Annotated in this window: 54 protein-coding genes (2 of these 54 running past the window's edge); 24 read left to right on the top strand and 30 right to left on the bottom strand. The window is 68.7% G+C overall.

The annotated features are described in order from the left end of the window. Nucleotides 1–139: the 3' portion of a hypothetical protein gene (locus ACIHA7_RS22885; protein ID WP_397292944.1), read on the top strand. The gene continues 155 nt to the left of window position 1, outside the view; only the last 139 of its 294 coding nucleotides appear in the window; the start codon falls outside the window, past its left edge; its stop codon occupies nt 137–139. A 19-nt stretch (nt 140–158) separates the two neighbouring features. On the opposite strand, the gene ACIHA7_RS22880 is transcribed toward ACIHA7_RS22885, so the two are convergent. From ACIHA7_RS22880 to ACIHA7_RS22865, 4 genes are all read right to left on the bottom strand, one after another. Further along, nucleotides 159–944: an RNA polymerase sigma factor SigF gene (locus tag ACIHA7_RS22880; RefSeq protein ID WP_397292943.1), complete on the bottom strand. Its 786-nt coding sequence runs from the start codon at nt 942–944 to the stop codon at nt 159–161. After that, a complete protein-coding gene (locus ACIHA7_RS22875; protein WP_397292942.1) occupies nt 934–1,365 on the bottom strand; it encodes an ATP-binding protein in 432 nt (143 codons plus the stop codon). The genes ACIHA7_RS22880 and ACIHA7_RS22875 overlap by 11 nt, the downstream gene beginning before the upstream one ends. 174 nt (nt 1,366–1,539) lie before the next feature. Then, nucleotides 1,540–2,214 (bottom strand): PAS and ANTAR domain-containing protein, encoded by a 675-nt coding sequence (locus tag ACIHA7_RS22870; protein WP_397293134.1) that lies wholly within the window; start codon nt 2,212–2,214, stop codon nt 1,540–1,542. A 98-nt stretch (nt 2,215–2,312) separates the two neighbouring features. Further along, complete coding sequence (locus tag ACIHA7_RS22865; protein WP_397292941.1) at nt 2,313–2,723, bottom strand: STAS domain-containing protein; 411 nt, start codon at nt 2,721–2,723, stop codon at nt 2,313–2,315. Between the two features lie 396 nt (nt 2,724–3,119). On the opposite strand from ACIHA7_RS22865, the gene ACIHA7_RS22860 reads away from it, so the two are divergent. Together ACIHA7_RS22860 and ACIHA7_RS22855 are read left to right on the top strand one after the other, a co-directional pair. Next, nucleotides 3,120–3,350 (top strand): DUF6480 family protein, encoded by a 231-nt coding sequence (locus tag ACIHA7_RS22860; RefSeq protein WP_397292940.1) that lies wholly within the window; start codon nt 3,120–3,122, stop codon nt 3,348–3,350. 158 nt (nt 3,351–3,508) lie between these two features. Then, complete coding sequence (locus tag ACIHA7_RS22855) at nt 3,509–4,720, top strand: glycosyltransferase (RefSeq protein WP_397292939.1); 1,212 nt, start codon at nt 3,509–3,511, stop codon at nt 4,718–4,720. Between the two features lie 12 nt (nt 4,721–4,732). On the opposite strand, the gene ACIHA7_RS22850 is transcribed toward ACIHA7_RS22855, so the two are convergent. Next, nucleotides 4,733–5,278, bottom strand: coding sequence for a DUF6328 family protein (locus ACIHA7_RS22850; protein ID WP_397292938.1), 546 nt, complete (start codon nt 5,276–5,278; stop codon nt 4,733–4,735). A gap of 307 nt (nt 5,279–5,585) precedes the next feature. Between ACIHA7_RS22850 and ACIHA7_RS22845 the strand changes: the two genes are divergently transcribed. From ACIHA7_RS22845 to ACIHA7_RS22820, 6 genes are all read left to right on the top strand, one after another. Then, nucleotides 5,586–6,560, top strand: a complete 975-nt coding sequence (locus ACIHA7_RS22845) for a glycosyltransferase (RefSeq protein WP_397293133.1) — start codon at nt 5,586–5,588, stop codon at nt 6,558–6,560. Beyond that, on the top strand, nt 6,557–7,531 hold the full coding sequence (locus ACIHA7_RS22840; protein ID WP_397292937.1) for a glycosyltransferase family 9 protein: 975 nt from the start codon (nt 6,557–6,559) through the stop codon (nt 7,529–7,531). Before ACIHA7_RS22845 ends, ACIHA7_RS22840 begins: the two co-directional genes overlap by 4 nt. Nucleotides 7,532–7,598: 67 nt before the next feature. Then, entirely contained in the window at nt 7,599–7,940 is a 342-nt protein-coding gene (locus ACIHA7_RS22835) for a hypothetical protein (RefSeq protein WP_397292936.1), read from the top strand. Between the two features lie 73 nt (nt 7,941–8,013). After that, nucleotides 8,014–8,472 (top strand): hypothetical protein, encoded by a 459-nt coding sequence (locus ACIHA7_RS22830; RefSeq protein ID WP_135231720.1) that lies wholly within the window; start codon nt 8,014–8,016, stop codon nt 8,470–8,472. Nucleotides 8,473–8,474: 2 nt separating this feature from the next. Next, nucleotides 8,475–8,795, top strand: coding sequence for a hypothetical protein (locus tag ACIHA7_RS22825; protein WP_397292935.1), 321 nt, complete (start codon nt 8,475–8,477; stop codon nt 8,793–8,795). Nucleotides 8,796–8,849: 54 nt separating this feature from the next. Further along, entirely contained in the window at nt 8,850–9,017 is a 168-nt protein-coding gene (locus tag ACIHA7_RS22820; protein WP_397292934.1) for a hypothetical protein, read from the top strand. Here the strand turns inward: ACIHA7_RS22820 and ACIHA7_RS22815 are convergent. Beyond that, on the bottom strand, nt 9,004–10,080 hold the full coding sequence (locus ACIHA7_RS22815; RefSeq protein WP_397292933.1) for a P1 family peptidase: 1,077 nt from the start codon (nt 10,078–10,080) through the stop codon (nt 9,004–9,006). The two genes, ACIHA7_RS22820 and ACIHA7_RS22815, sit on opposite strands and share 14 nt — an antisense overlap. 103 nt (nt 10,081–10,183) lie before the next feature. Here ACIHA7_RS22815 and ACIHA7_RS22810 point away from each other — a divergent pair, with 103 nt between their 5' ends. After that, the gene (locus tag ACIHA7_RS22810) at nt 10,184–11,704 is read left to right on the top strand and encodes an FAD-dependent oxidoreductase (protein ID WP_397292932.1); all 1,521 of its coding nucleotides are present in this window, start codon (nt 10,184–10,186) and stop codon (nt 11,702–11,704) included. 178 nt (nt 11,705–11,882) lie between these two features. Here ACIHA7_RS22810 and ACIHA7_RS22805 read toward each other — a convergent pair whose 3' ends face one another. After that, the gene (locus tag ACIHA7_RS22805; protein ID WP_397292931.1) at nt 11,883–12,410 is read right to left on the bottom strand and encodes an AAA family ATPase; all 528 of its coding nucleotides are present in this window, start codon (nt 12,408–12,410) and stop codon (nt 11,883–11,885) included. 84 nt (nt 12,411–12,494) lie between these two features. Here ACIHA7_RS22805 and ACIHA7_RS22800 point away from each other — a divergent pair, with 84 nt between their 5' ends. Continuing rightward, entirely contained in the window at nt 12,495–12,950 is a 456-nt protein-coding gene (locus ACIHA7_RS22800) for an NUDIX domain-containing protein (protein ID WP_397292930.1), read from the top strand. 9 nt (nt 12,951–12,959) lie between these two features. Here ACIHA7_RS22800 and ACIHA7_RS22795 read toward each other — a convergent pair whose 3' ends face one another. From ACIHA7_RS22795 to ACIHA7_RS22740, 12 genes are all read right to left on the bottom strand, one after another. After that, on the bottom strand, nt 12,960–13,724 hold the full coding sequence (locus ACIHA7_RS22795) for an SDR family oxidoreductase (RefSeq protein ID WP_397292929.1): 765 nt from the start codon (nt 13,722–13,724) through the stop codon (nt 12,960–12,962). Nucleotides 13,725–13,850: 126 nt separating this feature from the next. Beyond that, on the bottom strand, nt 13,851–14,714 hold the full coding sequence (locus tag ACIHA7_RS22790) for an SDR family oxidoreductase (protein WP_397292928.1): 864 nt from the start codon (nt 14,712–14,714) through the stop codon (nt 13,851–13,853). Nucleotides 14,715–14,803: 89 nt separating this feature from the next. Then, a complete protein-coding gene (locus ACIHA7_RS22785; RefSeq protein WP_397292927.1) occupies nt 14,804–15,238 on the bottom strand; it encodes an FHA domain-containing protein in 435 nt (144 codons plus the stop codon). Nucleotides 15,239–15,906: 668 nt separating this feature from the next. After that, entirely contained in the window at nt 15,907–17,193 is a 1,287-nt protein-coding gene (locus tag ACIHA7_RS22780; RefSeq protein ID WP_397292926.1) for a VWA domain-containing protein, read from the bottom strand. Next, the gene (locus ACIHA7_RS22775) at nt 17,190–18,236 is read right to left on the bottom strand and encodes a phosphatase (protein WP_397292925.1); all 1,047 of its coding nucleotides are present in this window, start codon (nt 18,234–18,236) and stop codon (nt 17,190–17,192) included. The genes ACIHA7_RS22780 and ACIHA7_RS22775 overlap by 4 nt, the downstream gene beginning before the upstream one ends. Continuing rightward, entirely contained in the window at nt 18,233–20,773 is a 2,541-nt protein-coding gene (locus ACIHA7_RS22770) for a tetratricopeptide repeat protein (RefSeq protein WP_397292924.1), read from the bottom strand. The genes ACIHA7_RS22775 and ACIHA7_RS22770 overlap by 4 nt, the downstream gene beginning before the upstream one ends. After that, complete coding sequence (locus tag ACIHA7_RS22765; RefSeq protein WP_397292923.1) at nt 20,770–21,954, bottom strand: hypothetical protein; 1,185 nt, start codon at nt 21,952–21,954, stop codon at nt 20,770–20,772. Before ACIHA7_RS22765 ends, ACIHA7_RS22770 begins: the two co-directional genes overlap by 4 nt. Next, nucleotides 21,951–22,922: a glutamate ABC transporter substrate-binding protein gene (locus ACIHA7_RS22760; protein WP_397292922.1), complete on the bottom strand. Its 972-nt coding sequence runs from the start codon at nt 22,920–22,922 to the stop codon at nt 21,951–21,953. The genes ACIHA7_RS22765 and ACIHA7_RS22760 overlap by 4 nt, the downstream gene beginning before the upstream one ends. Beyond that, on the bottom strand, nt 22,919–24,169 hold the full coding sequence (locus ACIHA7_RS22755) for a hypothetical protein (protein WP_397292921.1): 1,251 nt from the start codon (nt 24,167–24,169) through the stop codon (nt 22,919–22,921). The genes ACIHA7_RS22760 and ACIHA7_RS22755 overlap by 4 nt, the downstream gene beginning before the upstream one ends. A gap of 103 nt (nt 24,170–24,272) precedes the next feature. Continuing rightward, nucleotides 24,273–25,691 (bottom strand): MFS transporter, encoded by a 1,419-nt coding sequence (locus tag ACIHA7_RS22750; RefSeq protein WP_397292920.1) that lies wholly within the window; start codon nt 25,689–25,691, stop codon nt 24,273–24,275. A gap of 133 nt (nt 25,692–25,824) precedes the next feature. Beyond that, complete coding sequence (locus ACIHA7_RS22745; protein ID WP_397292919.1) at nt 25,825–26,859, bottom strand: AraC family transcriptional regulator; 1,035 nt, start codon at nt 26,857–26,859, stop codon at nt 25,825–25,827. 211 nt (nt 26,860–27,070) lie between these two features. Further along, a complete protein-coding gene (locus ACIHA7_RS22740; RefSeq protein ID WP_397292918.1) occupies nt 27,071–27,979 on the bottom strand; it encodes an alpha/beta fold hydrolase in 909 nt (302 codons plus the stop codon). Here ACIHA7_RS22740 and ACIHA7_RS22735 point away from each other — a divergent pair. After that, complete coding sequence (locus tag ACIHA7_RS22735; protein ID WP_397292917.1) at nt 27,927–28,583, top strand: TetR/AcrR family transcriptional regulator; 657 nt, start codon at nt 27,927–27,929, stop codon at nt 28,581–28,583. The genes ACIHA7_RS22740 and ACIHA7_RS22735 overlap by 53 nt on opposite strands. Nucleotides 28,584–28,614: 31 nt before the next feature. Here ACIHA7_RS22735 and ACIHA7_RS22730 read toward each other — a convergent pair whose 3' ends face one another. Together ACIHA7_RS22730 and ACIHA7_RS22725 are read right to left on the bottom strand one after the other, a co-directional pair. Next, the gene (locus ACIHA7_RS22730; protein ID WP_397292916.1) at nt 28,615–29,031 is read right to left on the bottom strand and encodes a GerW family sporulation protein; all 417 of its coding nucleotides are present in this window, start codon (nt 29,029–29,031) and stop codon (nt 28,615–28,617) included. Between the two features lie 131 nt (nt 29,032–29,162). Beyond that, nucleotides 29,163–29,804 carry a hypothetical protein gene (locus tag ACIHA7_RS22725; protein WP_397292915.1) on the bottom strand — a complete coding sequence of 214 codons (642 nt, stop codon included), beginning with the start codon at nt 29,802–29,804 and terminating at the stop codon, nt 29,163–29,165. Between the two features lie 97 nt (nt 29,805–29,901). On the opposite strand from ACIHA7_RS22725, the gene ACIHA7_RS22720 reads away from it, so the two are divergent. Continuing rightward, on the top strand, nt 29,902–30,669 hold the full coding sequence (locus tag ACIHA7_RS22720) for a TetR/AcrR family transcriptional regulator (RefSeq protein ID WP_397292914.1): 768 nt from the start codon (nt 29,902–29,904) through the stop codon (nt 30,667–30,669). Nucleotides 30,670–30,712: 43 nt separating this feature from the next. On the opposite strand, the gene ACIHA7_RS22715 is transcribed toward ACIHA7_RS22720, so the two are convergent. Then, nucleotides 30,713–31,360 (bottom strand): pentapeptide repeat-containing protein, encoded by a 648-nt coding sequence (locus ACIHA7_RS22715; RefSeq protein ID WP_397292913.1) that lies wholly within the window; start codon nt 31,358–31,360, stop codon nt 30,713–30,715. 199 nt (nt 31,361–31,559) lie between these two features. Here ACIHA7_RS22715 and ACIHA7_RS22710 point away from each other — a divergent pair, with 199 nt between their 5' ends. Beyond that, a complete protein-coding gene (locus ACIHA7_RS22710) occupies nt 31,560–32,993 on the top strand; it encodes a serine hydrolase domain-containing protein (RefSeq protein ID WP_397292912.1) in 1,434 nt (477 codons plus the stop codon). 7 nt (nt 32,994–33,000) lie between these two features. Here the strand turns inward: ACIHA7_RS22710 and ACIHA7_RS22705 are convergent, their stop codons facing one another. From ACIHA7_RS22705 to ACIHA7_RS22690, 4 genes are all read right to left on the bottom strand, one after another. Further along, nucleotides 33,001–36,183 carry a carboxyl transferase domain-containing protein gene (locus tag ACIHA7_RS22705; protein WP_397292911.1) on the bottom strand — a complete coding sequence of 1,061 codons (3,183 nt, stop codon included), beginning with the start codon at nt 36,181–36,183 and terminating at the stop codon, nt 33,001–33,003. Nucleotides 36,184–36,333: 150 nt separating this feature from the next. Next, nucleotides 36,334–36,924: a hypothetical protein gene (locus ACIHA7_RS22700; protein WP_397292910.1), complete on the bottom strand. Its 591-nt coding sequence runs from the start codon at nt 36,922–36,924 to the stop codon at nt 36,334–36,336. A gap of 4 nt (nt 36,925–36,928) precedes the next feature. Continuing rightward, the gene (locus ACIHA7_RS22695; protein WP_397292909.1) at nt 36,929–37,531 is read right to left on the bottom strand and encodes a hypothetical protein; all 603 of its coding nucleotides are present in this window, start codon (nt 37,529–37,531) and stop codon (nt 36,929–36,931) included. Between the two features lie 295 nt (nt 37,532–37,826). Continuing rightward, on the bottom strand, nt 37,827–39,344 hold the full coding sequence (locus tag ACIHA7_RS22690) for a flavin-containing monooxygenase (RefSeq protein ID WP_397292908.1): 1,518 nt from the start codon (nt 39,342–39,344) through the stop codon (nt 37,827–37,829). Nucleotides 39,345–39,584: 240 nt separating this feature from the next. On the opposite strand from ACIHA7_RS22690, the gene ACIHA7_RS22685 reads away from it, so the two are divergent. From ACIHA7_RS22685 to ACIHA7_RS22650, 8 genes are all read left to right on the top strand, one after another. Next, nucleotides 39,585–40,403, top strand: a complete 819-nt coding sequence (locus ACIHA7_RS22685) for an ABC transporter permease (protein WP_397292907.1) — start codon at nt 39,585–39,587, stop codon at nt 40,401–40,403. After that, nucleotides 40,376–41,134 (top strand): ABC transporter ATP-binding protein, encoded by a 759-nt coding sequence (locus ACIHA7_RS22680; RefSeq protein WP_397292906.1) that lies wholly within the window; start codon nt 40,376–40,378, stop codon nt 41,132–41,134. The genes ACIHA7_RS22685 and ACIHA7_RS22680 overlap by 28 nt, the downstream gene beginning before the upstream one ends. Then, entirely contained in the window at nt 41,131–42,135 is a 1,005-nt protein-coding gene (locus tag ACIHA7_RS22675; RefSeq protein WP_397292905.1) for an ABC transporter substrate-binding protein, read from the top strand. The genes ACIHA7_RS22680 and ACIHA7_RS22675 overlap by 4 nt, the downstream gene beginning before the upstream one ends. Before the next feature lie 12 nt (nt 42,136–42,147). Then, on the top strand, nt 42,148–43,293 hold the full coding sequence (locus tag ACIHA7_RS22670) for an LLM class flavin-dependent oxidoreductase (RefSeq protein ID WP_397292904.1): 1,146 nt from the start codon (nt 42,148–42,150) through the stop codon (nt 43,291–43,293). 167 nt (nt 43,294–43,460) lie between these two features. Then, on the top strand, nt 43,461–44,861 hold the full coding sequence (locus ACIHA7_RS22665; protein ID WP_397292903.1) for an APC family permease: 1,401 nt from the start codon (nt 43,461–43,463) through the stop codon (nt 44,859–44,861). A 134-nt stretch (nt 44,862–44,995) separates the two neighbouring features. Then, nucleotides 44,996–45,406, top strand: coding sequence for a YybH family protein (locus tag ACIHA7_RS22660; protein WP_397292902.1), 411 nt, complete (start codon nt 44,996–44,998; stop codon nt 45,404–45,406). A gap of 124 nt (nt 45,407–45,530) precedes the next feature. After that, nucleotides 45,531–46,568: a hypothetical protein gene (locus ACIHA7_RS22655; protein WP_397292901.1), complete on the top strand. Its 1,038-nt coding sequence runs from the start codon at nt 45,531–45,533 to the stop codon at nt 46,566–46,568. Nucleotides 46,569–46,691: 123 nt separating this feature from the next. Further along, nucleotides 46,692–47,075: a hypothetical protein gene (locus tag ACIHA7_RS22650; protein WP_397292900.1), complete on the top strand. Its 384-nt coding sequence runs from the start codon at nt 46,692–46,694 to the stop codon at nt 47,073–47,075. Here ACIHA7_RS22650 and ACIHA7_RS22645 read toward each other — a convergent pair. Next, nucleotides 47,046–47,381 carry a hypothetical protein gene (locus tag ACIHA7_RS22645; protein WP_397293132.1) on the bottom strand — a complete coding sequence of 112 codons (336 nt, stop codon included), beginning with the start codon at nt 47,379–47,381 and terminating at the stop codon, nt 47,046–47,048. The two genes, ACIHA7_RS22650 and ACIHA7_RS22645, sit on opposite strands and share 30 nt — an antisense overlap. A 280-nt stretch (nt 47,382–47,661) precedes the next feature. On the opposite strand from ACIHA7_RS22645, the gene ACIHA7_RS22640 reads away from it, so the two are divergent. Together ACIHA7_RS22640 and ACIHA7_RS22635 are read left to right on the top strand one after the other, a co-directional pair. Continuing rightward, nucleotides 47,662–47,997: an RNA polymerase-binding protein RbpA gene (locus ACIHA7_RS22640; protein ID WP_040731279.1), complete on the top strand. Its 336-nt coding sequence runs from the start codon at nt 47,662–47,664 to the stop codon at nt 47,995–47,997. A gap of 82 nt (nt 47,998–48,079) precedes the next feature. Then, a complete protein-coding gene (locus tag ACIHA7_RS22635; protein WP_397292899.1) occupies nt 48,080–48,865 on the top strand; it encodes an alpha/beta fold hydrolase in 786 nt (261 codons plus the stop codon). A 90-nt stretch (nt 48,866–48,955) separates the two neighbouring features. On the opposite strand, the gene ACIHA7_RS22630 is transcribed toward ACIHA7_RS22635, so the two are convergent. From ACIHA7_RS22630 to ACIHA7_RS22620, 3 genes are all read right to left on the bottom strand, one after another. Further along, the gene (locus ACIHA7_RS22630) at nt 48,956–49,738 is read right to left on the bottom strand and encodes an ABC transporter permease (protein WP_107660618.1); all 783 of its coding nucleotides are present in this window, start codon (nt 49,736–49,738) and stop codon (nt 48,956–48,958) included. Nucleotides 49,739–49,800: 62 nt separating this feature from the next. Further along, nucleotides 49,801–50,796, bottom strand: coding sequence for an ATP-binding cassette domain-containing protein (locus ACIHA7_RS22625; protein ID WP_397292897.1), 996 nt, complete (start codon nt 50,794–50,796; stop codon nt 49,801–49,803). 46 nt (nt 50,797–50,842) lie between these two features. After that, a protein-coding gene (locus ACIHA7_RS22620) for an amino acid adenylation domain-containing protein (protein WP_397292893.1) crosses the window boundary here: on the bottom strand, nt 50,843–56,314 show its final stretch. 8,295 nt of this gene lie beyond the right edge of the window; the window shows 5,472 of its 13,767 coding nt (coding positions 8,296–13,767); its start codon lies beyond the right edge, outside the window; it ends in the stop codon at nt 50,843–50,845.

Below are 56,314 nucleotides of genomic sequence, written 5' to 3'. Positions count from 1 at the left end.
CGGTCCCGACCCGGCACCGGCCCCGCCGGACCCCGGCCGCCCCGACCCACTCCCGCCGGTCCCGGACCCCGGTTCGCCGTTCCCGCCCACCGACCCGGTACCACCACCGACCGACCCGACCCCGCCGAATCCCCTCTGAGCCGGGTCAATTCGCGGGATCAGTCGCGTAATGCCTGATCGCGCAGCTGATTCAGGGTTTTCGACAGAATCCGCGAGACGTGCATCTGGGAGACCCCGAGCACGTCCGCGATCTGCGACTGCGTCTTGGACTCGAAGAACCGCATGATCAGCACCTGACGTTCACGCTCCGGCAGCTCCTCGATCAGCGGCCGCACGGCGAGGTAGTCCTCCACCAGATGGTAGGAGGGCTCCTCGGCGCCAAGGCTTTCCAGCAGCGGCAGCGGCGCGTTCTCGATATCGTCGCCGGCCACCGCGTCGATGGACGAGGACTGGTAGGCGTTGCCCGCGATCAGCGCCTGGGTGACCTCGACGATGTCGACGTCCAGCTCGTCGGCGATCTCGCGGGCGCGGGGTATCCGGCCGAGCCGCTGCGACAGCGCCTCCACCGTGGCACCGATGCTGAGCTGAATCTCCTTGGTGCGCCGCGGTACTCGCACCGCCCAGGTGTTGTCCCGGAAATGCCTGCGCACCTCGCCCATGATCGTCGGCACCGCGAAGGCCAGGAACGACGAGCCGCGGGTGACGTCGAACCGGTCCGTCGCCTGCACCAGGCCGAGCCGGGCGACCTGCAGCAGATCGTCGAAATTCTCACCGCGCCCGGCGAATTTACGCGCGATGTGCTCGGCCAGCGGCAGGCAGCGACCGATCAGTTCTTCGCGCATAGTCTCCCGACGCGGGTCCTGGTCGTCCAGTGCGGCGATCTTCTCGAACAGCGGCTCGATGTTGTCGTAGCTGTCGCCGCGAGATCTCGATTCACCCGCCATCCGATGCCCCTCGTATCCAACTGAAGTCGACCACAGTGGGATACCCGGATAGCACGCCGTCGAACGGCGCCTGCGCGGCGGCGATCGAATGGGTCAGCGTGCGCACGATGTGCCAACCGAACCCCGCCTGCCCCACCACCGACTCCGAGGTGGCCACCGAGGCGACATGGACGAACATTTGCCTGCTGTCATAGGTGAATTCGCAGTCCACAGTGGATCCGGGCACCGCATCCAGGATCAGCGAGGTGGCGACCTCGTCGAGCGCGAGGCGGATGTCGGTGACCTCATCGAGGGCGAAGTCGGCGATAAGGGCGACGGTCTCGGCGAGCGCCCGCAACATCGTCAACTGTTCCAGCTGCGCGGGGATTCGAACGCCGATCGTTGTTGTTTCCGTTGAGGATCGGGAAGTCGATTCCCCCATGCCCATCACCACCTTGCTCTCGCCGCCGAACCCGGTGCCGTCGCTGACCGTCGATCCGAGTTATTCCGGGCCGCCCGCGGCCCAACGCCGCGACAGACAACAACTTCGAGGCCGCAGCGCTCCTCATCGCTTCCGTCGTACCCGCCGCAGCGCACCCGAAACGTGCGGGCGAACTCAGCCGACGTCGATGCGCTCGTGCGCGGTCAGCAGCAGATGGTCGAATCGGGAGCGCAGGCCCACCGTCGAGCCGGTGAGCGTGGTGAGGTCGGCGACCAGGCGCGAAGCCAAGGTGCGCAACTTGATATTGGTCTCCTGCGAACGCCAACTGAGCACTCGGAACGCCTGTTCGGAGCTGACGCCGTAGACCAGCATCACCGCGCCTTTGGCCTGTTCGATCACCGCACGGGAGGCCCACAGTTCGGGCAGCGCGTCGTCGAGCGCTTCTTGCCGATGGTGCTCGAGGGTGTCGGTCACGTCGATGTAGTAACCGGCGGTGCCCGCGACTTGATCTCCGTCATCGAAGAGGTGATCGGCGACCACGATGATGTGGTGCACCTCGCCCGCCGTATCGATGATCCGGTGCCTGCTGGAGAACGGCTCACCGTGCTCGATGGATTTGGCCAGCGCGTTGGCTACCTGCGCGCGATCCTCGGGGTGCTTATGGGTCAGCAGCAAATCGGTGGTCGGTACCACGGTGCCCGGGGAATAGCCGTGCATCGCGGCTACCTCGTCCGACCATTCCCAGCGCTGATCGGCGAACCAAAAACGAAAACTGCCGACACTCTGCGGTGTCCCCAATCCGATCACCCGGTCCAGCGCGAGGGAATCCTCGGGCTGGACCGGCCCCATTTCAGTCACAGCGCAAGTATCCGTCGTCGGCGTACGCCACGCGAACAGATCCGGCGTCGCCACGCCGGAAAGGGCGTTATTCCTGAGCCGGTCGTTCCTCACGCGTCCAGTGCGGCGCGCATCGACGAATAATGACTGAACAGCGGTCGGACACCAGCGACGTCGAGCGACCGCTCGATCGCGGGCCGACCGGCGACGATGCGGACATCGGTGCCGTCGCACGCGGCACGCTGCCGGACCGAACCCAAGGCGCTCGCGGCGCGGAGGCTGAGGAATCTCGCCGCGCGTAGATCGATCACCACGATGTGGCAGGTGGAGCGGACGGCCTGTTCGACCGTGGCGAAGAACTGTGGGGAGGCCACCGCGTCCAATTCTCCTTCGGCGCGGACCACCACGCATTCGTGGCGGCGGTCTACGCGCTGCGCCCAGGGGTGATTGTCGTGGCTCGGCCCCGAACCATTCCGATGCACGCCCTCTGCGTACGACTGCAGAGCGGAAATAACGGACATAACTGAACCTCCCGTATAAGGGGGGAATTCCAGGTCGACGCAGCACGTCCGGTCAGGAAAAGAGAAGGGAGCGAACAACTGTCGCAACTGTGCGAATAGGTCCTCGCGACGATCCCATCGACCGGACTTCGGCGGGTGTGGTGCGCCAAGCGTCGAACCGGGGTCGGCTGTAGTCTCAACCTTCCTCTAGTGTCGCACGCTCCGTCGCCGATGTCACAAATTCAGGGACTACCGCAGGTCCGCACCACTCGGTTCCGTGCGCCGGCGGCGGATCTCTCGGTGATCGACTGCCCGCAATCCGAACGGGCAAACCACCCGGATTGACGATGTGGTGAGCGGGTAGGCGACGACCGAACGCCCCGGAATCGCCGGGCAACGACGGAAAGTAGGCGCGTGATGACCGCCATGGATCCCGATCCGGCAAGCACCCCCGATCTGGAGCGCGGCGGCGGCGTCCCGCCGGGCTCGACCCCGCCGGAGACCGCGCAGACCTCCGGGCTGTCCGCTCCCGAACCGTCGACCAGCCACCATTTTCCCGGCACCGGCGTCGTCGCGATCATCGTGACGATCGTGCTGGTTGTCCTGTTCACCGCGGCGGCGGTCGGCATCATCGTGTCGATGATCTGACTCGGCGTCGCGGATCACCCAGCGGGGTCGGGGGTTTCGTTCGCGCGCCGACGGGCATATCTGTGACATAGCCGAATTCCACACATGTCACGCGATGCCTGGTCGCGGGCACCGCGCAGCGCCGCCCTGTGCCCGTCGTGGTGAGAACGGAGCACATCGTGAAGATTGCCATGGTTTCCGAGAACGCCAGCCCGCTCGGCGCAACCGTAGTAACCGGCCAGCATATCCATGTGGCGGAATTGGCGGCCGCCTACGCGCGGCGCGGGCACGAGGTCACCGTCTATACCCGCCGCGATGATCCGAATCTGTTGCCGGAGTTGGTCACCGACGCGGGCTATCGCGTGGTGCACGTGAACGCAGGCCCTGCCGAACCGCTGCCGCGCGACCAAAGTCTGCCGTACCTCGGCGATTTCGGCACTTTCCTGCAGCGACAGTGGGGGCTGGACACCCCCGACATCGTGCACGCCCACTTCTGGATGTCGGGCCTCGCCGCGGAATTGGCCGCACGCGCGCACGGCATTCCGGTGGTGGTCACCTTCCACGCGCTCGGCACCGTGCGACGCCGCCATCAGGGCTTGGCCGACACCAGCCCGCGGTCGCGCATCCGCTTCGAGCGCTTGATCGCCGGGCGCGCCGCCCATATCGTGGCGACCTGCTCCGATGAGGTGATGGAGCTGACCAGGATGGGCATTCCGCGGTTCCGTATCTCGGTCGTGCCGAGCGGCGTGGATCTGGCCGCCTTCACGCCGGAGGGTCCGGTCGCCGAACGCGGGCAGCGGCACCGGATGCACCGCGTGCTGGCGGTCGGACGGCTGGTGCCGCGCAAGGGATTCGACGTCGCCGTCAAGGCGCTGCAGGAGCTGCCGGACACCGAACTGGTGATCGCGGGCGGGCCGGTCGGTGACGACGTCGAGGACGACAGCGAGGGCAGGCGACTGCGCAGGCTGGCGATGGAATACGGTGTGCAGGACCGGCTTCGGATGCTCGGGCAGCTGCGCCGCAGCGAGCTGCCGCGCTGGTATCGCTCCGCCGACGTGGTGCTGAGCACCCCGTGGTACGAACCGTTCGGCATGGTGGCGCTGGAGGCGATGGCCTGCCGGAAACCGGTGGTGGCCACCGCGGTCGGCGGTCAGCTCGACACCGTCGTCGACGGGGTCACCGGCAGGCTCGTCGCGCCGCCGGATCCACTCACCGTGGCCAGGGCGGTACGCCAGCTGCTCGAAGACCGGACCCTGCGCGACACCTGGGGTGCGGCCGGGTACCAGCGCGCCGCGAGTCGCTATGCCTGGGATCAGGTCGCCCTCGAAACGCTGACCGCCTATCACCGGGCCGCGCCCGCGCATGCCGGCGAGGTCGTCTCCGCCCGCTGAGCCGAGCGGCGGTCAGTGCTTGTCGTCGGCGGGCGTGCTCGTCCGGCGCCAGAACAGAGGCGCGATCAACCACGCCACCAGGAACAGCGCAGCGACAACCACACCGGCGACCACCCCGTCGGCCGTCTCGGTGACCAGGGTGACCACCAGCACCGTCGCCCCGATCAGCGCGATACCGAGCAGGCCGATGCCTGCCATGGCGCAGCGATGCGCCGCGGCGACCACGTTGCCGAGCCGGTGGCGCCGGAACAGAATGCGATGCCACGACACCGGCGCGACCAGAAACACCGTCGCCCCGACCGCCGCGAACAGGGTCACCAGATAGAGTACTCGGAGCGCATGCGACAACGTCACGAACGCGGGTTGGAACGGCACGATCAGCAGGGCCGAGATCAGGAACTGGACACCGGTCTGCACCACCCGCAGCTCCTGGATGAGGTTGCTCCAATTGCGGTCGAGCCGCTCGGTTTCGGTCTCGCCACGGACAGTGCGATTCCAGTCGGCATCAGTGCTCGGCACGGACGACCCGCGCTTGCTCGAACCCCCGGTAGCGTCCATCACCGGTCATCTCCTACTCACCCCGGCCCAACGTCCACGGGCTGTTTCCGCAGGTATAGGGGTACCCGGTTTGCCGAGGATCAACCGGCCGCCCACCGCCGCTATCACGCAACGCGTGGGCCGGTCCGAGCGAAAGACGGCCCCGGTCATCCTGGCCTGCGAAAACCGCAGCGCCGCTGTCGACTCGTGGGTCGGCGATGGCACGCGTGCGTTTCGGAAACCCGGACGCGGGCACCCGAGCCGTATGGAAGCTCCGACGACTGAAACGAACGGGGCGGCCGAACCGCTGAACGTTCTTGTCTGGCATGTGCACGGCCCCTGGTTGAACTCGTTTGTCCAGGGCAAGCATCGGTACCTGGTGCCGTACGACGGTCGCGACGGCGCACCGGGAAGTGAATGGGCACGCGGGTTGTGCGGTCGCCCCTGGCCGAGCGCCCGTGACACCGCACCGGCCGATCTCGCCGGCGAGGACATCGATGTCGTTGTTCTGCAACGCCCCAGGGAACTCGACCTGGTGACGGAGTGGCTGGGCAGATCGCCCGGCGCCGACCTGCCCGCGGTCTACGTCGAGCACGAAACCCCGCGCGAGCACGCGGCGCTCACCCGGCACCCGCTGGCCGATCGCACCGATATCCCGCTGGTCCATGTCACCCCCTTCAATCGGCTGATGTGGGACAACGGCCGATGCCCCACGACCGTCATCCCGCACGGCGTGCGTGATCCCGGACTGCGGTACACGGGCGAACTCCCCAGGGCCGCAACGATCATCAACGATCCGATCCCGCGCTGGCGGATCACCGGCACCGACCTGCTCGCCCCGCTCTCGCTGGCCGCGCCGATCGACGTGTTCGGCACCGGCACCGCAGACCTGCCGAATGCCCTGGGGGTGCCGCCCGAGCGGGTATGCGGTGCAGGCGATTTCATCCAGGACCAGTTGCATGCCGAGCTGGCGCGCCGCCGGGTGTTCCTGCATACGCCGCGCTGGACGTCGCTCGGCCTGTCGGTGATCGAGGCGATGTACCTCGGGATGCCGATCGTCGCACTAGGCACGACCGAGGCCTCCGCGTCGATCCCCGCCGACGCGGGCGTGGTCTCCACCGAGCCGGACATCCTCGCCGAGGCGATCAGGCAGTTCCTGCACGAACCGGTGTTCGCCGAGCTGACCGGTAAGGCCGCACGCCATTGGGCGCAGGCCAATTTCGGCATCGAGCAGTTCCTCGACCGCTGGGACGCGGTGCTCGCCGAGAGCACCGCCGCGCACCGGACGTTGCGGAAGCGATGACCGGCCACGCCCTGGTGGCGCGGCTGGACAGCGCCGGTGATGTCCTGCTCGCCGGGCCCGCCGTACGCGCGGTTGCCCGGGTCGCCGACACCGTGACCTTTCTCGCGGGCCCGCGCGGCAGTTCGGCCGCCGCGCTGCTGCCGGGCGTCGACCGGGTGCTCCAGTTCGAGGCACCGTGGCTCGACGCCGATCCGCCGCCACTGACCCACGCGTCCGTGCGCGCCCTGATCGAGTGCGTGCGCATGCTCGCGCCCGACGACGCCATCATCAGTACCTCCCAGCACCAGTCGCCGCTACCGCTCGCGCTGATCCTGCGGATGGCGGGCGTGCCACGGATCAGCGCGATCACCACCGACGAGGCCGGGTCGCTGCTCGATGTCCGGCATCGGGTGAAAGACGATATGCCGGAACAGATTCGGGCCTTGTCGCTGGCTGTCGCGGCAGGCTACCCACCCGCCGGTCACCGGCTGCGGGTCCGCGACGATCTGCCCGAGGTCGACGAATTGACCGGTGGCCCAGGCTATGTGGTGCTGCACCCCGGGGCCGCCGAACCCTCCCGCCGGATGTCGGCCACGCGCAGCAGACAGGTGGCCGCGGCGCTCGTCGACGCGGGCCACCGCGTGGTGGTGACCGGCAGCGCGGCCGAGCGGGCGCTCACCGATGCCGTGGCCGACGGTCATGCCCGCGATCTCGGCGGCGCCACCGACCTGGCCTGCCTGGCCGCCGTGCTGCGCGACGCCGACGCGGTGGTCGCGCCGAACACCGGTGCCGCCCCGCTGGCCGCCGCCGTGGCGACGCCCGTCGTCTCGCTGTTCGCGCCGGTGGTCCCGGCGCGCCGCTGGGCGCCCTACGGCGTGCCGACCGTGGTGCTCGGCGACCAGTCCGCGCCGTGCGGCAGGCACGGCCTCGACGCCATTCCGGACGTCGCGATCGTCTCCGCCACCGAGCAGGTGCTTCGCGCCGCCGATTGAGCCCCGTTCGTCCGGGTATGCGTTCGAATGCCCCCTTCGACGGGGGTTGGACCAGAAAGGACCCCCTATGCTTCCCGGACCGGACGAAACGACCACGGGTCACGGCGGTGCCGAGCACCACGGACGTCCCGACGACAATTTCCCCGACTACACCAGGACCTCGCGCGCCCACGTCGGTGAATCCATCGAGGACGCCCGCAATTGGCCGGGCATCATCCTGGTGGCCATCGGCCTGGTCGGCCTCGGCCTGACGCTGACCGCCGCGGGCTACGGCTTCGAGGGCTGGGCCATCATCGGCGCCATAGCGACGGTGGCGTGCATGGTGGCCGGCGTGCTCGTCATCGTGCTCGAGCACCGTCGCCTCAAGAATCGGGCGGGCCTCGGCCTCACCGACCAGGCCGGCCATTGATTGGTCATATCGCACCCGGGTATTGCGCATCGTGACGCCGCCGACCGCGGCGACCTTCCGCTGAGGAGAAAACATGACCCGACATCGCCATCGGCCGATGCTGCGCGCACTGCTGCTCTCCGGTGCGCTCGCCGCGGCCCCACTGCTTGCCGCGTGTTCGGACGACAACAAGGATCCGGCGGCCCCCGCCACCCCCGACAACACCGTCATGCTGACCATGCCGTCGACGACGGCGCAGGTGCCCGATCCCGACGATCAAGTGTCCGACGCGGCCGCGAAACAGCTCTGCGACATGATGCGTCCGGACATCGACAAGTGGCGCACCGAGGGCGCGGCGCTGGGCCGGGTGGCCTTCAACGGCACCGTGCACAACTGGGCGGCTCGCAACGGCGGCCTCAACGACACCGTGCTGAAGGACCGCGGCGTCATCGACAAGATCACCACCCAGCACTGCCCGGACGTGCGCCAACAGGCGCTCGAAGTCCTCGATACGTCTGATCTCGCAGGCGCGCTCGCCGGATTCGGAGGCTGACCATGACCAGAACCACCAGCTCGCTCTGCGCTTTCGCGCTGGCCACGGCGTTCTTCGTGGGTGGCTGCGGTGACGAGCCGGAGAAACTCGTCAACAAGGGCGGTGATACGCCGTGCAACGAGTTCACCGCGCAGGATCCGGACAAGCAGCGGATCACCGTCACCAAGTTCCTCGAGCAGGAGCGCGGCGGCGATGCGCCGTCCACGCAGGACCAGACCGTCGACGCGTCGATCGCGGCGATCAAGTTGATGTGCACGGCTCAGGCGAATCCGGATACCCCGATCAAGAAGGCCGACCTGACCGGCATTTTGGTCCCGAAGTAAGTACGCAGGCACGAACGAGGCGAGGACATGACATCGCGTCATCATAGAAACGTTGTGGAACTCCTTGTTCTGCAACACAATCGGATGCGCGAGCTACTAGAGGAGATGCTGTCCACGGCGGGCCCGGAGCGCAGGGAGTCGTTCGAGGAGTTCGTCCGCTGGCTCGCCGTGCACGAGGCCACCGAGGCAGAGTTGATGCAGGACACCGTTATTTCGCGGTGAGCAACTTCAGCACCGTGTCCACCGGCAGCGCCGGCGAGCGATGACCGTCCCGGCCGATCATCGTCTCGCCGGCGAACAGCACGTTCACCACGGCTTCCTCGACCGCGTGGACGATCGCGTCATAAAACGGATTGAGCTGACCCCACGGAATGAATGTCAGCTGTTCGTATGGGCTTTCACCATTGGGAAAGACACTGGTGAGCGCGCCCTCGTTGGCGGTGGAGAAGGTGAGGAAGATGTCGCCGGAGAAGTGCGAGCCGGTGGTGCCGGTGCGCGCGAGGCCGAGCGGCACCCGGCGCGACATGGCGGTCAGCTGGCCGGGCAGTAGCGGCGCATCGGTCGCGACGACGACGATGACCGAGCCGGAACCCGCCGGAGCCGCGCACGCACCCAGCGGATCGTCCTCGGCCAGCGCCTCGCCCAGCGGCACTCCGCGGATCGTAAGTTCCTTGCGGGCACCGAAATTCGCCTGCACGAAGGCGCCGACAGTGTAGGTGTCCTTGCCGTACTCGACGCGGCGCGACGCGGTCCCGCTGCCGCCCTTGAATCCGTAACAGTTCATCCCGGTGCCGCCGCCGACGCTGCCCTCGGCGATCGGCCCGCCCGCCGCGGTCTCGATGGCCGCCATCGCGTCGGCCGACGTGACGTGCGCGCCGTTGATGTCGTTGAGGTAGCCGTCCCAGGTTTCGGCGACCACCGGTAGCGACCAATCGTCGGGTAGCTCCGGAAACGCCTCGACCAGCCAGTCGATGATGCCCCGGTGGCAGGTGCCGACGGCGTGGGTGTTGGTGATCAGGATGGGCAGCGCCAGCGAGCCCGTCTCGGTGAGCCATACGGTGCCGGTCATCTCACCGTTGCCGTTGAGCGAATACCAGCCCGCGGCACACGGGGTGAATACTCGCTCGCGACCACGCGGCAGGATCGCCGTGACGCCCGTGCGCACGTCGTCGCCGCGGATGAGGGTGGTGTAACCGACCTCGACCCCCGGCACATCGGTGATAGCGTTCAATTCCCCAGTGGCTCCAGGGAATTGCAGCCCGAACTCCCGCGCACGCACATTCATGGGATGATCGTAAGGAAAGAAACCGACCGCCGCGCGGTTATCTGCCCAGTTTTCGGACATCGAGCTCGGGTTTGCCCGGTCGCGGACCGGTTATGCCGGGACTATGACGCCACTATGGTTGAACGACGCCGAGGTTCCCGCGCGGTTGCGATTGACGCCAGGATCGCGCTTCGACACCGTGGTGATCGGTGGCGGTCTCACCGGACTGGTGACCGCGCTGCTGCTCGCCGAGAGTGGCGTCCAGGTGGCCGTCGTCGAGGCCAAACGAGTCGGCGCCGGCACCACCGGCGCGAGCACCGCCAAGATCAGCCTGCTGCAGAGCACCAGGGCACAGCAGATCCGCAAGCGCCACTCCGTGGGCACGCTGCGCGACTATGTGGCGGCGAATCGTGATGGGCAGCAATGGTTGTTGCGTTTCTGTGCCGAGCACGGCGTCGCCGTACAACATCAGGCGGCACTCACCTACGCACAGTCCGAAGACGAAATCGGCAAGGTGCGTGCGGAATTCGACGCCACCCAGGCAGCGGGGTTGCCCACCGAACTCGTCGACGAGCTCGACGTACCCTTCCCGAACCACGGCGCGGTACGACTGGCCGACCAGGCCCAGGCCGATCCCATGGCCGTCCTCGCCGCCCTCGCGGCCCAGGTCGAGTCGCATGCGGCGCCGATCTACGAGTCGACCACGGTGCGCGGCGTGCACAGTGGCAGCAACGGCGAGCTCACCGTGGAGACCGAGCACGGCGACCTCGGCGCGCGCACAGTCGTCTTGGCAACGGGCACACCGATCCTCGATCGTGGTGGTTTCTTCGCCAGGCTCACCGCCCAGCGGTCCTACCTGACCGCGTTCCGGGTGACCGAGCCGATCCCGCACGACATGTACATCAGTGCGGGCGAACCCACGCGCTCCCTGCGTTATGTCCCGACACCGGACGGGGACGTGCTGCTGGTGGGCGGCAACGGCCATCCCGTCGGGCGCACGAAGTCCGAGCGCGCGAAGGTCGACGACCTGCTCAGCTGGGCGCGGACCTGGTTCCCCACCGCGCAACCCATCCAGGAATGGTCGGCCCAGGACTACTCGCCGGTCGGCGAACTGCCCTATGTCGGACCGCTGCTGCCCGGCCGGGAGAACATCCTGCTCGGCACCGGATACGCGAAGTGGGGCCTCACCAACGGTGTCGCCGCCGCGTTGGCGCTGGCCGGCCGGATCACCGGCAAGTCACCGCACTGGGCGGACGCCCTCGCCAGCTGGCGGCCGAACGAACTCAAGGCGCTGCCGTCCGCCACCCTCGCCAACGGCGCTGTCGCGCAACAACTCACGACCGGCTGGCTGCGCGCGACCACCCACTCCGCCGATCAGGTCCCGGCCGAGGGGTGCGGCACCGTCGAACGACACGGCCTGCGCCCCACCGCGACCTGCACGGTCGACGGCACCACCACCGAGCTGTCCGCCATCTGCCCGCACCTGTACGGCATCGTCCGATGGAACGACGCCGAGCGCTCGTGGGACTGTCCGTTGCACGGCTCCCGGTTCGCCGCCGACGGCACCCTCTTGGAAGGGCCGGCCACCAAGTCGCTCACCCCGCTGAGCCCGCCACGGTCGTCCGAAAAAACTGACCGGGCATAGCAAGTTCTTGCCTATCGGGTGCACTTCGCGGCCCGCTTCACCCTGCGACGGTTAGCGTGGGAGACGTGGTCACGCTGACACGGTCGGCTCAGGGCGCTGCGGCAGATGCAGCAGCTGAATGCCTCGACCGATCGTCCAGTGGCACAGCACCACTGCACGGCGGGGAGTCCCGCGCGGGTTACTGCGACAGCGGTTCCGCGCGGGTCAAAATCTGGTCGACGGTCTGCTCGACGGTGAGATCGGAAGTGTCGAGCCACAATCCGATGCGCGGGGTGGTCTGCCGCAGGGCCGAGTCCAGGTCGGCCACGCTGAACGTGCCATAGGCCGACTTGCCCCGAGCGGCTTCCCTGGCGGCGACGGCATAGGGCCGCGGCGCGAGCACCACCACATACAGCGGGCGCGTCTCGATCTGATCGATGGTGTACTGCAACAACTCTCCGAGCACGGTGTCCTGCAACACCGCGGTGAAACCGGCCGCCGCGTAGGCGTCGGCGGCGTTCGCGGCGAGCCGGTGCCGCAGGCAGAGCTGCCGCAGCGCCTCCTGCGAAGGCTCCCTGCTCATTTCGTCCCGGCCCCCGACGATGAACCTTCGGAAAGTGTCACCTCGCACGTGCGCCGACCGCGGCAGTCGCTCGGCTAACGCCTGCGCCACAGTCGACTTCCCCGCCGCCTGAATGCCAGTAATGAGGAAGACCGAAGGTGTCATGCTGATCATAATTGCACTGGATGCAAGCGAGTATCGGGTGAGATGGCGGATAGTACGCTTGCCCGAACTCGACCAGGAGGCCAGTTGACGATCTTCCGCAGTGTCATCGGAGTGCAGTTGTTGCTGAGCAAGGGTGACCGCGTGCTGCTCGCACGCCGGCGGAACACCGAGTTCGGGGACGGGGAATGGAACGCGCCCGGCGGGCGGCTGGACGCCGGGGAAGACGTGCTCACCGCGGTGATTCGGGAGGCCGAGGAGGAGATCGGGGTCCGGGTGGAGCGCGAGCATGTCCGGATGGTCGCGTCGATGCACATCCAGTCCCCGCCCGGTCAGGCCTTGATCGTGTTCATCTTCCAGACCGACAGCTGGTCCGGCGAACCCTGGAACCGCGAACCCGAGCGCTGCTCGGAGCTGCGCTGGTTCGACGTCGACGACATCCCCGACAACACCATCCTCAGCACCCGCGCCGGGCTGGAGATGCTCCGCAACAACGAACATTTCGGCCTGTACGGCTGGCCCGAACACGCCGCCCTGCGGTAAGGACAGCGGTCAGAGCAGGGTGCCGCCGGAGGCGTCGATGTAGGAACCGGTGATCCAGCGGGCATCTTCGGACGCGACGAAGGCCACCACATCGGCGACGTCGGAGACCTCGCCGACCCGGTTGAAGGCCGACCAGGCCGACATCTCGGCGACGGTGTCCGGATCGTCGAAGACCGGATCACCGTTGTTGGTGACGCCAGGGGCGACCGTGTTGATGGTGATGCCGCGGGGCGCGATGTGCAGGGCCAGTTGCAAGGTGATCTGTTCCATGGCGCCTTTGCTCATCGCGTAGCAGATCTGCGACGGCAGCGAGGTCCTGGTCATGCCCGAGGAGATATTGATGATCCGGCCGCCGGAGGTCATCGAGCTCAGTGCGCGCAGCGTGAGATAGAACGGCGCCTTCGTGTTGACCGCGATGTGCCGGTCGAACATCTCCGGCGTGACGTCCTCGGGCATCGTGCCGGTGAATCCGGCGTGCGCCGCGTTGTTCACCAGGATGTCCAGCCGGACCGTGCCGGTCCGGGTGAGCAGTTCCGGCTCCAGCTGCGCGAACAACTCCGAAATCGCCGCAGGCGCACCGAGTTCGGCGCGCACCAGAAAAGCCTGGCCGCCTGCCCCCTCGATGAGCCGGACGGTCTCCTTGCCCGCCGCCTCGTTGGTCGAATAGTGCACCGCGACCAGCGCGCCGTCCCGCGCCAGCCGGCAGGCGATGCCGCGTCCGATACCACGGCTGGATCCGGTGACCAGGGCCACTTTGCCCTGCAACTTGCCCATGACTTCCCCTCCACTACTACGGTTTGTAGTACATAGTAGCGAAGTGCGCCAACGGGACAATCCCGGCGAACCGTGCCGAATCCCACAGCCGAAAGTTGTTGCGCCGAAGCCTGATCGTCTGCGGCGTCAGCGCACCGTGGTCTTCGTGGCCGGTTGATCGATATAGCGGCTCATCGCCCAGTTCAGCCCGCGCATGGCGAGGTGGTAGGAGGGTGGGAAATAGCGCTGCGCCCAGTGCCCGAGGCGAATGTCGTTCGAGGTGTAGACCAGGTAGGTGTTGCGTTCGACGCCGCGCACGATCGAGCGCGCCGCGGCCTCGGGTGTCACCGCGTGCCGCAGGAAGAGGCCCATCGCCCGCTGCACCGCCTCGCCGGTCCGGTCCACGCCCGCGATATCCACGCGGTCGGCCATCGGCGTCGCCATCGCCCCGGGACAGACCAGGCTCACCCCGATGCCGTGTCGGCGCAGATCGAACCGCAATACCTCCGAGACGCCGCGCAGCCCGAATTTGCCCGCGCTGTACGGTGCGTGCCACGGCAGCCCGAACAAACCTGCGGCCGAGGACACGTTCACCAGGTGTCCGCCGCGACCCGCCGCGATCATCGGCGGCAGGAACTCCTCGATGATGTGGATCGGGCCCATGAGATCGATATCGATGGTCCGCCGCCACTGCGTGTGAGTCAGCCGGTCCACGGTCCCCCAGGTCGCGATGCCCGCCACATTCATGACGATGTCGACGCTGGACACCTCGTCGTGCGCCCTGGCCGCCAGCGCGACCACCTCCTCGTGCACCCCGACGTCGGCGGTGGCCGCGAGGTGCACCGTCGCGCCCGCAGCCCGCGCCAGCGTCGCGGTGTCTTGCAGACCCTCGGCATCGATGTCGGTGAGGATCAGCGAGGCGCCCTTGGCCGCGACGGCAAGCGCGGTACTGCGGCCGAGACCGCTTGCCGCGCCGGTGATCAAGCAGCTCTTGCCGCCGAACTTCGTCATAACTCACGACGATAGGCGCGAATGAACAACGTTGTCTACAAATCTGCTTATGCTGTCCCAGACGCAAAGAGCCTGTCCGTCAAGCGGGTTCAGACCTGCTCGCGGGTGAACACGATCGTTGTCCAGCCGCCCAGATGAATACGGTCGCCGCTGCGCAGCGCGACCGGCACCTTCGCGGGAATGAGATCGTCACTGCCGTTGACGCTGGTGCCGTTGGTGGAGCCGAGATCGGTGACGGTGAGCGCGTCACCGTCGATGTGGATCACCGCGTGCGTTCGGGAAACACCCACATCGGCGGGTGCGATCCCGAGGTCGATATCGGGAGTGAGCCCCTGCGAGACGCTACGCTTGCCGATCGAGATGTCGTTGCCGCGCAGCATGATTCGGCGTTCCGGATAGAACGACGGAAAGCCGACCTGGTCGGCATCCGGTCCCTTGCGCGCGATCACACGATCGTAGAACTCGCGGTCCGCCGAGATGGTGGCGACCCAGGTGACCGCCGAGCCGACGGGCGCGTCTGGCACGACCGACTCCGGCCCGGCCATCGGCTGCGGCCGAACTCCTGGCCCCGGCTGAACTCCCGACTCCGACCGGGTTGCGGATTCCGGCCGGGCTGCCGCCGCTGGCTGGACTCCCGGCTCAGACTGGACTCCTGAATCCGGCCGAACTCCCGGCCCCGGCCGGACTCCCGACTCCGGCTGAACTCCCGACTCCGACCGAACTCCCGACTCCGGCCAGGCCGACTCCGGCTGGGCAACCGATTCCAGCCGGGCTGCCGCCGCAGGCTGGACTCCCGGCTCAGACTGGACTCCTGAATCCGGCCGGACTGCCGGTTCCGGCCGGGCCGATTCCGGCTGGGCTACCGATTCCGGCCAGGCTGCCGCCGCAGGCTGGACTCGCGACTCAGACTGGACCGCAGAAGCCGGCGGACCCGCTGACTCCGACTGAACTCTCGGCTCCGGCTGGACCACCGACTCGGGCTGGACCGCCTGCTCCGGGCGTACTACCGGTGCGGGCAATGCCGAATCATGCCCGCACACTTCACAGAAGCGCCCACCGCTGGGTGCCCCACAGGACGGGCACAGCGCCACCGGCTCCGCTCCGGCAGGCGCGACCGCCCCCATCGGCGCGCCACACACATCGCAGTAGTCCGTCGCGACCGACGGGTGACCGTCGGGACAGCTGGCAACCACTACCCCTCCTTCCGTACCCTGGCCGTCTTCGTCGAGCGCGCGTCCAGTGCCATCTCGTCGGCGGCCTCGACGCTGGCCCGCAATCGCACGGTCCCGCTGCGCTCGTCGACCTCGACTACGCCGCGCAGCAGCTTCGCCGTGCTCTCGTTGCCCGACTCCGCCGCGAGTTCGACCGCGCGCCGCAGTTTGGCCGTGGCGGTATCGGCGTCGCCGCTCTTGCGCGCGGCCAGGCCCTCCTGCACTGCCTGCGCCAGCTCGGCCTGACCGGTGTAATGCGCTACCCGCCTGCTGATTCGGGTCGACAACTCGGTGTCGGTGGTCCACACCGCCTTCACCAGACCCTGCCCGAGCACCTCGTCGCCGCTGACCACACTGACCCGGGCGGCGAGTTTCTCCCGGCCCGGCGCGGCGGGCTCCACCTCGACCTGCACGTGGTAGTCGCGGTCTTCCGCGCCCCACGCGCCGAGCGGGTACTCCCCCACCTGCGCGGCGGTGTCCACCCGGCGCGCGGTGAGATCCTGGATGGTCGGCGCGACCTGCTTGACGAATCGCACCTTGGCACCCGCCGGGGTCCAGATCCGCAGCGTCAGTTCCGGAATCGCCTTGGCCATCGAGCCCTGCATCATCGCGGCGAAGTCCGCGGCGAGCTCGGCCGGGTCGGCGACGATGTCGACGGTGCCGTGCAGCGCGGTGGCGATGGCGCGCAATTCGTCTACCCGCCAGTCGGTTCCGACGCCGCGGCAGTCGCAGGTGAACACGCCTTCGGACTGCTTGATCTCGGCGGCGAGCGCCGCGGGTTCCTCGTGTTCGTTCTTGCCGTCGGTGAGCAGGATGGCGTGCACCATGGCGCCGGGATGCTTCTTGGCCAGCTGCCTGGTCAGGCCGAGCCAGGTGCCCATCGCGGTGCCGCCGTTGGGTTTGAGCTTGTCCAGCGCGCGCCGCGCGGCCGCCCTGGAGTCCCGATTCGCGGGCGTGGACGGCGCGTCGGTGGGGTAGATCAGCCGCGCCATCGCGGTGCCCTCGACGATCGCGAACCTGGTGCCGTCGGCCATCACGTCGAGCGCGGCCAGGGCGGCCTGGCGGGCACCGGGGAACTTGCGGCCGGTGGCCATCGAGCCGGAGCAGTCGAGGATGAGGACTTCCAGCCGTTCCTGCGGCGCGGCGGCCACCACCAGCTCGGCCGCGGTCTCCACGGTCACCACGGCGTCGACCGTGCCGACACCGTCGGCCAGATACTCGTTCTGATCGACGGCTACCGAAATGCCATTGCCTGCAACGGAACTCACTGTACTTCTCCTGGCTTCACGGACCATGGAACGGGGACGATCGCGACGGTGATGTTGTCGCTGCCGCCGCAGCGCAGCGCGAACTCGACCAGTTCGCGCGCGGCGACGGCCGGTGTGGTCGCGGTGGCCACCTCCGCCAGCGCGGTCGCGTCGGAGAGGTAGTTCCAGAGGCCGTCGCTGCACAGCAGCAGCACACCCGGTCCGGTGGTGCGCAAGGTCTGGATGCAGTTGTCGGCCCAGGGTTTCGGCGGGCTGTCCGCGCCGAGCCAGCGGATCAGGGTGTGCGCCCTCGGATCGTTCATCGCCGCGCGCTCGTCCAGCGCGCCCGCGTCGACCAGGGCCTGGGCCCACGAGTCGTCCACGGTCAACCGCTGCGACTGCGGATTGTCCGGGCCGTCGGGCGCGTCGGCGTGCAGCCAATAGGCCCTGCTGTCACCGACATTGGCGACGGTGATCTCGGTGCCCGCGGCGTCGGTGCGCACCACGGCCGACACATAGGTGCACGACGGCGCGTGCCCGGCGGTCACCGCGATATCGCGCACCGCCTGGGCTGCCGCCGCGAGACCAGCCATCGCCGCGTCGGACGCGGACAGACCGTCCAGCAGCGCGGTGCGACCGGCGTCGACACCTGCCCTGGCCGCCGCGCCCGAGGCCACCTGCGGATCCTCGGAGGTCGACACCCCGTCGGCGACCGCGATGACCACCGCGTTCGGCACGCCGTCGGTACCGTTCAGGACGGCGGCGGCGACGGCATCCTCGTTGCGCGCGTGGGCGATGCCGCGATCGGTGACCACCGCGACGGCGCCGAGGTCCGCGTCGAATCGGTCCGGCATCCTGCGCAATTGGCCGCAGCCCGCGCAGTAGCCGTCGGCGTCGTAAGCCACACCGTCGCATCCGTCGCACGCGGTCGGCGCAGCGGGCTCGTGGTTGGGCAGCGCGACCCGTTTGCCGCCCAGCTCGTGTCCGCAGTTCTCGCAGAAGCGATCCTGCGGCTGCACCTCGGCGGCGCACCCTGGACATCGCACCCCCACGTCGGCGCTCACAGCCTGGTCCTCGGCCGCACGGTGTTCGCCTGCTCTACCAACGCGAATCGCTCCCACATGTCGTCGGTTTCCCGGGCCAAGTCCCGATAGCAACGCTCCAATCCGGTGCGCACGCCGTCTTGATCCAGCTCCGCGCCGAGCAACGGATCGGGTCGGTCCGGCACCCGGCCGGCCCGCAGCCAGTCCAGTGCGGCGGTCAGCACCCGCAAACGCACCTGCGCCGCACGGCGTTTGGAGTCCAGCCGCAGCCTGGATACCCGATCGCCCGCGTCGCGCAGGATCGGCTCGGTCAGCTCGGCGGCGGACCGTCCGTTCAGGATCGTCTGCACCGCAGCGATTCTCGCCTCGGTGAACAGCGCCGAGCCCGCGTCGACCTGATCGAGCACGGTGACCGCGCCGTCGCGATCATCGGCGGCCGTGCGCAGCCTGGCCAGACCGAACACCGCGCTGAGATAGGTGCGATCGGTGCGCCACACGGTCTCGTAATAGCGCGCCGCCCTACGCTTTTCCTGTGCGGCGTCGAAGCCGTTCGCGTCGGGGGCCTGCTGACCGGACAGCTCGGCGACCGCCGCCAACGCCAGCTTCGGCGCGGCTTCACCGGGTAGCGCCGCGTACACCGCGTCGAACTCGGCCGTCGCCGCCGCGAAATCACCGTCCAGCAACCGGCTTTCGCCGCGATACCAGGCGAGTCGCCAGTCCCCCGGTAGCGTTGCGGCCACCTCAGTCAGCCGCCGGTCGGCCTCGGCGATGTCACCCACCTCCAGCGCGGCCCGGATGAGCCGCAACGGAATCTCCGTCGACGCGGTCTTGCCGGTCACGACCGAGCGCAGCCCGGCCTCGAACGCGTGCTCCAGCTCCACCGGGGTGGTGCCGGTCGTGGTGGCGAGCAGCGCGGCCGCGCTGTCGGTCGGGTCTACCAGCGGAACAGGAAGCGCGGCAACAATATTCGCCGCATCGAACGCGCCGTCGACACCGAACACGCCACGCGGCGGCCCGAAGTAGGTCGACATACCGGGACGCGGCACCCCGTCGTCGATGGACAGGACCTCGCGCAGCACCCCGGTCAGCTGATCGGTCATCTCCTCCATCGAGGCGAACCGCGCGTCGGGGTCGTCGTCGGTGGCGCGCAGCAGGAATCGGTGCAGCGAATCGTAGGTCGCCAGCAGCGGTTCGGTGTCCGGGCCGGGGAGCGCGCCGAAATGCCCGCCCCGCTGCGGCACATTCACCAGCAGCACGGCCAGCGTGCGCCCGACCGTGTAGACCTCGGTGGCGATGGTCGGCCCGGTCTCGGCGATCTCGGGCGCCTGGTAGCCGATCGTGCCGTAGATGGGGCTGTCCTGATCGTCCATGGCGATCACGGCGCCGAGATCGATGAGCTTGAGCTGCTCGTCGGTCTGCATCACGTTGTCCGGCTTGAAATCACAGTAGGCGAGGCCGAGCGAGTGCAGGTAGCCGAGCGCGGGCAGCATCTCCAGCACGTAGGCGATCGCCTGGGCCGGCGGCAGGAAGCCACCGGCGGTGTCGCGATGGCGGCGCAGGATCTGCTTGAGCGAGGTGCCGCCGACGTACTCCATCACGATGTAGCCGACCGGTACCCCGTCCGACCCGGCGTGCTCGACGAAGTTGTGGATCTTGACGATGCTGGGATGCTCCACCTCGGCGAGGAAGCGTTTCTCCGCCATCGCGGCCAGCAACGCATCCGTGTCGCCCGCGTTGAGCAGGCCCTTCAGCACCACCCATCGGTCGCTGACGTTACGGTCGATCGCCAGGTAGATCCAGCCGAGCCCGCCGTGCGCCAGGCATCCAGCGACCTCGTACTGCCCGGCGACCAGATCACCCTTGACGAGCTTGGGGTCGAAGGAGAATCGGGTGCCGCAATTGGCGCAGAATCCGGCCGTGCGGCCGGGTTTCCCGTCGCGCCCCCGGCCGACCGGCTTCTCGCATTTACCGCAGAACCGCTTGTTCTCCGGCACCTTCGGGTCGGCCATGATCGCGGTGGTCGGGTCGATGCGCGGCACGCGGGGCACCTCGACCATGCCCGCGCCGAGCCGTCCGCGGCGACTCGACCGCGACGACGAGCGGCCGGTGCGCACCGAGCGCGAACTGCTCCGAGTGCTTCGGCTGCTACCGGACACCGCCTCGACCGTCGCGGGCGCGGTGCCGCACACCTCGCAGTAACCGTCGATAACCGTTCCGCCGCAACCCGGTTCGGTGCAACTCCGGTGCGCCGCGGCCGCCGTCGTCACCTCGGCAGGCGACGGTGCCGCCTCGGCGGTGCTCGCCGCCGCGGACGCGGGTGCCGCCTCGACCGTGGTCGCCTCCGCCGGAGCCGTCCCGCATACTTCGCAGTAACCGTCGACAATCGTTCCGCCACAACCCGGTTCGGTACACCGCCGGTCTTTCGCGGCCGCCGTCGTCAGCTCCGCCGCCGACGATTCGGACCGCACCGTCGTCGCCTCCGCCGGGGCGGTCCCGCACACGGCGCAGTAGCCGTCCTCGATCGTGCCCGAACAGCCGGGCTCCGTGCAGGTACTCACGTTCCCCTCCCCGATTTCTCCGCGATGAGTTGCTGATAGTCGGCGACGGCGCGGGTGACCGCCGCCAGGTCGCACGGCGTGCGGGCGAGCAGTCCGGCCGCGATCTGCTGGGAGGCGAGCAGATCGTGGTCCTCGCCGACGCCGAGGCGGGCCGCCTTGGCCTGGTAGGCGGCCAGCCTGCCGCGCAGCTCGCCGCGCCGGTCCAGCAGACCCTTGGCCAGGTTCTCCGCGGTGGTGGCGCTCTCGCTCGCGCTATCGATGCGCAGATTGAGCGCCAGAAGGGCGGCCGCCGCGCCGGTCTGGGCCGCGAGGGCATCCAGCTGCGCGCGCAGCAAGCCGACATTGTCGGCGGGCACCGGCAGCGGACCCGACACGATGGTGCGCTCGACCTTCGCCTTCGCCGCCGCGGCCCGCTCGCACGTGGCCTGCAAAGCGTCCAGCTTCGTGCGCGCGGCAGCGATCGCGCCGGGCCAGTTCGCGACCATGGCACCGAGTTCGGCGAGCACGGCCGCCTCCCGGCGCACGGCCGCGGAGAGCTCGGCGACGCGGGCGTCGATCTCGGCGGTGGTCAGGGCGAGCGGGTCGGTGGCCGAGCGGCTCAGCAGATCGGCGATGCCGTCGGCGATCGCGCGCAGTTCCGGCGTCACCGGCCCCGCCTTGTCCAGGCTGTGCTGTAGCGGCGCGAGGCCCGACATGACGCGGGTGTTCACCTTGTCCACCGCGTCGAGGAACTCGGCGATCGCCGGGAAGGTCGCCCGCATGCGTTCGAGGGTATCGGCGAGGCCGACGAACAACACGTGTTCGCTCGGACCGGTCAGTGAGCGTTCGGCCAGCGGGATCGGCGTGCGCGACACCTCATAGGGGCGTCCGTGCAGCAGCTCGGTGAGCTCCGCGCGTTGTCCGTCGTCCAGCTTGGCGCGGGTGCCACGCACCGCACGGGCCGAGTCCAGGATGGCGCGCATCCGGCCGAAGTCCTCCCACATCAGCGCGAGCGCGTCGCGGACCGGCAGCCAGCGCGCCTCGGTGACGCCGGACGGCGGATAGCGCCGCACCAGGGTGAGTCCCGGATGCTTGTCGAGCTCCAGCAGGGTGGCCACGATAGCGTCGACTTCGGTGGCGCGCCGGGCCAATTCACGATCTATCTCGGACACGGTGAGCAGCGGCATGACGGTCCGGCTCATCCCACATACCGTGGCTCGGGCGGCTCCTGGGCCTGGCCCAGGGCACCGAGGCGCGCCGCGGAGATCCGCTGCCACGTGCCGTCGGTCCGCATCCGGTCGAGCACGCCGTTGACGAAGCGGACCAGTTCGTCGCCGCCCTTGGGCACGCCGACGGCGTAGGCGCCGCTGCCGATCGGCGTGCCGACCACCTCGAGGTTGCGGTCCTGGGCGACCAGCCCGAACAGGATCGGGTCGTCGCCGCTGATCGCGTCCACCTGGCCCTGTTGCAGGGCGACGAGGCAGTCGGTCCAGTTGGTCACGCCGATCACGGTCGGCCGCGTCGCCAACCGGAACAGTGGAGCGGGGGCGGTGGTGCCGCGGGCCACGCAGACGCGCTTGCCGCCGAGGTCGTCACCGGAGCTTATGCCGGAGTCCCGCGGTGCCAGGATGCGTTGCGCCGCACGGTAATAGACGGCCGAGAAGTCGACCTCCTTGCGCCGCTCACAGGTCGCCGAGAAGGTACGCACGATCATGTCGACCTGTTTGTCCCGCAGCGCGGGGATGCGTTCGGCCGCCGTCACCGAGCGCAGTTCGATCTTGGTCGGATCGCCGAACAGCGCGCGGGCGATCTCGCGCGCGATGTCGATGTCGAAGCCCTCCAGTTCGCCGGTGCCCGGATTACGGAAGCCGAACAGGTAGGTGTTCTGGTCGACGCCGACCCGCAGCCGCTGGTTCGCCACGATCTCCGCCATCGCCGAACCAGCGGGCATCGCACCGGGTCTCGGCAGCGGGCCGGGCCGCAGGGTCGCCTCGGTGTCGCAGCCGCCGTCGCCCTCGGCCTGCGGCGGGGCGGTGATCTCCGCGGCGCCCGCGGGCAAGGGATCCACCGCGTCGAGCGTGCTCGGTGCGGGCAGCTCGCCCGATCCGCAGCCCGTCATCAGCACGCTCGCCCCGGCCAGCAGCGCGGCGAGCACCAACCGTGTTCTCACAGGAACTCCTTCAGCCGCGGCCACACGCCGGCCACCACGGCGGCCGCGGCCAGCACCAGCAGCGCGAGTGTGCCGAGCGGACTGAGCAGCAGCGCGGTGCCCGCGGTCCGCAGCCCGTCACGCAGGTCGCGGCGGGCCTGCGTCAGGTTGTCGTTGAGTGAGCGGTCCAGCGCGGCGAACTGGGTGGCCGACGAGGCGGGGCCGGTGCCGATCGCCTGCTCGAGCGCCGCCGGGTAGTTCGCCGCCTGGTACGCGGCGACCTGCGCACGGTGCCCGGCGGTCCATTTGGTGAGCTCCTGCGCCGCAACGGAGTCCGCGCCGACGACCGCGCCGATCCGATCGCGCAACTCGGCGGCGTACCTGTTGTAGCTCTCTTCGTTCGCCGCGATGTCGCCGCGGGTGATCAATTGCAGCGTCTCCTCGGTGCGCGCCTGCTGGGCCGAGATGCGCGCCTTCGCCAGCGATTCGAAGCGGTCCTGCGCGCCGGTCTCCATCGCGTTGGACGCCACGCCCGTCGCGGCGATCATCCACAGCAGCGCCAGCGCCGCCGCGCCCGCCGCGGCCAGCACGCCGAGGTTGGCGACCCGGTTGGTGCGCTGCAACAGGATCCACGACCCCGCCGCGCAGCTGAGCAGCACCAGCGCGATCAGCACGATGCTCACCCACGGCCACGCGGCGATGGCCCGCTGGTCCTCGTGCACCGCGGCGAACCGGCTGGCGGTGAGCCGTTCGGCGTTGGGTAGCAGCGACTTCTGCATCACCTCCGACGCCGCGCGCAGATAGGACGAGCCCACCGGGAAGCCTTGCCGGTTGTTCGCCCGCGCCGTCTCGACCAGGCCGGTGTAGGCGGGCAGGTCGGCGGCGATGCGGGCCACGATCTGCCTGGTCTCCTCGTCGGAGACGCCTGCGGTGGCCTCCGACAGCGCGGCGGCGGCATCGGCCAGCGACTGCTGATACTGCTTGCGCAGCGCGGGTCCCTCGACGCCGGGGGCCAGGAAGGCGGTGGCCGCCGAGGCGTCGGCGGCCGACAGCGCCACGTAGAGCCGCTGGGCGGCGAACGCGAGCGGCTCGGTGCGTTCGAGCGCGATGTCGCGGCGCTCGCTCTTGCCGCTCAGCTGGCTGGCGGACGCGAAACCGGCGAGCAGGCACAGCACAACGGAGACGACGACAACAACCGCGACCACCCCCGGCGTCGTTCCGGCGAAGCGTCGCAACCACAGGGTCCCGTTGCGGATGCGAGGTCCCACACCGTCCTCCTTACATCTCCCCGGCCGGTGTATCCGATCGCGATAGTACGGGAGCAGGATTGGGTGTGCCGACCGATTGCCCGGGTAGTGGACAATCGGGGTTTCAGAAGCGGGCGCGAACCGCCTTGGGCGCGGTGCTGATTCGGGCGGCCACCAGGGCCGCTGCGCACAGACCGGTGATGGTGAGCCAGCCGAGATGAGCGGGCAGCCGGAAGTCCGCTGCCGAGGTGAGCGCGCCGGGATGGCTGGCGATCAGCGAACCGATCACGGCGACGCCGAGCGACTGCCCGATCTGGCGTGAGGTGCTGGCCATGCTGGCCGCGACACCGACCTGCGCGGGCGGCAGACCCGCCACCGCGGTCGCCGTGATGGGCGTGTAGATCAGGCCGATGCCCGCGCCGAACATCGCGTAACCGATGAGCAGCAACAGGTTTGCGCTGCCGTCGAAGGTCAGCGTCAGTACCGCCGCGGCGGCGGTCGCCACCACCGCGCCCGTGCTCAGCGCGCTGCGGGCGCCCCGGCTCGCCACGATCCGGCCGGACATCGGCCCGAAGACGAACATGGCGGCCGCCATCGGCACCAGGGCCAGCCCGGCCACCAGTGGCGAGTCGTGCCGAATCTCCTGGAGATAGAACGTATTCAAGAAGAGGAAGCCACCCATCGCGGCGAAGGCGAGGATCGCGATCACGAACGCGCCGGTGAACGGGATCGAACGGAACACCCGCAGATCGATCAGCGGGTGCGGATGACGCGGCGCGTACCGCAGCAGCGCGGCGAGGCACACCGCCGAGCCCGCGAAGCTGCCCAGCGTCACCGGCGCGAGCCAACCGCGGTGTGGCCCTTCGATAATCGCGAAGACCAGCAGCCCGAGCACGCCGATCACCAGCAGCTGCCCGATCGGATCGAGCGCGCGCGGCCGCTCCGACTTCGACTGCGGGACCACCAGGAAGGTCAGCGCCAGCGCCGTCGCCGCGATCGGCACGTTGATCCAGAACACCGCCTCCCAGCCGATCGTCTCCACCAGCAAGCCGCCGATCACCGGGCCTGCCGCCATGCCGATCCCGATCGATCCGCTCCAGATCCCGATCGCCCTGACCCGCTGCCCCGGTTCGGTGAACACGGCCGAAATGATCGCCATCGCTACCGGAGTCAGCATCGACCCGCCGACCGCCTGCAGCACCCGGAACGCGACGAGCCAGCCCATCGAGGGGGCGAGGCTGCATGCCAGCGAACCCATAGCGAATATCGCGAGGCCGAGTTGGAAGATCGTCCTCCTGCCGATCCGGTCGGCCAGCGAGCCGGACAGCGTCAGCAAGCAGGCCATGGTCAACGTGTAGGCGGCGACCACCCACTGCGCACCCGCCAGCGAACCGTCCAGCCCGCGACCGATCGCGGGTAGCGCGACATTGACCGCGGTGGTGTCCACATTCGCCATCACGACGGCGGTGCAGCAGACGGCCAATACCGTGGCCTGGCGGATCGTCTTCGGGACACTCGGCGCAACGGGAGCGCTGATCGACATGCCAGCATACTTGCAGCATCCAGCGCGTCCGCCGCACCCAACACACCGTGCGACTTCGGTCGTTCCACTTGGAACTCTGCGCGAACGGGCTAGGCCCCGAGTCGAAGTCCGGCCCGGGCACTGTGCCGAGCGCCTAGCGGACGCCGACCGGGACGGGTGCGCGGGCCGGTGGACCGCCGTGCAGCCGGAACTCCTGCGGCGGACACCCTTTCCAGCGCCGGAACGCGCGGATGAACGACGCGGCCTCCGCGTAACCGAGGCGGGCGGCGACCTGCTCGGTGGTCAGATCGGTGTGCCCGAGCAGTTGCTCCGACAGCAACTGCCTGACCTCGTCGAGCAAGGCGCGGAACGAGGTCTGCTCCTCGTTGAGCCGCCGCGACAAGGTGCGCGGGCTCATGAACAATTCGTTGGCGACCGCGATCTGATCGGGAATATCGCCGGGGTTGCGAACCAGCAGCTCGCGCACGGTGCCCGCGACACCGGTGCGCAGGCAATGGCGATCCAGCAGGTCACGGCAGAATTGCGCGCAGATGTTGCGCGCCCGCTCGTCGGTGGCCGGTACGGCCTGGTCGAGGGCGCGCCCGTCGAATGACATCGCATTCGTTTCCGCGCCGAAAATGGGGGCCACGGCGAAGATCTCGCGATACCTGCTGTTGTCCGTCGGCGCGCGGTGCCGGAATTCGACTCGGATCGGCGCAATTTCGGTGCCGCTTGCGACGCTGCCGATTGTCTTGACACCGGCCAGGATTCGCTCGGCCAGAAAAACCCGCACGGCCGGTGTGGTTTCGGAATCGTCGAATCGCAGGCGGAGCGAGCCGGCCGTTTCCTCGATGGTGAGCCTGCCGGACACCGAGGTCCGGTCGAGGTAGCGGGCCGCGACGTCGACGGCGTCGCGCAACGTCCGGCCGCTGAGCAGTGCCAGCCCCCACGGGCTGTACGGCGGAATGTCGGCCCGGCCACCGGCTTCGGCGCCGAGTCCCGGTTCGGCGCCGCAGCGGGCCAGCAGCGCACGCACCGCGAGCAGTTCCTGCTGCGCTGTGCACTCGGTATCGGCGGGCGAGAGCCGCGCGCCGGACAGCCAGTCCGCACCGGACATTCCGCGTTCCTCGGCGAGCCCGATCAGCACCCGAACACCGTCGATGCTGCGGCGAAAATCCCGGTCGAACATGTACTCGCATTCCTCATCGAATTCGCCATACCCCGACGACTCGGCGAAATCTATCAATGCCGAGCCGCTCGGATGGGCAAAACGACAAACTGATCGAGGTACGCGAGACCTCCGATGTCCCATGGGAACACCACGCCACTTCCGCTGCACCGAGCAGGCTTTGGTGGACCGGTGCCGCGCTGAACCGCGATGGCGCCGGTGTGCGGGTCGATCAGGCGTCGGCGAGTTCGCGGACTGCGGCAGCGAGCGGTTTCCACGCGTGTTCGGGTAGATCATGTCCGACTCGCGGAAGTAGGAGCAGTCGAGAGCCGGGAATCCGGGACGCGATGGCACGAGCGGCATTGGTTTTGATCAGCGGATCGTCTTCTCCGTGCACGACCAGGGTCGGCCGAGCGATCTCGGTGATCGCCGGGCCGCTCCATTGGGCCCCGATCTGCCGGCTCTGCGCCTCCTGGTCGTGAATTCCACTGTCCGGGTTGTCTTTTAATCGTGCGCGCACGGTCCCCTCATCGAACTCGTGGCGGGGCGAGGCGAGTAGTTTCGCGACCACAACACCCGCCTCCACGGCGCCCGCTGGGGTATCCGGAAACTTGACCCGGGCGAATTTCGCGAGCGTGCCCAGCCGGATGTAGCGGAGCGTGCGCAGTCCGGTGACGTCCCCCGGGACAGCAGCGACCGATGCGAGGGTGCGAACGCGGGTGGGGTGTCGGAGGGCGACCCGCTGGGCGACCGCCCCGCCCAGCGAGACGCCGAGCAGATGCGCCGAGCTCCAGCCCAATTCGTCGAGCACCGCGGCGGCATCGTCTGCCATTTGCTCAGCGGTGTAGGCGGCACCCCGCCGGGCCAGCAGCGCGGTGATCGGGTTGCGCACCGCCGTCGGTGGCAGATGGGTCGATTCACCGCCGTCGCGCTGGTCGTATCGCGCTACGGCGAAACCGAATTCGGCCAACTGCGCACAGAACCCGTCTGGAACCCAGTGCCGGTTTGCGCCGAGCCCGGTGGCGATGAGCAGTGGGTCTCCACCCGCGTGCGGCGCGAACTGATCGAACGCGAGACGTACCGCTCCGTTGTGCGCCCATCGTCGCGGGCCTGCCCCGTCGCACAGCCGCGACGACCTCACCGCCGCCGCGATCGAACTGGCCGGCCAGGGTGGCTTGGCCGCTGTCTCCACCCGCCGGATCGCCCAGCAACTCGGGGTGAGCCAGTCGGCGCTGTACCGCTACGTGTCGGGTCGCGACGAGGTACTCGACCTCATGGTCGATTTCGCTGCCGGACAGATCGACCTGGACGTAGCGCCGAGTGGCGCGATGATCGACGACCTCGTCGCCTTGGCGGTCCGCGCCAAGACCGTCCACGTCAGCTATCCCTGGCTACTCGACATCCCCGTCGAGCCGCTGCGGGTCGGACCACACGGGATCGCCTACCTCGAGTACGCGCTGCGGGCCATGGCGGACCTCGACATGCCAGGACCGGTGAAATTGCAGGCAATCGCGGTGCTGAACGCGCTCGTCCAACAGTTCGCGCGCGCCGAGGTCGGTGACAGGACCGCAGATCGGTCGCGTCGCATCGCCCAGGCGGCTTATCTGCACAAGATGGCCGAGCAAGGCGACCACCAGTTTCTCGCCGCGGCGCTGGCGACATCGGACCGGGACGCGGATCCACCGGGCGACATGTTCGAACTCGTCTTACGCCGAGTCCTCGAGGGTTTGTTGAGGCCGGACTGACGCTCGCACCGGGCGGCCCGTACGTCTGCCGTCACGACTGCTCGTAGCCGATACCGAGCCTCGACGACTTACGCAGGGCGCGAATGACTCCGGAAACGGCGAATCCCGAGGCGAGAGCGATCAGTGGCGTGCCGACTCGGCTCCAACGGTTGCCGATCCGGCGGTAGCAGGCCGTGCCGTTGCGGATCTCGATGTAGCCCATGGGGCGTACGTCTACACCTCCGCCTTCGACTCCGTCGCTGGATCCGGTGCGACCGAATCCGAAGCGTGCGCGCGCGACGGGGATGACGGTAATGCCCTCGGCAGTGACGGGTTCACCGAAGACGGTATCCGCGCGGGCCTGTTCACCGAGACAGCCCGTCCCCTGCTGTCGCAGTCCCGCGGAGATCGCTGCGTCCATCCTGTCGATCGCGCTGAACGAGGGGTCACCCTCCTGTGTTGCCGCCATTGCCGTGGACCCTCCCTAGCCGTTGCCGCTTCCATCGAAGAGTAACCGGCGGCCTGGTCTGAGCCGCGAAAATGCCGCGGTAGTCGTTCGATCTTCTTGCGACGCTGTCGATTCGAACCGGCAGTGGATGTTCAGACCGTCCGGATGGCCGGTGCGCGTAGGAGCGCGACGCTCACCGCGAGCAGCCAGAGGATGGTCAGGCCGCCCGTGGTCGCCGTGGTGCCCCAGCCGTTGGCCGCGTAGAAATCGGCGGGGTTGTTCCCGAAGTACATCGAGGGCACGAAGGCCAGGTGGATCGCGGCCAAGCCGAAGGCCGACCGCACCGTCCAACGTGGCAGCAGCGCGGTGCCCGCGATGGCGGCGCCGAAGGCGATCAGGAACAAGGCGATCAGCAGCTTCGACAGGGAACCGTAGAGCAGGTAGGTGCCGGTGACGGCGATGGTCGGATCGATGGGGTCGGGTGCGGCGATGGCGGCGCCGACTTCGAGGCAGGTGGAGATCGAGGTGACCGTGAGCCACACGAGACCGGCGACCGCGCTGAGCGAGCCGAGCCAGGCGTAGGCCGGGCCGTGCGCCTTCAGCAGGTGCGGGAGACCGACCATGAACACGACGAGCAGGACGTTGCCGACGAGTCCGAACATGCTGCGGGTGAAGATGTTCCAGTCCGGTGGCGGGCCGCCGTAGACGAAGTAGAGCGGCAGTTCGACCAGCGTCAGGAGCGTGGCGATCAGGCCCGCCGTGCCGGTGGTGCGCTGGATAACGGTGCTGTTCATGGCGATCACTTCCCTCATTAGTATATCTCTTATACTATAAGGCGCATGCTAATGTTTCCGCCGTTCGAGCACAAGCACTGAGGAGGCGAAACACACCATGGTCGACGACACCCCGCCGGACGAGTTGGTCCGCCTCTGGCGACTGCCCACCGGGCCGAGACTCGGCAGGCCGGCCGGGCTCGATGTCGACCGGGTGGTGCGCACCGCGGTGGAGCTGGCGGACCGGGACGGGTTGCCGGGGGCGACGCTGCCGAAAATCGCCGAGCGGCTCGGCGTCACACCGATGTCGCTCTATCGGCATATCGGGTCGAAGGAGGAGCTGTTCGTCCTGATGGCCGACGCCGCGACCGGCTCTCCCCCGGATCTTTCTGCGCCGCAGGATGATTGGCGGACCGCCTTGCGCGAGTGGGCCGTTGCCCTGTGGTCGGTGCACCGGCGGCGCCCCTGGCTCACCCAGCTGCCGATTTCGGGACCGCCCAGCGGGCCGGGTGCCATCGGCTGGATGGATGCGGGCCTACGCGCGCTGCGGCCCACCGGGCTGGACGCCGGGGCGAAGGTCGGGGTGGTGATGGTGGTCAGCGGATACGTGCGGCAGGCCGATCTGCTGGCGCAGCAGCTCGAACAAGGCAGGCGCACAACCGGTCTCGACGAAGCGCAGACCAACCGCCACTACGCTCGGTACATGGCCCGGCTGGTCGATCCGGAACGCTACCCGGACGCGGCCGAGCTCTTCGGCTCCGGACTGTTCGAATCGGCGCCGCCACCCTCGACACCCGACCCGAGCCGGGATGATTTCGAGTTCGGGCTCGAAGTGGTGCTGGACGGTGTGGCCGCGACGGTCGCCCGTGCCGCGGCGGGCGCGTAAACAACGTTTTCCCCGTGGCCGACTGGCTGCCGATATCGGCGGTTCAGGAGTCTCGCACCACGATGCCCAAGTGCCGGGCGAAGGCGGGGGCCAGCTCCATCAACTGGCCGTTGTCGATGATTGCGCCGCGGAGAGCGTCGAGACCGTCGGTGATGTCGAGCGCGCGGGCGCCGCGCAGGTCGACCTTGGTCAGCTTGGCGCGATTCACGACGAGGCTTTCCAGTGTGGAGCCGGGGAACGTGACGTTGGTGAGCTCCGCGTCACCGAAATCGCAGTCACGCAGCACACATTCGACGAACGACACGTCGCGCAATTTCGCGCTCCGGAAATTGACCGAGTCGAATTTGCAGCCCTCGAAACGCACTCGGCGCAGGCTCGAACCCGCCAGATCGACGCCGGACATGGCGCCGGCGAGCACCTCACCGTCCAGCCAGCCGGTATCGGCCAGCTCCGTACCCACCCAGCGCACGTTGCGCAACCACACATCGGCGAACCTGGTGTGCCGCATGCTGCCCCGGGTGAACGCCACCGACGTGAAAGCCGACTCACCGAAGCGGGCGTTCTGGACTTCGACATCATCGAACTCGCCGCCGTCCAGATGCACGCAGTCGTAGTCCCCTTCCGGCTCGAGGTCGCCCTCCCACGCCGCGAGGTGACGCGCGTAGGGCAGGTCTTCGAGCTCGTGCGGCATGTGGGTTCCTCCGGTGCTGGTTCGGGGTGAGACGAAGGTCGAGTATTCCGTCCGGCACCGACAGGTTTCGCCCACGGTCGGCTGCGCACACGGCGCGATGATCGCGGGGTGCTGACCGAGACCGGTCCCGCGGTAGGCCGCCGCCTCGACCACCTTCGGGGCAAACGATGATGCCCATCCACATTGCCCGCCAGGCTCGATGGGGCGAGTATCCGACGACGCGTTCAGCCGCGACCACCGCGCCGACGTCCTCGTGCTCGACACCGCACTGCGTATTGCTCGGGCTGGGCAGCGCGGCGACCCGAACGGCCAGCATCGACCAGGGCCGTGGCACCGTGGGACGCGGCCGCCGACCGGAGGCCGCCACCATCACACGCTCGGTCACCGGCACAACCGCGATACGGCGCTCAGCGCACCGGCCACCGGCCACCGGGCGCCCGGTGGCCGTGACATGCTGGGCTGCATGCACATCGACGGATCTGTTGCTCCCGGGTATGCGGCGGTTCGGGACGCGTTCGCGGCGAACTTCGCTGATGGGGGCGGGATCGGCGCGGCTGTGTGCGTGTATCGGCACGGAGAACCGGTGGTGGACCTGTGGGGTGGGGTGGCCGATCCCGAGAGCGGCAGGCCATGGGAGCGCGACACGCTGCAACTGGTCTACTCGGCGACCAAAGGGGTGGTGGCGGCCGCGGCCCATCTGCTGGTGCAGCGCGGTCAGCTCGACCTGGACGCACCGGTGGCCCGGTATTGGCCAGAGTTCGGGGCGGTGGGCAAGGGTGAGATTCCAGTGCGCTGGTTGCTGACGCATCAGGCGGGTCTCGCCGCGATCGACAAGCCGGTGCCGCTCGCCGACGCGCTGGCGTGGACGCCGATGGTGGACGCGCTAGCCGCGCAAGCGCCGAATTGGGTGCCGGGCACCGACCACGGCTACCACGGCCGTACCTTCGGCTGGCTCGTCGGCGAGGTGATCCGCCGGATCACCGGGCGCACCGTCGGGCAGTTCCTCGCCGAGGACATCGCGGGACCCTTCGATATCGATTTCTTCATCGGATTGCCTGCTGCCGAACAACATCGGGTCAGCCGGTTGGTGTTCGCGCCGAAACCGGACCTCACGGCGTTGCCGGACGACCTCGTGCCGGAGCGGTTCCGGTCCATGGTCGCGGCGCTGCGCGACCCGGAATCGCTGGCGAACCGGGCCTTTCAGATCACCGACCCGCCCGACATCGACTTCAACTCCCCCGCTGTGCAGGCCGCGGAAATTCCCGCGAGCAACGGCATCGGCACCGCGCGCGGGCTGGCTCGGCTGTACGCCACGCTGGTCGGCGAGGTCGGCGGCCGGCGCCTGCTGACGGCGCAAACCCTCGATTCCGCCACCCGCGAGCAAACCAGCGGCATCGATCGGGTACTCATGCTGCCGGACCGCTACGCCAGCGGATTCATGCTTCCGATCGCCGACCTCACCCTGGGCGGACCGAACTCGTTCGGCCACCCCGGCCGCGGCGGCTCCCTCGGCTACGCCGACCCAGAACGCACCCTTTCCTTCGCCTACGTCACCAACCACATCGTCGAAGGCGCCCTCGACCCGCGCGCCCACAACCTGGTCGAAGCCCTCGAAACCACCCTGGCCCGTTGAGGGGGTGCTAGCGCAGGGTGCGAATCCAGCGGCGGGTGTCGGCGGGGTCGATGACGTCGTCGAGTTCGAGGACGGTGGCGGCGGTCAGTGCTTTGCCGTTGGCGTAGGCGAGGTCGACCAGGTTGTCGAAGGCTTCCTGGCGTTTGATCGGGTCTTCGATGGCGGCGAGTTCTTTGGCGAAGCCGAGGCGGACGGCGCCTTCCAGGCCCATGCCGCCGATTTCACCGGTGGGCCAGGCGACTACGAAGCGGGGGGCGCGGAAGGAGCCCGCGGCCATGGCTTGGGCGCCGAGGCCGTAGCCCTTGCGCAGGATGACGGTGCCCCACGGGACCGACAGCGCCGCCGCGTCGATGAACAGGCGGCTGAATTTGGTGACGGTGGCGTCTTTCTCGGCTTCCGGGCCGACCATGAAACCCGGTGTGTCGCAGAGGGAGACGATCGGGAGGCCGTTGGCGTCGCACAGGCGCAGGAAGCTGCTGAGTTTGTCGGCGGCGGGGGCGTCGATGGCACCGCCGAGGTGGTGGCAGTTGTTGGCGATCAAGCCGTAGGGGCGGCCCTCGACGCGGATCAGGGCGGTGATGATGCCGACGGCCCAGTCGCGGCGCAGTTCGAGGATGGAGTCGAGGTCGGCGATGGCTTCGATGGCCGCGCGGATGTCGAAGGCGTGTAATCGGTTCTCCGGGACCACGTGGCGAGGCAGGCGCGGGTCCGGAGCGACCCAATCATCGACCGGCCCTTGGAAATACGTGAGGTACTGCTTGGCGATGCGCACGGCTTCGGTTTCATCGGCGGCGACGATGTGCACGACCCCGTTGCGGCGCTGGACCTCGATCGGGCCGATGTCCTCCGGCGCGTAGACGCCCAGGCCGCCGCCTTCGATCATGGCCGGCCCGCCCATGCCGATGTTCGCGTCGGGGGTGGCGATCACCACGTCACACATGCCGAGCAGTGCGGCGTTGCCCGCGAAGCAGCGGCCGGACACGATGCCGACCAACGGGACCCGGCCGGACAGGGCGCCCATGGCACGGAAGGTGGTGACGTCGAGGCCCGAGATGCCGCCGTAGTCGGTGTCGCCGGGGCGGCCGCCACCGCCTTCGGTGTAGAAGACCACCGGAAGGTGTTGCGCGCGAGCCAGTTCGAGCATGCGGTCGGTCTTGGTGTGGTTGCGCATGCCCTGGGTGCCCGCCAGCACGGTGTAGTCGTAGGACATGACGACCACCCGGGTGCGGTCGGCACCGTACCGGTCGGCGTTGATGGTCGCGACGCCACCGATCAGGCCGTCGGCGGGGGTGTTCGCGATCAGGTCTTCCTGGCTGCGGCGCAGGCGTTGCGCGGCGACCGCCAGCGCGCCGTACTCGACGAAGCTGCCCTCGTCGACCAGGTCGGTGATGTTCTCGCGAGCGGTTCGTCTGCCGAGCCGGTGGCGTTTGGCGACCGCGTCGGGGCGGGACTCGTCGAGGGTGCCGCGGTGCCGCTCGCGCACCTCGGCCAGGTCCGGGCGAATCGTGTCGAGGTCGACCGCGGCGATATCGGCGACGGTCCCGTCGTGGTCGGCCTCGGTCCAGACCAGCAGGGGCGCATGCGGATCCACCGTCGTACCCGGTGCGGCGACGTGCCGTCGGACGCGCAGCGGTTGTTCGGCGCGCAGCACGTGCTGCATCTTCATGGCTTCCAGCACGGCGATCTCGGCGCCGGCCGCGACGACGGTGCCGGGCTCGACCAAGCTGACAACGGTGCCGCCCATGGGTGAGCGCAATGCCTGTTCGTCGTCTTGCAGGACAACAGAGTCCGCGACGACCGGGGCGACGCCCGGCTCGATATGTACCGCAGGCGCGTAATCGCCTGCCCTAGCGGAGAGTTCGTTCAAAATATCTTCGAACCACGCCGTGGACACGGTGGCTCCGGCGCAGAGCTCGTCCAACGCCGCTCGTAGCAGCGCGACGTTCGTATCGACCCCGACGACGACGGTTTCGGCCAACGCGTCCGAGCAGCGGCGCAGTGCGGCAGAGTACGACGGACCGCGCGCGATCACCTTCGCCAGCAACGAATCGAACTGCGCCCCTTGCCGCATACCGGGGTAGGCGGCAGTGTCGACTCGAACACCTACCCCGGTAGGCGGGGCGAACTGTGTCACGGTGCCGGTGCTCGGCAGCACATCGCCACCCGCGGTGAGGATTTCGGCATTCACCCGCGCTTGCACGGCGTAGCCACGCGGACCGTCGACGGGCACCGCGAGATCATCCAGACTGCACCCCTGCGCCAGATCCAGCTGCCACGCCACGAGGTCCACACCCAGCACCTCCTCGGTGACCGTGTGCTCCACTTGCAGTCGCGGATTCACCTCGAGGAACCACGCATCGTCACCACGCACCAGGAACTCGACGGTGATCACCCCGCGGCACCCCACCGACTCGGCCAACCGCACCGCATCGCCGTGCAGCCGCTCCCGCAGCGCCCCAGCAAGGTTCGGCGCGGGCGCCACCTCGATCAACTTCTGCTGCCGCCGCTGCACACTGCAATCCCGATCCCCGACGGCCACCGCCCGCACGCCGTCGGCCACCACCTGCACCTCGACATGCCGCGCATCGGCCACCAACGCTTCCCCGTACACCGCGTCGTCCCCGAATCCCGCCAACGCCTCTGCCCGGCACCGCTCATACACCTCCCCCAGCACTTCCGGATCCCGCACCACCCGCATGCCGCGCCCACCACCGCCCGCGGCCGCCTTCACCATCACCCCGTCCGGATGCGCGGCCAGCAACTCCGCGATCTCCGCCATCCCCACTCCCGCCGAGGTCGCCGCCAACACCCGCACCCCGACCCGCGCCGCCGCCTCCCGTGCCGCAACCTTGTCGCCGAACGTCCGCAACACCTCTGGTCCCGGCCCCACGAAAACCAGCCCGGCCGCTGCACAAGCAGCCGCCAACTCCGCACTCTCACTGAGAAACCCGTACCCCGGATGCACCAACGCCCCGGCACCACCCGCCTGAACGGCCGCCACCACAGCCGCTACATCCAGATACGCCCCCGCACCCTCCCCCGGCAGCCACACCACCTCATCCGCCAACCGCACGGCCAGCGCATCCCGCTCCGCAGCGGTACCCACCGCCACGGTCGCATACCCCCGCTCCCGAGCGGCCCGCACAACCCGAACCGCCACCTCCCCCCGATTAACCACCACCACGCGCATCCCGACAGTCTCCCCCAGCCCACCGCGGGACCGAGCGGGACATGCCCGAGGTGCAACCTCAGTCCTGACCCGCTCGGCGGCGCGTGTATCTCCGGAACGATGAAGTGACCGACGACAGCTGACTTGTCGGTCGGCGAGCGGTCCTATCGACTACGGCTGAACCGGCCGGACTTCGCTTGCCTTGCGGTACTTTCCGTGTCGGCCTTCGCCGATCAGCCAGGTCACCGGCATTCCCGGCGTGACGCGTTGGTCGTCGCCCTGGTACTGCCAGCGCGAGAACCAGACGTCGTCACCGGAGCGGCTGGCGATCAGGCCGTCGTAGCTGTGCGGCAGCCACCATCGGACCACGCCGTCGAGGCTCGGATCGGGCTCCTTCGCCTCCTTGACCTGCCCGTACGGCACCGAGCCACCCGGCCCCTGCCACCCGTCGCCGGTGGGCAGCAGCGGCTGATCCCCCACCGCACCGTCTGCGGGCCAGATCTTCCCGCTGCGGGCCAAGACATCGTCGTGGATGCGCTGCGCGAGTTCACATGCCACACCGCCGGGGGTCGACTCGCTCGGGGTACAGCCGACCAGCACGTTCAACGCTGGGATGGCGAACTCGATCCACCACCCCGGCGTGGAAGGTTGCCGGCGAAGGTGCTCGGGGACCGTTTCATCGATGTGCACCTCGAAGCCGAGAGCCGCCTCGACGTCAGCCGCCAGCAGGTCGGCCCCGAGCCGCGCAGTTTCCTGATCCATATGGCTATCCTCCCGAATAGGGGACGGTGCAACGGTTGATGGGGGTCACGTACAGGTATTTTCCGGCAGCGTGCGAAGCGATCACCTGGATTTCGTCTCCGGACTCGTACACGTAGCGTCCGCCTTGGTACCGGGGGATCGTGAAGTGCAGGTTGTCGTCCTTATGGATCGTCTCGGTCCGCAGCGGCGTGCCGTTGATCAGTATCTGGTAGTCGTATCGGCCTGGTACGTGGGCGATGTCGTTGATGAACATGGCCCATGCGATGTTGCCGATGTAATCGGTTCCGGCCGGCCTGGTGTCCACTTCGACCCTGCCCCAGTTCGTCGTGACTCGGTAGTTGGTGCACGGCTGGTAGTCCGCCTGCGCAGCGCCGGCACCCTGGACACTCGCGACCGTCAGGATCATCGAAACCACGGCAAAGAGCAGTGTGCGAACGAATCCGGGCCTCGACGCGCCCGACCGGATCACGTCACCACCGCGGTCGGTCGGAAAAGCTGCTGTCGCATACGCCTTTTCGCGATGGTGAGCGTGGTCTTCGCCGAATCCGGTGGAGCGGCCGAGACGGCTCCCCCGGTCGGCCGGAACAGCCGTGTGCAAAAGGTTCATGACTTGTACCCCCTGTGTTCTGAGCTGTGAACAGCTACAGCGCAGCTCCGGACACTCCCCGGTCCGAAACTTGTTTTGTCACAGGGTTTGACGGCCGACGCGGCGGATCGGTTCCCCGATTTCGGAAGATTTTTCCGGCCGGCGAGCCGTCACTTCGATACTCAGTGCAGGAACACGTTTATCGCACGCTCGACGGCCTGAATGGCACCTAGCGGCGGCGCACACAACGACATCGGAGACGCGTTGGCGCCGGATCCGTCGACCAGCGCGGGCCGCTAGCGCATCACACGTGCGTTCAGGCGGTGCGGGTGGCTTCCAGGGGGCGTTCCTCGGACGCGTCCCCGGCGGAGCTCGCGGCGCGGGTGAAGGTGAGGACTCCGTCCTCGATCGGGCCCTTGCGGAGCATTTTGCGGTCGCGGAAGTAGTTGTTGATGACCTGCCAGGGGCCGCGGACACCTTGGCGCGGCATGACGGCGTCACCGCGCTGGATGTAGCCGGAGGTCAGGGCACCGCCCATGACCGAGTCGGTCGAGCGGTCGCCTTCTTCGGCGACCGCGACCATGCGCGTGTAGCCGTGCATCTTCATGTGGTTGAGGACGCGGCAGAAGTATTCGGCGGCGAGGTCGGCCTTCAGCGTCCAGGACGCGTTGGTGTAGCCGAGGACCATGAGCGCGTTGGGCACGCCGTCGAGCAGGGCGCCCTTGTAGACGACGCGGTCGCGGGTGACGACGGGTTCGCCGTCGACCTCGAGGGTGGTGCCGCCGAGCATCTGCACGCGCAGGCCGGTCGCGCTGATCACGATGTCGGCGGGCAGTTCCTCGCCGGAGGCGAGCCGGATGCCGGTCTCGGTGAAGGTCTCGATGCGGTCGGTGACGATGGACGCCTTACCGCTGCGCAGCACCTTGAACAGGTCACCGCTGGGCACGACGCACAGCCGCTGGTCCCACGGGTTGTAGGACGGCGTGAAGTGCCGCATGTCGATGTTCGGACCGAGTTGCAGCCGCACCGCGGCCAGCAGCAGCTTGCGGGATGCGGCGGGGTTGGTCCTGGACAGCTGAAAACTGGCGCGCTGCAACGCGATATTGCGCGCCCGGCCCGCCCGGTAGGCGATCTTGGCGGGCACCTTGGCCAGCTTCATGCCGACGGCGACGGGGTCGTCGGCGGGCAGCGCGGTGATGTAGGTCGGTGACCGCTGCAGCATGGTGACGTGCGCGGCGTCGCCGCTCATCGCGGGGACGAGGGTGATCGCGGTGGCGCCGCTGCCGATGACGACGACGCGCTTGCCGCGGTAGTCGAGATCCTCGGGCCAGTGCTGCGGGTGCACGATCTGCCCGCCGAAGTCCGCCTCGCCGGGGAATTCGGGCCGGTAACCGTTGTCGTAGTCGTAGTAGCCGGTGCAACCGACCAGGAAGTTGCTGGTGAAGGTCTCGACCTCGCCGGTCTGCTCGTCGAGCGCCTCGACCGTCCAGATACCGGCCGCGCTGGACCAGCGGGCGGTGGTCACCTTCCGCCCGAAGTGGATGTGCTCTTTGACGCCGTATTCGACGGCGGTGTCCTCGACGTACTGGCGGATGTGCGGCCCGTCGGCGAGCACCTTGGTGCCGATCCACGGACGGAAGCCGTAGCCGAAGGTGAACATGTCCGAGTCGGAACGGATGCCCGGGTACCGGAACAGGTCCCAGGTGCCGCCGATGGCGGTGCGGCGCTCCAGGATGGCGTAGCTGCGTCCGGTCTGCTCACGGGTGAGGTGGCAGGCCATGCCGATGCCGGAGAGGCCCGCGCCGATGATCAGTACGTCGACATGCCGCGTCATTGAGGATCTCGTTTCGTCTGGTCACGCCTCGATCACCTTCGATCGAGAGCTCATCGTCGAGGTTACGTGTTATTTGAGGTTACGTCTAGTAGCGATTGCTGGAAACACGCTGACCCCGGGCGGCCCAATTAAAACCGGGATGGTTTCAACCGGTGACTCCGACCCGCCGCGCGCACAGCATGGATAACTGCGGCGCGCTCAGTGGCGGTCCGCGTCCCTGTCCCCTACCCGAGGTGTCGCGTGTCATCAATTGTCTTGGAGCCGACACCGATTCGGGTTCGGTCGGCGGCTCGATGGCGGCCACGCAAGACCTGGCTGCGGGTCGTCAGCCCGCTGGTCCTCGTGGTCGCGTGGCAGGTTGCCAGCGCCACCGGTGTGCTGCCGGAGCGGTTGCTCGCCTCGCCGGTCACCATCGCGGCGACTACCTGGGAACTGCTGCGGGACGGGACGTTGCCGGAGGCGATCACGGTATCGCTCGGCCGCGCGGCGACCGGGTTCGTGATCGGCGCCGTGCTGGGGATCGGCCTGGCCGTGCTGGCCGGCCTGAGCACGGTCGGCGAGTACGTGGTCGATCCGCCGATGCAGATGCTGCGCACGGTGCCGTTCTACGGCCTGATCCCGTTGCTGATCCTGTGGTTCGGCATCGGTGAACTGCCGAAGGTGGTGCTCGTCGCGTTCGGCGCGGCGATTCCGTTGTACCTCAACACCTTCGCCGGTATCCGCGGGGTGGACGGCAAACTGGCCGAGCTCGCCGAGGTACAGCAACTCGGCAGGCTCGCGCTGCTCGGGCACATCGTGCTGCCGGGCGCGCTACCGCAGACGCTCGTCGGGTTGCGCCAGTCGCTGGGTATCGCGTGGCTGGCACTGATCGTCGCCGAACAGGTCAATGCCGATGCGGGACTCGGCTTCCTGATCAACGACGCCCGCGAATTCCTGCGCACCGACGTCATCGTGGTCGGCCTGCTGGTGTACTGCGTGCTCGGTCTGCTGACCGACGCGTTCGTCCGACTGATCGAGCGGAAGGCGCTGGCATGGCGACGCGGGTTCTTGGGGCAGTGATCGCCGCCGAGCCGGTGGTATCGGATCCTCCGGTGGCCAGGGTGCGCGGGCTCGTGCGCGAATTCGACGGCCGCCGCGTGCTCGACAGCCTCGATCTCGACATCGCCCCAGGCGAATTCGTCGCTCTGCTCGGTCGCAGCGGCTCGGGAAAGTCCACGCTGCTGCGCGCACTGGCCGGTCTCGATCGAGGCGTTCGCGGCGAGCTGACCACGCACGGCACCATCGCCGTCGCCTTCCAGGAACCGCGACTGGTGCCGTGGAAACGGGTGCTGGCCAACGTGTTTCTCGGTTTACGACACCCCGACCCCAAGGCCGCGGCCCGCGCCGCACTGGCTGAGGTCGGCCTGGCCGAGCGCGCCAATGCCTGGCCGCTGACCCTGTCCGGCGGCGAGGCGCAACGCGCCAGCCTGGCCCGCGCCCTGGTCCGCGAGCCGGACCTGCTGCTGCTCGACGAGCCCTTCAGCGCCCTCGACGCGCTGACCCGGATCACCATCCACCGCCTGGTCATCGACCTGTGGCAGCGCCGCCGCCCCGGCGTCCTGCTGGTCACCCACGACGTGGACGAGGCGCTGCGCCTGGCCGACCGGGTGCTGGTGCTCGGCGACGGGCGCATCGCCCATGAGTCGCGCATCGACCTGCCGCGGCCGCGCCGCAGCGACCATCCGCTCCTGCTCTCCCTGCGCGAAACCCTGCTCGCCGAACTCGGCGTGGCACCGGAAGGAACCGAATGAAAGCCAGAAGGCTGCTGCTCGCAACGACTCTCGCACTGGTCGTCACGGTCGGCACGGCCTGCGGGTCCGACAAGTCCGACGACGCGGCCCTGCGCCCGGACGGTTCGGTCGACCTGTCCCAGGTGACGGTGCGGGCGGGCGATCAGAAGGGCACGGGGTTGCAGGCCTTGCTCACCGCGGCAGGCGAGTTGGACCAGACGCCCTACAAGATCACCTGGTCGCAGTACCAGGCGGGCCCGCCGATGCTGGAGGCGATCAACTCCGGCGCGGTCGATATCGGCGGCGTCGGCAATGCCCCGCCGATCTTCGCCGCGGCGGCCACATCGGCGATCAAGATCGTCAGCGCCTACCAGGCGGGCAAGGACGGTCAGGGCATCGTGGTGCCCAAGGATTCGCCACTGCGCAGTCCAGAAGAATTGCGCGGCAAGAAGATTGCAGTCACCAAGGGCAGCTCGGCGCATGCCCACCTGCTCGCGGTGCTGAGCAAGGCGGGCATCAAGTGGGACCAGATCGAGCCGCAGTATCTACAGCCGCCGGACGCGCTGGCCGCGTTGACCACCGGACGGGTGGACGCGTGGGCCATCTGGGATCCGTACACCGCCCAGGCCGAGCAGCAGGCCAATGCGCGAATCCTGGTGAGCGGCAACGGTTACGTGACCGGCGACGCCTTCTACGTCGCCGGTGACAAAGCACTGGGCAGCAAGGCGACCGCCGCCGCGCTGCGCGACCTGCTCGCCCGCATCGCGCGAGCGCACGCCTGGGTCAACACGCACCCCGAGCAGTGGGCGAAGACCTACGCCGAACTCACCGGCCTGCCCTACGACATCGTGCTCACCGTCGTGAAACGTGGCCCGTACCACGACCATCCGCTCGACGCCGCCGCCATCGCCGCCGAGCAAGGCGTCGCCGACGCGTTCGCCGACGCCGGGCTGATCCCGCGCAAGGTGAACATCGCCGACTACACCGACACCCGCTTCAACGACCTGTTCCCCGCTTCCTGAGGAGTTGGCTCCATGACCTTGTCGTTCCATTGGTTCCTACCCACCTACGGTGACTCGCGCGGCCTGGTCGCCGGCGGGCACGGCACCTTCATGTCCGGTGACCGCCCCGCGACGCTGCGCTACCTGAACCAGATCGGCGCCGCCGCCGAGGACAACGGCTTCGAGGCCGTCCTCACCCCGACCGGCGCCTGGTGCGAGGACGCCTGGCTCACCACGGCGATGATGGTGGACACCACCGAGACGCTGAAGTTCCTGGTCGCCCTGCGCCCCGGCCTGGTCAGCCCGACGCTGGCCGCGCAGATGGCGGGCACCTTCCAGCGGCATTCGCAGGGCAGGCTGCTGCTGAACGTGGTGACCGGCGGCGAGCCGCACGAACAGCAGGCCTACGGCGACTTCCTGGACAAGGAGCAGCGCTACGCCCGCACCGGCGAATTCCTGCACGTGGTGCGCGAGCTGTGGCGCTCGCACGAGCCGATCACCTTCGAAGGCAAGCACATTCACGTCCGCGACGCGTTGCTGAGCAACCGGCCCGACCCCATTCCGCCCGTCTTCTTCGGTGGCTCCTCCGCGCCGGCCGGTCCGGTCGCGGCCCGCTACGCCGACACCTACCTCACCTGGGGTGAACCGCTGCTCGCGGTGAGCAGGAAGCTGGAGTGGATCCGGCGCCTGGCCGTGGATCAGGGGCGCATCCTCGACTACGGTCTGCGCATCCACGTGATCAGCCGCGACACCTCGGAAGAGGCGTGGGCCGAGGCGGATCGGCTGCTGAACGGCATCGATCCGGCCGATATCGAGCGGGTGCAGGCGAGCCTGGCGCGCAGCGAGTCGGAGGGGCAGCGTCGCATGTCCGCGTTGCACGGTGGTGCCACCGATCGGCTGGAGATCGCACCCAACCTATGGGCCGGGGTCGGGTTGGTGCGCGGCGGCGCGGGCACGGCGCTGGTCGGCTCGCACGCCGAGGTCGCCGAGCGGCTCGTCGAGTACTCGAAGCTGGGCATCAGCCACTTCATCCTGTCCGGGTACCCGCACCTGGAGGAGGCGTACTGGTTCGGTGAGGGGGTGCTGCCGATTCTCGAGCGCAAAGGGCTGTGGACGCACCCGTCTCGGCCGGCCGCCGCGCCGGTTGCGACGCCGTTCGCCGCGTCGTCCAGCAGCTGACGCGTCCCCGTCTTGTCGCTGGGGTCCCGCGCACCGTTCACATGCGGCGCGGTGCGCGTTTGCGCAGGTAGCAGACCCCCAGTTGACGGCGACGCACGCACTCCTACGAGAATGGTCTGTCGGTTCGGCGCTCAGGCGGGACCTCTGGACGAGTTCGTAAGGGAGTCATGACCACCCCAGCCGCTCAGCGATGGCGCCGTCGTTTGCCCGACACCGCGATGTCCGAGGGAGCGCCCACGCTGGCGCGCAGGCTCGGCCGCATCGACCTCACGGCGATGGGTGTCGGCACCATCGTCGGCGCGGGCATCTTCGTGATCACCGGTGTGGCCGCCGCGGAGAAGGCCGGGCCCTCGATCGTGCTGTCGTTCGTGCTGGCGGGCACCGTGTGCGTGCTGGTCGCGCTCTGCTACAGCGAGCTGGCGGCGATGGTACCGGTCTCCGGCAGTGCCTACACCTACACCTACGCCACCCTCGGCGAGGGCCCCGCGTTCCTGGTCGGTTGGAATCTGTTGCTGGAGTTCGTGATCGCGGGTGCCGCGGTGGCGATCGGCTGGTCCGGGACCACGGTGTCGGCGCTGGATTCGCTGTTCGGCATCACCGTTCCGAAGGCCATCGCGGCCGGGCCGACCGAGGGCGGCATCGTGAACCTGCCCGCGATGCTGATCATCGCGGCGATCGTCGCGGTGCTGGTCGGCGAGGTGTCGCTGACCGCACGGATCACCAAGGTGCTGGTCGGCGTGACGATCGGCGTGCTGGTGCTGGTGGTCGCGGTCGGCGCGCCACACATCGACGTGCAGAACTGGACACCGTTCGCGCCGTTCGGCGTCAGCGGCATCATCGGGGGTGCGGCGATCGCGTTCTTCGCGTTCCTCGGCTTCGACGTCGTCGCCGCCTCGGCCGAGGAGGCGCGCAACCCGCGCCGGGATATCCCGTTCGCCATCATCGGCACGGTGCTCATCGCGACCGTGCTCTACGCCCTGGTCAGTGCCGTGCTCACCGGTATGGCGCCGTTCGCGACGCTGAACAACGGGGCGCCGATCGCCACCGCGTTCGACGGGTTGAAGATCGGCTGGATCGGCAATGTCATCGTGATCGCCTCGATCATCGCGTTGACCAAGGGCCTACTGATGATCGTGTACGCGCAGGTGCGGCTGGGTTTCGCGATGTGCCGAGATCGGTTGCTGCCCTTCGGGCTCGCCCAGACCGGCAAGCGGTCCACGCCCGTGCGACTGACCCTGCTGCTCGGCGCGGTCTGTGCGGCGATCGCCGGGCTGCTGCCCATCGATATCGTGGTGGAGCTGGTGAATATCGGGGCGCTGTCCGCGTTCGCGGTGGTGTGCATCGGCGTGCTGGTGCTGCGCAAGGCCGAGCCCGAGCGGGAGCGGCCGTTCCGCACGCCGTTCGTGCCGGTGGTTCCGGTGCTCGCGCTCGTCGGATGCGTGTTGCTGGCAACCACGCTGGACGGGCTGACCTGGGTGCGCTTCGCGATCTGGGTGCTGGTCGGCGTCGCCGTCTACCTCGGATACGGGCGCAGACGCTCCACGCTCGCCCCGGTTACCGTCCGCTAGCAGCGGAAACCGGCCCGCCGAGGTCGGGATATCTCACATAAGACGCGGAATCCATTGCGCCCCATGCGTCTTTTCGGCAGGCTCACAGCATGCCGAACGTACTGGTGAGGCGCCATATGAAGGGACGATGAACGATGTCGGACGACGAGAAGACGATCCGGGTTCTGATCGAGCGGTGGGCTGCCGCCGTGCACGCGGGCGACCTGGCCGCCGTTCTCGCCGATCACGCACCCGACATCGTCATGTTCGATGTGCCGCCGCCGGACGAAGGTCTGCGCGGCATCGACGCCTACCAGGCGGCTTGGCCGGGGTTCTTCGAATGGCAGGCGCAGGGGGCGACGTTCGAGATCGTCTCGCTGGATGTCACGGCCGGCACCGACGTCGCGTTCGCTCACGCCCTGCTGCTGTGCGGCACGGCCGAGGACTTCGCCAAGGACCCCGGCCGACGGCTGCGCCTCACCCTCGGCCTGCGCAAGGAGAACGAGCGGTGGATCGTGGCGCACGAGCACCACTCGTTCCCCGACGCCAGCCTGCCCGCCGTCTGAGCTCGCGCGGGCACCGCTCATCCCACAGCACCGGGGTTGTCACCCATTTCAGTACCCCGGTACTAGATGCGAATAGTGCTGCGGCGGGACGTCTTCCGAGGGTGCCGATTCCTACCTTCGGTGCATGCCCCCATCACACTCCGTCGTGGTCGCCGAGCGGGCGGCGCACGCGCGGCATCGCCGCCGCACCGGTTCCGATGCCCGCCTGCATCGCCCGCTGACCTGGATGGCGCTGGTCATGGCCGCGCTGACCGTCACCTCACTGGTGGGGTTGCTCGTCGACGATCGCATGCTGCTCGGCGAGTCGGTCTGGTTGAAGCCGTTGAAGTTCGGTTTCGCCTTCGCCCTCTACGGACTCACGCTGGCATGGTTGCTGTCGTTGCCGCACAAAGGAAGTCGCGCGACCTGGTGGCTGGGCACCACGTTCGCGGTGGCCGGCGCCCTCGATGTCGGCTTCATCGCCGTGCAGGCGGCCCGCGGAACGTTCAGTCATTTCAACAACTTCGACGCCGACCCCGTCAACGAGATCGGCCAGCGCATCTTCATGTCCGGCGTGCCGGGCCTGTTCCTGGCGAACCTGATCATCGTGGTCATCCTGTCCTGGCAGCGCCTGGTGGACCGGCCGACGGCCCGCGCGATCCACTTCGGGCTCGCCCTAGCCGTCACCGGAATGGCCATGGGCTACCTGATGGGATACACCGGCAAGCAGCTGGTGCGTGACACCAACGGCAACGTGGTCGAACTGATCGCCGGCCACACCGTCGTCGACCCCGCCAACCGCGACCTCTCTCCCCGCGACGCCGCACCCGGCATGCCGATCACCAACTGGAGCACCATCGGCGGCGACCTACGCGTCCCGCACTTCGTCGGCCTACACGGCATCCAGATCCTGCTGCTCGCCGTTATCGTGCTGGCCTGGCTGGCCCCCCGCTACCCCTGGCTGCGCCCCGAACGCACCAGAGCAGCAGTAGTCGGCGTCCTGGCCCTCGGTTACACCGGTCTGCTCGCCATCGTGTTCACCCAGGCAATGCGCGCCCAGTCGCTCATCCACCCCGACGGAACCACCCTCGCTTCCATCGCCGCCCTCACAGTTGGCGTAGCTGTGCTCCTGGGAGCCGTATACCGGCGAGCCCACACCCACCCGCGAGCCATCCCCACGTGACGTAAGTTCCGCGCTCTTGACACATGCTGCAACCGCAGTCAAGAGCGCGGAACTTACGTCACGTCAGCAGGTGGGCACGGGCACCGCCGCAGCTGTTGCTGTGTGGTCGCGGTTACGCCCGCGATGGCCGTACCCGCGGAGATCGCAGCCGTGGTAGCCGTGCCCGTGACGGCCGTACCCGTGACGGCCGCGCCCGCGGTGGCCGTACCCGTGACGGCCGCGCCCGCGGAAACCGCGCTCCCGGCGATCGCGGCCGTGCTGGCCGTGCACGCGGAGATCGCGCCTGCGGAGATTGCGGCCGTGCTGGGCGATCCCGCACCGGCTGCGGCCGCGCTGCTCGTCCCCGCAGTGACCGAACCCGTGATGGCCGTGCCCGGCGGAGATCGCGGCCGCAGTAGCCGAGTCCGTGAGGTCGTGCTCATCCTGACTGCGGTCGCGGGGTTGCGGCCGAGGGGGGATGTGGCCAAGCGGGTGCGGCTAACGGAGGCGTTCGGCGTCGCGGGTTAGTTCGAGGAGGGTTTTGCCTAGGGTGGCGAGTTCTTCGGGGGTGGCGTTTTCTTCGATGGCTATGGCTACGTCTTCGGCGGCGCAGCGGGCGGCGAACCAGCGGTCGGCCAGGTCGGCGGCCTCTTGGGCGCTCAGGACGACGGAGTCGTCGGGGATACCGGTGCCTTTGAGGCTGTTGCGGTGTTCGTAGGCACGTTGACGACAGGATTGGCGGCAGTACCGGCGGCGACGCCCGGCCTCCGACTCCACGATCTCTCGCCCACACCACAGGCAGGACAGTTGGCGAGAGTGACGACGATCAGAGATGGAACACACCCCCTAGCGGCAAGTCAGGCAGGACAACAAGCGGCTCGACATGACGCAGAACCTTAATGCGTCGACCGCCCTCAGCCGCTCAACGACCCCCTTGAACCGCCGGATGGCGGGCGTGGCGAGGTCGGCACGCCGATGGCACTACAATGGAACGGTTCCGTGGCCCGTCGGGAACTATCGGCGCAGGCCCGTTCGTTGCACATAAGGTCCAGCGAGCACCAGACGCTCGTACGGTCGCAGCAACAAGACTCGAGCACACAGGGAGAGGCACACCATGGCAGATCGCGTACTCCGGGGCAGTCGGCTCGGAGCGGTGAGCTACGAGACCGATCGCGACCACGACCTGGCTCCGCGTCGGATCGCCCGATACCGCACCGACAACGGCGAGGAATTCGACGTCCCGTTCGCCGACGACGCCGAAATCCCCCCGACCTGGCTGTGCCGCAACGGTCAGGAAGGCATGCTGATCGAAGGCACCACCGTCGAGACCAAGAAGGTCAAGCCCCCGCGCACCCACTGGGACATGCTGCTGGAACGCCGCAGCAAGGAAGAGCTCGAGGAGCTGCTCAAGGAGCGCCTCGATCTCCTGAAGACCCGCCGCCGGGTCTGATTCCCGGGGTCGCCGCCGGGCCTGGAGGCTCCGCTTCCCAGGCCGGAAGGCCGTTAACCGAAAAGGCCGCCTACATCGAAAGATGAAGGCGGCCTTTCACGTACCACCCTCCGTTTCGTATTGGCCTGACGAGGATTCGATCAGCAGCGAGTGGGTGATTTACACAGCGACGGAGCGGGATCGGACGCCGGAACGGACCGTTGTGTACACCCACGGTGGCGGTTTCGTGCTGCGAATGTCCGAGGCTAGCTGGGACATGTGCGCGGAGTTGATCACCGAAACCGCGGCGCGCCTGATCATTCCGCTGTATCCGTTGGCACCTGAGGGCACCAGCGAGGTCGTGCCGGACATGGTCGCCGACCTCGCCGCGAAGGTGATCGCCGACGAAGGTCCCGAGCAGGTGAGTCTGGTCGGGAATTCCGTCGGCGGGACCATCACGCTGGCGGCGGCGCAGATCCTGCGCGATCGGGGTGTGCCGAATCCGCATGTGACCGTGCTGATCGTGCCGGTGCTCGACAACCGATACCTGGAGCCGGAGATGGCCGAGCTCGACGAGCTCGACCCGTTCCTCAGCCCGGCGGGGTGCCGCTACTTCGGCAGCCTGTACTGCGGCGACCTGCCTGTGACCGACCCTCGGGTAAGCCCGATCCTGGGCAACAACGATTACCTCGGCCGCCTGCTCGTACTCAGCGGCACCTACGACATCCTGAACTGCCAAGCCCGCAACTACGCGGCCATGGCACCCACTTTCACCGGCACCCACCTCGACTACCGCGAGGCCCCGCAGATGATTCATATCTGGGCGACCAGTCCGACCCCCGAGGGCGCGGAGGCGCGGGAAACGATCTACCGAGCGATCCGACCCTAGCCGTCGACAACCCGCCGACTCATTGACTGGCCGCCCCCGAGCTGAGCGGCCGGCCACCTCCGGGACTCAGCGGCCGACCACCTTTCCGGCTCAGCGACTGGCCACCTTCCGATACCGGAGCAATGCCAGCGGCACCGCGACCGCGAGGATGGCGACGGAACAGCCTATGGCGTAGCCGACGCAATGATCCGCGGCCCAGCCGGTGGCGGGGGCGAAGGTGGGGGGTGCGTCGTTGTCGAAGAGTTTGCGGCCCGCTGCCGAGACCGCGGTGATCGGGTTCCACTCCGCGATGGTGCGCAGCGGGCCGGGGAGGGTTTCGGCGGAGATGAAGGCCGAGGAGATGAACGACAGGGGGAACAACCAGATCAGGCCCGCGCTCTGCGCGACTTCGACCGTGGGTGACAGCAGACCGGTGAGCGCGCCCACCCAGGACATGGCGAAGGCGAACAGCAGGATCACTCCGAAAGCCAGTGCGGCGTCGGCGATTCCGCCGTTGATCCGCCAGCCGACCACGTACCCGCAACCGACCATCACCGCGACGCTGAGCACATTGACGACCAGGTCGGACAGCGTGCGCCCCATCAGCACGGCCAGCCGCGACATCGGCAGCGTCCGCATCCGATCGATGATGCCTTTCTGCAGATCACCGGCCAGCCCGACGGTGGTGAATGCCGCGTTGAAAGCGACTGTCTGGGTGAAGATTCCGGCGAGCAGGAACTCGCGGTACTGACTGCCGCCCAGCGAAGCCCCGAAGATATAGGCGAACAGGAACACGAACATCAGCGGCTGAATCGTCGCGGTCACCAGCAACGTCGGCACTCGCAGGATGGTCAGCAGATTGCGGTAGGCGACGATCGCGCTGTCCCGGAAAATCCGCAGCCGCGGCCCCGAATCGAGCTGTACCGCTGACATTTTCGGGGTATCGACCACCGCAGTCACGACAGAATCTCCTCTTGTACGTCATCGGTTTCTGGCTGGCGGTCGGCCCCGTCGCGGGCCGGCGTGCCGGTGAGAGAAAGGAATACGTCGTCCAGGCTGGGGCGGTGCACGGTGGCGTCCACCACGCACACGCCCGCGTCGTCGAGCCTGCGCAGCGCCTCGACCATGGTGCGCGAGCCGTCGCCGACCACGATCGACGCCTCGTCGGTGCCCTCCTCGTGGCTCGGCTCGCCGATGCCGACCTGCGCGAGCACGGTCAAGGCGGGTTTGACGTCCTGCCCGGAGGCGAGGGTGACGGTGAGCCGGTCGCCGCCGATGGACATCTTCAGCTCGTCCGCGGAGCCGCGCGCGATCACCCGTCCGCGGTCGATCACGGTGATCCGGTCCGCGAGCAGATCTGCTTCCTCCAGATACTGGGTGGTGAGCAGCACGGTGGTGCCGTCGTCGACGAGATCGCCGATGACGCGCCACATGTCGAGCCTGCCGCGCGGATCGAGTCCGGTGGTCGGCTCGTCGAGTACCACCACCGCGGGCCGGGCGACGAGCGCACCGGCCAGGTCGAGTCGCCGCGCCATACCGCCGGAGTAGGTGCCTGCCCGGCGGTGCGCGGCGTGGTCCAACCCGAACGCGCTCAACAGCTCCTCGGCACGGCTGGTGGCCGCGCTGTGCGACATGCCGTAGAGCCGCGCCACCATGCGCAGGTTCTCGTACCCGGACAGATTCGCATCGACCGCGGCGTACTGGCCGGACAACCCGATCCGCCGCCGCGCCGCACCCGGATTGCGCAGCACGTCCACCCCGGCCACCCGCACCGACCCGTGGTCGGGGCGCAGCAGGGTGGTGACGATGCGGACCGTCGTCGTCTTACCCGCGCCGTTCGGCCCGAGCAGGCCCATCACCGTGCCCGCCGGAATCTGCAGGTCGATGTTGTCCAGCACCCGGATCTTGCCGTAGCTCTTGACCAGCCCGAGGACTTCGACTGCCAGACTCACGACTCCCCCTCCACCAGCGACTCCCCCGCCATCCAGTCCGGTCTACTCACCTTTGCTTCTCCTTCTTTCGGATCCCGATGGCAGGTTTCTCGGATCGTGAGCCGTTCTTGCTCCGTTTCGCGTCCCCGTTGACCGGATGCGACCCGTTGGCGGACGGGTGCTCGGGCTCGCCGTCCAGCCTGCGCCGCAGCACCGGGCCGATCGCGGCGAGCGATTCGGGTGCGGTCATCGCGGAGTGCCTGCACGGGAGTTCGTGGTCGTGGATGTCGCCGGTGACGAACGGCTGCCAGGCGATCGCGCGGCGCTCCGGGTCGGCCCGGTTGATCTCGTCCGCGGCGGCGGTGAAGAACAACAGATCGCCGTCGAAGACGCGCGGCCGGAAACCGTGCGCGAGCAGCGTGCCGTTGGTGTATCCGGCGTAGAGCCGTTCCAGGTGTTCGACGGTGAGCGCCGCGAACGGTCCCGGCCGCGCCCGCAGCAGCTCCGCCGCGTCGCGCAGGTTCATCGCCGGATCGATCGGGGTGTCGAGCTGATCGCTGCCGAACTCCTCGATGATCTCGGCCACGCTGGGGATCGCGTGTTCGAGCCAGGCGTCGGAGAGCCGGTAGCTGTCCATCATCGACAGCAGCGCGACCTGGTCGCCGGACTCCTGCAACCGCACCGCCACCTCGTGCGCGATGAGGCCGCCGAGCGACCAACCGAGCAGGTGGTACGGCCCGGTCGGCTGGATCGACTTGATATGCGCCACATACTGTCCGGCGGCCTCGGTGATCGAGGCGAACCCGTCCTCGCCCGCGACGTGCGGCGCCTGCAACCCGTACACCGGACGGTCCGGCCCGAGGTGCGCGAGCAACCCCGAGTAGCACCAGGCCAGCCCGATCGCGGGGTGGATGCAGAACAGCGGTGCCGCGGCACCGGTGGGCCGAATCGGCAGCACCGGCCCGAGCGCCGCCGCGATACCCGCGCCCGAACCGTCGAGACGTTCGGCGATGGCCGCCGGTGTCGCCTCGCCGAACATCAGCTGCACCGGCAGATCCAGACCGTTCGCCCGCACCTGCGCGACAACTTTGGTGGCGAGCAGCGAGTTGCCGCCGAGCTCGAAGAACCCGTCGTCGGCGCCGACCACTTCCAACCCGAGCACCGCCGCGAACGCCGCGCACAGCGCGACCTCCGTCGGCGTTGCCGGTGCCCGATACCCCTCGGTGGCGGTGAACACCGGTTCCGGCAACGCTTTTCGGTCCAGTTTGCCGACCGGGTTGAGCGGCACCTCGCCGAGCAGCATGATCGACTGCGGCACCATGTAATTCGGCACCAGCCCCGCGACGTGCTCGGTGAGCTCGGCCGCCGTCACCTCGACACCGTTGCGCGCCTTGACATACGACACCAGCGCGGTGGTGCCCGCCTGCGTGCGATGCCCGATGGTGGTGGCGAACTCCACCGCACCGTGCCGAGCCAGCGCCGCGTCGATCTCGCCGAGTTCGATCCGGAACCCGCGAATCTTGACCTGGTGATCGGTGCGGCCGACGTACTCGATCTCCCGGCCTGAGCCCGTGCTGCGCCCCGCCGACAGCGAGGTCTGCCCGGCGCACCAGCGCACGAGATCGCCGGTCCGATACATCCGCTCCCCCGGCTTGCCGTACGGATTCGCGACGAACCGTTGGGCCGTGAGCCCCGGCCGATTCAGGTAGCCACGCGCCAGCGCGGCACCGGCCAGATGCAGCTCACCGGTGACGCCGACCGGCGCGGGGTGCAGCCGCGGGTCCAGGATGGTCGCGTTGACCCCGCGGATCGGACCGCCGATGGTGATCGGACCGCCCGGCGTCAACGGCTGCCCGATCACCGTGACGATGGTCGTCTCGGTGGGCCCGTACACGTTGTACAGGTTGCGGTTCGGCGCCCACCGGGTCACCAGGTCCGGCGGCAGCGCCTCGCCGCCGACCAGCACGTGCCGCAACTCGGTGACCCCGGTCGGGTCCACCGTGCCCAGCGCCGAGGTGGTGATGAACGCGTGGGTGATCGCTTCCTCGATGAACACCCTGGCCAGGTCTTCCCCGCCGACCACACCGGGCGGTGTGATCACCAGCGTGGCCGCGCCGCCGAGCGCGAACAGCAGATCCAGCATCGCCGCGTCGAAGCTCGGCGTCGCGAAATGCAGTACGCGACAACCGGGTTGGACCTCGAACCGCTGCGCGGTCTCGGCGGCGAAATTGGACAGACCACCGTGGGTGACCACCACGCCCTTCGGCGTGCCGGTGGAGCCGGAGGTGTAGATCACGTACGCCGGATTGTCCATCCGCAGCGGCGCGGTGCGTTCCGCCGCGGTGATCGGCGCGTCCGAGGTGTCGAGCACGACGCCGCGGAAGTGCGCGTCGTCCAGCACGATCCACGCCACACCGCCGGGCAGCTCGTCGCGGTAGCCGCCGAGGGTGATACCCAGTGCCGCACCGGAATCCGACAGCATGTGCTCGATCCGGTGCGCCGGGTACAGCGGGTCGACGGGCACGAACGCGGCGCCGGCCTTGGCCACCGCGAGCACTGTGGCCACCGACTCGACCGACCGTGGAATACCCAGCGCCACCAGCGTTTCGGGGCCGACGCCCTGCCGGATGAGCACCCGCGCCAACCGGTTCGTCCACCGGTCGAGGGCGTCGTAGCTCACCTGAGTGTCCTCGGCACGCAACGCGATCGCCTTGCGGTCGACATTCGCCGCCGCCGCGAACACCTCGGGGAAGGTGATCGGACGGTCCGGCTCCGCCCCGCGCACCGGGGCGAGCCCGGACCATTCGGCGGGATCGAGCAGCTCCAGATCACCGACGGCGGTAGTCGGATTCGCGGCGACGGCGGCGAGCAGCCTGGTGAGCCGCTTGCCGAGCCGCAGCGCGGTCTGCTCGTCGAACAGATCGCTCGCGTAGTTCACCGACAGCGTGATGCCCGCCGGATCCCGTTCCGGCGTCTGCGTTTCGGTGAGGGTGAACTGCAGGTCGAACTTCGCGACACCGGTGTCCACATCGGCCACCTCGATCCGCAGATCGGGCAGGTCGAGCCCGCGCACGGGCTGGTTCTGCACCGAGAGCATCACCTGGAACAGCGGGTGATGCGCCTGGGACCTGGCCGGATTCAGCACCTCGACCAGCCGCTCGAACGGCACGTCGGCGTGCGCGAACGCGTCGAGATCGGTGTCGCGGACGGTGTGCAGCAGATCGGTGAACCTGGCGTCCGGATCGATCCGGGTGCGCAGCACCAGCGTATTGACGAACATGCCGATCAGCCGGTCCAGCGCGGGGTGGCCGCGCCCGGCGATGGGTGTGCCGACGGTGATGTCGTCGCCCGCCGTCATCCGGTGCAGCAGCACCGCGAGCGCGGCGTGCAGCACCATGAACATGCTGACGTTGTTGCTGGTCGCCACGGTCCGCAAGGCCCGATGCAGATCGGCGTCGATCGCGCACTCGACCAGCCCGCCGCGGTAGGACGGCACGGGTGGGCGCCGCCGGTCCGCGGGCACGGTGAGCAGCTCGGGGCTGCCGTCCAGGGTGCGCCGCCAGTAGTCGAGCTGGCGGCTCAGCACCGAGCCGGGGTCGTGCTCGGCGCCGAGCGCATCCTGTTGCCACAGTGTGTAATCCGCGTACTGCACCGCGAGGTCGGTCCACTCGGGCGTGCGGCCCGCGCAGGCCGCCCGGTAGGCGGTCGCCACGTCGAGCGCCAGCGGCTCGAGCGACCAGCCGTCCATCGCGATGTGGTGCACCACCAGCACGAGCACGTGCTCGTCGGACACCTCGGCCGGATTCTGCACGCCCGTGTCACCGTGCGGCGAGACCGAGATCAACGCGGCCCGCAGCGGCACCATGCCCGCCAGATCGAATCCCGGTGCGGCGAAGCGCCGTACCGCGTCGTCGACCTCGCCCGGGGTGACCGTCGCGACGAACAGCGTGATCGCGGCGGCGGCCAGGTCGAGCACCTGCTGGGCCGGTTCGCCGTTGGTCTCGGGGAACACGGTGCGCAGCGTCTCGTGCCTGGCCTGCACCGCGTGCAGCGCCATCACCAGCGCGTCCACGTCGAGCTTGCCGTTCATCCTGAGCACGACCGGCACGTTGTACGCGCCCGCCGTCTGCTCGGCCGCCTCGCCGGATCCGTTGAACCGGTTCAGGAACCACAGCCGACGCTGCGCGGCCGACAGCGGAATCCGTTCGGGACGATGGCGACGCACCAGGGCCGGGTGCGCCTGCGCTCCGCCGGGGCCGGAGTCGAGCAGTGCCGCCAGCTCCGCCACCCGTGGCGCCGCGAACACCGTGCGCACCTCGAGCCTGATATTCGTCGCCGCGGCCAGCCGGGCGACAAGTTGCGTTGCCAGCAGCGAGTTTCCGCCGATGTCGAAGAAGCTGTCGTCGGCCCGCACCGCCTCGACGCCGACCAGCTCCGCCATCACCTCGGCGACCAGCAGCTCCGACGCCGTCTCCGGCGCACGCCCCACGGCGTCCGCGACGAGCCTCGGCTCGGGCAGCGCGGCGGTATCGAGCTTGCCCACCGGCGTCAACGGGATCTTGTCCAGCACAGTGATACTCGCGGGCACCATGTGCGACGGCAACAGCGCGCCCACATGGGCGCGCACCGCCTCCACATCCACACCTGCGTGCTCGTCGGAGGGCTGCACGAACGACACGATCCGATCCACGCCCGCGATCTGCCGCACCTCGGTGTGCGCGAACCGCACGCCGGGATGCTCACCGAGCGCGGCGGTGATCTCGCCGAGCTCGATCCGGAAACCGCGCACCTTCACCTGATGGTCGCTGCGGCCGAGGTAGCACAGCTCGCCCGCGTTGTTCCAGCGCACCACGTCACCGGTGCGGTACATCCGCGCGCCGGCCGGACCGAACGGGGCGGCGACGAAACGAGCTGCGGTAAGCCCGAATCGGTCGTAATAGCCGCGGGCCACGCCATAACCGGCGAGGTAGAGCTCGCCGGGCACGCCCACCGGCACCGGGCGCAGCCGCTCGTCGAGGACCAGCGCGAGAGCCCCGCGCACCGGCGTACCGATGGTGATGGGCCGATCCACCGCCAGCGGCTCGGAAATGGTGATGACGATCGTCGTCTCGGTCGGCCCATACACGTTGTGCAGGTGCCGATTCGGCGCCCACCGCGCCACCAGGTCGGGTGCACACGCTTCGCCGCCGACCATCAGCGAGCGCAGGTGCGGCAGCGGCCATCGGTCGTGATCGACGGTGGACAACGCGGCCGGAGTGATGAAAGCGTGGGTGATCCGCTCCCGCTCCAGCAACGCGCCGAGTTCGTCGCCGCCGTAGATATCCGGCGGACAGATCACCATGCCGGCACCGGATCCGATGGCCAGCAGCAGCTCCAGCACCGCCGCGTCGAAGCTGGGCGAGGCGAAGTGCAGCGTGCGCGACTCGCGATCGACCCGCATCCGGTCGCGCAGCTCGTCCGCGAAATTGGACAGCCCGGCGTGGGTGACCGCGACGCCCTTGGGCTTTCCGGTAGAACCGGAGGTGTAGATCAGGTAGGC

It is taken from the genome of Nocardia sp. NPDC052316 (assembly GCF_044547795.1).
Lineage (GTDB): Bacteria > Actinomycetota > Actinomycetes > Mycobacteriales > Mycobacteriaceae > Nocardia.
Note: the sequence above shows the minus strand (reverse complement) of the source record. Positions and strands in the feature narration are given on the sequence as shown.

What these genes read in the sequence shown, in the direction of transcription:
- ACIHA7_RS22700 (WP_397292910.1), bottom strand. Translation starts at nt 36,924, where the DNA reads ATGGATCAGGAAACTGCGCGGCTCGGGGCCGACCTGCTGGCGGCTGAC.
- ACIHA7_RS22725 (WP_397292915.1), bottom strand. Translation starts at nt 29,804, where the DNA reads ATGAACAGCACCGTTATCCAGCGCACCACCGGCACGGCGGGCCTGATC.
- ACIHA7_RS22750 (WP_397292920.1), bottom strand. Translation starts at nt 25,691, where the DNA reads ATGTCGATCAGCGCTCCCGTTGCGCCGAGTGTCCCGAAGACGATCCGC.
- ACIHA7_RS22730 (WP_397292916.1), bottom strand. Translation starts at nt 29,031, where the DNA reads ATGGCGGCAACACAGGAGGGTGACCCCTCGTTCAGCGCGATCGACAGG.
- ACIHA7_RS22720 (WP_397292914.1), top strand. Translation starts at nt 29,902, where the DNA reads ATGGTCGACGACACCCCGCCGGACGAGTTGGTCCGCCTCTGGCGACTG.
- ACIHA7_RS22705 (WP_397292911.1), bottom strand. Translation starts at nt 36,183, where the DNA reads ATGCGCGTGGTGGTGGTTAATCGGGGGGAGGTGGCGGTTCGGGTTGTG.
- ACIHA7_RS22840 (WP_397292937.1), top strand. Translation starts at nt 6,557, where the DNA reads ATGACCGGCCACGCCCTGGTGGCGCGGCTGGACAGCGCCGGTGATGTC.
- ACIHA7_RS22765 (WP_397292923.1), bottom strand. Translation starts at nt 21,954, where the DNA reads ATGAGCCGGACCGTCATGCCGCTGCTCACCGTGTCCGAGATAGATCGT.
- ACIHA7_RS22860 (WP_397292940.1), top strand. Translation starts at nt 3,120, where the DNA reads ATGACCGCCATGGATCCCGATCCGGCAAGCACCCCCGATCTGGAGCGC.
- ACIHA7_RS22640 (WP_040731279.1), top strand. Translation starts at nt 47,662, where the DNA reads ATGGCAGATCGCGTACTCCGGGGCAGTCGGCTCGGAGCGGTGAGCTAC.
- ACIHA7_RS22695 (WP_397292909.1), bottom strand. Translation starts at nt 37,531, where the DNA reads ATGAACCTTTTGCACACGGCTGTTCCGGCCGACCGGGGGAGCCGTCTC.
- ACIHA7_RS22875 (WP_397292942.1), bottom strand. Translation starts at nt 1,365, where the DNA reads ATGGGGGAATCGACTTCCCGATCCTCAACGGAAACAACAACGATCGGC.
- ACIHA7_RS22815 (WP_397292933.1), bottom strand. Translation starts at nt 10,080, where the DNA reads ATGAATGTGCGTGCGCGGGAGTTCGGGCTGCAATTCCCTGGAGCCACT.
- ACIHA7_RS22795 (WP_397292929.1), bottom strand. Translation starts at nt 13,724, where the DNA reads ATGGGCAAGTTGCAGGGCAAAGTGGCCCTGGTCACCGGATCCAGCCGT.
- ACIHA7_RS22745 (WP_397292919.1), bottom strand. Translation starts at nt 26,859, where the DNA reads ATGTTCGACCGGGATTTTCGCCGCAGCATCGACGGTGTTCGGGTGCTG.
- ACIHA7_RS22675 (WP_397292905.1), top strand. Translation starts at nt 41,131, where the DNA reads ATGAAAGCCAGAAGGCTGCTGCTCGCAACGACTCTCGCACTGGTCGTC.
- ACIHA7_RS22680 (WP_397292906.1), top strand. Translation starts at nt 40,376, where the DNA reads ATGGCGACGCGGGTTCTTGGGGCAGTGATCGCCGCCGAGCCGGTGGTA.
- ACIHA7_RS22810 (WP_397292932.1), top strand. Translation starts at nt 10,184, where the DNA reads ATGACGCCACTATGGTTGAACGACGCCGAGGTTCCCGCGCGGTTGCGA.
- ACIHA7_RS22835 (WP_397292936.1), top strand. Translation starts at nt 7,599, where the DNA reads ATGCTTCCCGGACCGGACGAAACGACCACGGGTCACGGCGGTGCCGAG.
- ACIHA7_RS22690 (WP_397292908.1), bottom strand. Translation starts at nt 39,344, where the DNA reads ATGACGCGGCATGTCGACGTACTGATCATCGGCGCGGGCCTCTCCGGC.
- ACIHA7_RS22655 (WP_397292901.1), top strand. Translation starts at nt 45,531, where the DNA reads ATGCCCCCATCACACTCCGTCGTGGTCGCCGAGCGGGCGGCGCACGCG.
- ACIHA7_RS22880 (WP_397292943.1), bottom strand. Translation starts at nt 944, where the DNA reads ATGGCGGGTGAATCGAGATCTCGCGGCGACAGCTACGACAACATCGAG.
- ACIHA7_RS22635 (WP_397292899.1), top strand. Translation starts at nt 48,080, where the DNA reads ATGAAGGCGGCCTTTCACGTACCACCCTCCGTTTCGTATTGGCCTGAC.
- ACIHA7_RS22825 (WP_397292935.1), top strand. Translation starts at nt 8,475, where the DNA reads ATGACCAGAACCACCAGCTCGCTCTGCGCTTTCGCGCTGGCCACGGCG.
- ACIHA7_RS22715 (WP_397292913.1), bottom strand. Translation starts at nt 31,360, where the DNA reads ATGCCGCACGAGCTCGAAGACCTGCCCTACGCGCGTCACCTCGCGGCG.
- ACIHA7_RS22830 (WP_135231720.1), top strand. Translation starts at nt 8,014, where the DNA reads ATGACCCGACATCGCCATCGGCCGATGCTGCGCGCACTGCTGCTCTCC.
- ACIHA7_RS22665 (WP_397292903.1), top strand. Translation starts at nt 43,461, where the DNA reads ATGACCACCCCAGCCGCTCAGCGATGGCGCCGTCGTTTGCCCGACACC.
- ACIHA7_RS22870 (WP_397293134.1), bottom strand. Translation starts at nt 2,214, where the DNA reads ATGGGGCCGGTCCAGCCCGAGGATTCCCTCGCGCTGGACCGGGTGATC.
- ACIHA7_RS22790 (WP_397292928.1), bottom strand. Translation starts at nt 14,714, where the DNA reads ATGACGAAGTTCGGCGGCAAGAGCTGCTTGATCACCGGCGCGGCAAGC.
- ACIHA7_RS22805 (WP_397292931.1), bottom strand. Translation starts at nt 12,410, where the DNA reads ATGACACCTTCGGTCTTCCTCATTACTGGCATTCAGGCGGCGGGGAAG.
- ACIHA7_RS22865 (WP_397292941.1), bottom strand. Translation starts at nt 2,723, where the DNA reads ATGTCCGTTATTTCCGCTCTGCAGTCGTACGCAGAGGGCGTGCATCGG.
- ACIHA7_RS22660 (WP_397292902.1), top strand. Translation starts at nt 44,996, where the DNA reads ATGTCGGACGACGAGAAGACGATCCGGGTTCTGATCGAGCGGTGGGCT.
- ACIHA7_RS22850 (WP_397292938.1), bottom strand. Translation starts at nt 5,278, where the DNA reads ATGGACGCTACCGGGGGTTCGAGCAAGCGCGGGTCGTCCGTGCCGAGC.
- ACIHA7_RS22670 (WP_397292904.1), top strand. Translation starts at nt 42,148, where the DNA reads ATGACCTTGTCGTTCCATTGGTTCCTACCCACCTACGGTGACTCGCGC.
- ACIHA7_RS22650 (WP_397292900.1), top strand. Translation starts at nt 46,692, where the DNA reads ATGGCCGTACCCGCGGAGATCGCAGCCGTGGTAGCCGTGCCCGTGACG.
- ACIHA7_RS22710 (WP_397292912.1), top strand. Translation starts at nt 31,560, where the DNA reads ATGGGGCGAGTATCCGACGACGCGTTCAGCCGCGACCACCGCGCCGAC.